The organism is Peptoniphilus sp. BV3AC2, assembly GCF_000478945.1.
Classification (GTDB): domain Bacteria; phylum Bacillota; class Clostridia; order Tissierellales; family Peptoniphilaceae; genus Peptoniphilus_B; species Peptoniphilus_B duerdenii.
Window position 1 is genome coordinate 1 of sequence record NZ_AWXD01000027.1, and the last position, 57,671, is coordinate 57,671.

Annotated in this window: 46 protein-coding genes and 1 riboswitch (1 of these 47 running past the window's edge); of the genes, 35 read left to right on the forward strand and 11 right to left on the reverse strand. The window is 36.2% G+C overall.

All coding sequences use genetic code 11. From position 1 onward, the window contains the following. Positions 1–311: 311 nt before the first annotated feature. The 4 genes from HMPREF1252_RS06665 to HMPREF1252_RS06680 form a co-directional block, all read right to left on the reverse strand. A complete protein-coding gene (locus tag HMPREF1252_RS06665; RefSeq protein ID WP_023059968.1) occupies positions 312–1,019 on the reverse strand; it encodes an aspartate/glutamate racemase family protein in 708 nt (235 codons plus the stop codon). A 40-nt stretch (positions 1,020–1,059) separates the two neighbouring features. Further along, positions 1,060–2,307, reverse strand: a complete 1,248-nt coding sequence (locus HMPREF1252_RS06670) for a dicarboxylate/amino acid:cation symporter (RefSeq protein ID WP_023059955.1) — start codon at positions 2,305–2,307, stop codon at positions 1,060–1,062. Between the two features lie 281 nt (positions 2,308–2,588). After that, entirely contained in the window at positions 2,589–4,874 is a 2,286-nt protein-coding gene (locus HMPREF1252_RS06675; RefSeq protein ID WP_023059978.1) for a bifunctional dihydroorotate dehydrogenase B NAD binding subunit/NADPH-dependent glutamate synthase, read from the reverse strand. A 1-nt stretch (position 4,875) separates the two neighbouring features. Beyond that, positions 4,876–6,321, reverse strand: a complete 1,446-nt coding sequence (locus HMPREF1252_RS06680) for a hypothetical protein (RefSeq protein ID WP_023059945.1) — start codon at positions 6,319–6,321, stop codon at positions 4,876–4,878. Positions 6,322–6,465: 144 nt separating this feature from the next. On the opposite strand from HMPREF1252_RS06680, the gene HMPREF1252_RS06685 reads away from it, so the two are divergent. Then, complete coding sequence (locus HMPREF1252_RS06685) at positions 6,466–8,499, forward strand: DNA internalization-related competence protein ComEC/Rec2 (RefSeq protein ID WP_023059949.1); 2,034 nt, start codon at positions 6,466–6,468, stop codon at positions 8,497–8,499. Then, complete coding sequence (gene holA, locus HMPREF1252_RS06690) at positions 8,496–9,491, forward strand: DNA polymerase III subunit delta (RefSeq protein WP_023059966.1); 996 nt, start codon at positions 8,496–8,498, stop codon at positions 9,489–9,491. The genes HMPREF1252_RS06685 and holA overlap by 4 nt, the downstream gene beginning before the upstream one ends. A gap of 64 nt (positions 9,492–9,555) precedes the next feature. On the opposite strand, the gene HMPREF1252_RS06695 is transcribed toward holA, so the two are convergent. Beyond that, complete coding sequence (locus HMPREF1252_RS06695; protein WP_023059947.1) at positions 9,556–10,734, reverse strand: coenzyme F420-0:L-glutamate ligase; 1,179 nt, start codon at positions 10,732–10,734, stop codon at positions 9,556–9,558. Positions 10,735–11,012: 278 nt separating this feature from the next. Here HMPREF1252_RS06695 and tmk point away from each other — a divergent pair, with 278 nt between their 5' ends. From tmk to HMPREF1252_RS06770, 15 genes are all read left to right on the forward strand, one after another. After that, on the forward strand, positions 11,013–11,621 hold the full coding sequence (tmk, locus tag HMPREF1252_RS06700; RefSeq protein ID WP_008901733.1) for a dTMP kinase: 609 nt from the start codon (positions 11,013–11,015) through the stop codon (positions 11,619–11,621). Then, the gene (locus HMPREF1252_RS06705; protein WP_008901734.1) at positions 11,618–11,944 is read left to right on the forward strand and encodes a cyclic-di-AMP receptor; all 327 of its coding nucleotides are present in this window, start codon (positions 11,618–11,620) and stop codon (positions 11,942–11,944) included. The genes tmk and HMPREF1252_RS06705 overlap by 4 nt, the downstream gene beginning before the upstream one ends. An 8-nt stretch (positions 11,945–11,952) precedes the next feature. Continuing rightward, the gene (locus HMPREF1252_RS06710; protein ID WP_008901735.1) at positions 11,953–12,237 is read left to right on the forward strand and encodes a cyclic-di-AMP receptor; all 285 of its coding nucleotides are present in this window, start codon (positions 11,953–11,955) and stop codon (positions 12,235–12,237) included. Then, positions 12,237–13,178 carry a DNA polymerase III subunit delta' C-terminal domain-containing protein gene (locus HMPREF1252_RS06715; protein ID WP_023059961.1) on the forward strand — a complete coding sequence of 314 codons (942 nt, stop codon included), beginning with the start codon at positions 12,237–12,239 and terminating at the stop codon, positions 13,176–13,178. The genes HMPREF1252_RS06710 and HMPREF1252_RS06715 overlap by 1 nt, the downstream gene beginning before the upstream one ends. Then, positions 13,150–14,043 carry a stage 0 sporulation family protein gene (locus HMPREF1252_RS06720; RefSeq protein ID WP_023059960.1) on the forward strand — a complete coding sequence of 298 codons (894 nt, stop codon included), beginning with the start codon at positions 13,150–13,152 and terminating at the stop codon, positions 14,041–14,043. The genes HMPREF1252_RS06715 and HMPREF1252_RS06720 overlap by 29 nt, the downstream gene beginning before the upstream one ends. 60 nt (positions 14,044–14,103) lie before the next feature. After that, positions 14,104–16,149, forward strand: coding sequence for an alpha/beta hydrolase (locus HMPREF1252_RS06725; protein WP_023059935.1), 2,046 nt, complete (start codon positions 14,104–14,106; stop codon positions 16,147–16,149). A gap of 45 nt (positions 16,150–16,194) precedes the next feature. Next, positions 16,195–16,467, forward strand: a complete 273-nt coding sequence (locus HMPREF1252_RS06730; RefSeq protein ID WP_023059977.1) for a hypothetical protein — start codon at positions 16,195–16,197, stop codon at positions 16,465–16,467. A 25-nt stretch (positions 16,468–16,492) separates the two neighbouring features. Then, complete coding sequence (locus HMPREF1252_RS06735) at positions 16,493–16,972, forward strand: ferritin (protein ID WP_023059943.1); 480 nt, start codon at positions 16,493–16,495, stop codon at positions 16,970–16,972. Positions 16,973–17,155: 183 nt separating this feature from the next. After that, a complete protein-coding gene (locus HMPREF1252_RS06740) occupies positions 17,156–18,073 on the forward strand; it encodes a DMT family transporter (protein WP_008901741.1) in 918 nt (305 codons plus the stop codon). Between the two features lie 251 nt (positions 18,074–18,324). Then, positions 18,325–20,391 carry an elongation factor G gene (gene fusA / locus HMPREF1252_RS06745; RefSeq protein ID WP_023059952.1) on the forward strand — a complete coding sequence of 689 codons (2,067 nt, stop codon included), beginning with the start codon at positions 18,325–18,327 and terminating at the stop codon, positions 20,389–20,391. A gap of 83 nt (positions 20,392–20,474) precedes the next feature. Further along, positions 20,475–21,269 carry a PrsW family glutamic-type intramembrane protease gene (locus HMPREF1252_RS06750; protein WP_023059942.1) on the forward strand — a complete coding sequence of 265 codons (795 nt, stop codon included), beginning with the start codon at positions 20,475–20,477 and terminating at the stop codon, positions 21,267–21,269. Positions 21,270–21,277: 8 nt separating this feature from the next. Then, positions 21,278–21,374: riboswitch (TPP riboswitch) on the forward strand. 30 nt (positions 21,375–21,404) lie between these two features. Next, the gene (gene thiD / locus HMPREF1252_RS06755) at positions 21,405–22,220 is read left to right on the forward strand and encodes a bifunctional hydroxymethylpyrimidine kinase/phosphomethylpyrimidine kinase (RefSeq protein WP_023059946.1); all 816 of its coding nucleotides are present in this window, start codon (positions 21,405–21,407) and stop codon (positions 22,218–22,220) included. Positions 22,221–23,339: 1,119 nt separating this feature from the next. Then, on the forward strand, positions 23,340–25,088 hold the full coding sequence (locus HMPREF1252_RS06760) for an ABC transporter ATP-binding protein (RefSeq protein WP_023059956.1): 1,749 nt from the start codon (positions 23,340–23,342) through the stop codon (positions 25,086–25,088). After that, complete coding sequence (locus HMPREF1252_RS06765) at positions 25,078–26,829, forward strand: ABC transporter ATP-binding protein (RefSeq protein ID WP_023059976.1); 1,752 nt, start codon at positions 25,078–25,080, stop codon at positions 26,827–26,829. Before HMPREF1252_RS06760 ends, HMPREF1252_RS06765 begins: the two co-directional genes overlap by 11 nt. A gap of 16 nt (positions 26,830–26,845) precedes the next feature. Beyond that, positions 26,846–27,457: a GNAT family N-acetyltransferase gene (locus tag HMPREF1252_RS06770; protein ID WP_023059985.1), complete on the forward strand. Its 612-nt coding sequence runs from the start codon at positions 26,846–26,848 to the stop codon at positions 27,455–27,457. A 130-nt stretch (positions 27,458–27,587) separates the two neighbouring features. Here HMPREF1252_RS06770 and HMPREF1252_RS06775 read toward each other — a convergent pair whose 3' ends face one another. After that, the gene (locus HMPREF1252_RS06775; RefSeq protein ID WP_023059940.1) at positions 27,588–28,208 is read right to left on the reverse strand and encodes a DUF3841 domain-containing protein; all 621 of its coding nucleotides are present in this window, start codon (positions 28,206–28,208) and stop codon (positions 27,588–27,590) included. Between the two features lie 99 nt (positions 28,209–28,307). Between HMPREF1252_RS06775 and HMPREF1252_RS06780 the strand changes: the two genes are divergently transcribed. Both HMPREF1252_RS06780 and HMPREF1252_RS06785 read left to right on the forward strand, forming a co-directional pair. Next, positions 28,308–28,643, forward strand: a complete 336-nt coding sequence (locus HMPREF1252_RS06780; protein WP_023059964.1) for a hypothetical protein — start codon at positions 28,308–28,310, stop codon at positions 28,641–28,643. Further along, positions 28,630–29,316, forward strand: a complete 687-nt coding sequence (locus HMPREF1252_RS06785; RefSeq protein WP_023059937.1) for a hypothetical protein — start codon at positions 28,630–28,632, stop codon at positions 29,314–29,316. The genes HMPREF1252_RS06780 and HMPREF1252_RS06785 overlap by 14 nt, the downstream gene beginning before the upstream one ends. Positions 29,317–29,370: 54 nt before the next feature. Here HMPREF1252_RS06785 and HMPREF1252_RS06790 read toward each other — a convergent pair whose 3' ends face one another. Continuing rightward, the gene (locus HMPREF1252_RS06790; RefSeq protein ID WP_023059951.1) at positions 29,371–30,495 is read right to left on the reverse strand and encodes a nucleotidyltransferase family protein; all 1,125 of its coding nucleotides are present in this window, start codon (positions 30,493–30,495) and stop codon (positions 29,371–29,373) included. A 115-nt stretch (positions 30,496–30,610) separates the two neighbouring features. Here HMPREF1252_RS06790 and HMPREF1252_RS06795 point away from each other — a divergent pair, with 115 nt between their 5' ends. The 3 genes from HMPREF1252_RS06795 (at position 30,611) to HMPREF1252_RS09935 (ending at position 37,591) form a co-directional block, all read left to right on the forward strand. Next, on the forward strand, positions 30,611–31,804 hold the full coding sequence (locus HMPREF1252_RS06795) for an acetate kinase (protein ID WP_023059982.1): 1,194 nt from the start codon (positions 30,611–30,613) through the stop codon (positions 31,802–31,804). 128 nt (positions 31,805–31,932) lie between these two features. Further along, a complete protein-coding gene (locus HMPREF1252_RS06800) occupies positions 31,933–32,847 on the forward strand; it encodes a diacylglycerol kinase family protein (RefSeq protein ID WP_023059954.1) in 915 nt (304 codons plus the stop codon). 232 nt (positions 32,848–33,079) lie between these two features. Continuing rightward, the gene (locus HMPREF1252_RS09935) at positions 33,080–37,591 is read left to right on the forward strand and encodes an S-layer homology domain-containing protein (RefSeq protein WP_238318194.1); all 4,512 of its coding nucleotides are present in this window, start codon (positions 33,080–33,082) and stop codon (positions 37,589–37,591) included. A gap of 71 nt (positions 37,592–37,662) precedes the next feature. Here HMPREF1252_RS09935 and HMPREF1252_RS06815 read toward each other — a convergent pair whose 3' ends face one another. Both HMPREF1252_RS06815 and glmS read right to left on the reverse strand, forming a co-directional pair. Continuing rightward, entirely contained in the window at positions 37,663–38,910 is a 1,248-nt protein-coding gene (locus tag HMPREF1252_RS06815; protein WP_023059986.1) for a hemolysin family protein, read from the reverse strand. 1,360 nt (positions 38,911–40,270) lie between these two features. Continuing rightward, a complete protein-coding gene (glmS, locus tag HMPREF1252_RS06820; protein WP_023059944.1) occupies positions 40,271–42,100 on the reverse strand; it encodes a glutamine--fructose-6-phosphate transaminase (isomerizing) in 1,830 nt (609 codons plus the stop codon). Between the two features lie 249 nt (positions 42,101–42,349). On the opposite strand from glmS, the gene HMPREF1252_RS06825 reads away from it, so the two are divergent. The 9 genes from HMPREF1252_RS06825 to HMPREF1252_RS06865 all read left to right on the forward strand — a co-directional run bounded on the left by HMPREF1252_RS06825 (position 42,350) and on the right by HMPREF1252_RS06865 (position 49,226). Then, the gene (locus HMPREF1252_RS06825) at positions 42,350–43,105 is read left to right on the forward strand and encodes a peptidylprolyl isomerase (RefSeq protein WP_023059979.1); all 756 of its coding nucleotides are present in this window, start codon (positions 42,350–42,352) and stop codon (positions 43,103–43,105) included. A 32-nt stretch (positions 43,106–43,137) separates the two neighbouring features. Then, entirely contained in the window at positions 43,138–44,469 is a 1,332-nt protein-coding gene (locus HMPREF1252_RS06830; RefSeq protein ID WP_023059974.1) for a GTP pyrophosphokinase family protein, read from the forward strand. Position 44,470: 1 nt separating this feature from the next. Continuing rightward, positions 44,471–44,941 carry a peptide-methionine (S)-S-oxide reductase MsrA gene (msrA, locus tag HMPREF1252_RS06835; RefSeq protein ID WP_023059948.1) on the forward strand — a complete coding sequence of 157 codons (471 nt, stop codon included), beginning with the start codon at positions 44,471–44,473 and terminating at the stop codon, positions 44,939–44,941. 72 nt (positions 44,942–45,013) lie between these two features. Continuing rightward, positions 45,014–46,471 (forward strand): aminoacyl-histidine dipeptidase, encoded by a 1,458-nt coding sequence (locus HMPREF1252_RS06840; RefSeq protein WP_023059963.1) that lies wholly within the window; start codon positions 45,014–45,016, stop codon positions 46,469–46,471. An 8-nt stretch (positions 46,472–46,479) separates the two neighbouring features. Further along, entirely contained in the window at positions 46,480–46,818 is a 339-nt protein-coding gene (locus HMPREF1252_RS06845; protein WP_023059941.1) for a DUF1292 domain-containing protein, read from the forward strand. Continuing rightward, positions 46,818–47,255 carry a peroxiredoxin gene (locus HMPREF1252_RS06850; protein ID WP_023059984.1) on the forward strand — a complete coding sequence of 146 codons (438 nt, stop codon included), beginning with the start codon at positions 46,818–46,820 and terminating at the stop codon, positions 47,253–47,255. The genes HMPREF1252_RS06845 and HMPREF1252_RS06850 overlap by 1 nt, the downstream gene beginning before the upstream one ends. Further along, complete coding sequence (locus HMPREF1252_RS06855) at positions 47,245–48,162, forward strand: TIGR01212 family radical SAM protein (RefSeq protein ID WP_023059971.1); 918 nt, start codon at positions 47,245–47,247, stop codon at positions 48,160–48,162. Before HMPREF1252_RS06850 ends, HMPREF1252_RS06855 begins: the two co-directional genes overlap by 11 nt. After that, on the forward strand, positions 48,159–48,584 hold the full coding sequence (locus HMPREF1252_RS06860) for a hypothetical protein (protein WP_023059972.1): 426 nt from the start codon (positions 48,159–48,161) through the stop codon (positions 48,582–48,584). Before HMPREF1252_RS06855 ends, HMPREF1252_RS06860 begins: the two co-directional genes overlap by 4 nt. A gap of 99 nt (positions 48,585–48,683) precedes the next feature. Next, positions 48,684–49,226, forward strand: coding sequence for a DUF6648 family protein (locus HMPREF1252_RS06865; protein WP_008901771.1), 543 nt, complete (start codon positions 48,684–48,686; stop codon positions 49,224–49,226). A 90-nt stretch (positions 49,227–49,316) separates the two neighbouring features. Here HMPREF1252_RS06865 and HMPREF1252_RS06870 read toward each other — a convergent pair whose 3' ends face one another. Together HMPREF1252_RS06870 and rpsD are read right to left on the reverse strand one after the other, a co-directional pair. Then, the gene (locus HMPREF1252_RS06870) at positions 49,317–49,586 is read right to left on the reverse strand and encodes a putative signal transducing protein (protein WP_023059967.1); all 270 of its coding nucleotides are present in this window, start codon (positions 49,584–49,586) and stop codon (positions 49,317–49,319) included. A 930-nt stretch (positions 49,587–50,516) separates the two neighbouring features. Next, entirely contained in the window at positions 50,517–51,113 is a 597-nt protein-coding gene (gene rpsD, locus HMPREF1252_RS06875; RefSeq protein ID WP_023059965.1) for a 30S ribosomal protein S4, read from the reverse strand. A gap of 169 nt (positions 51,114–51,282) precedes the next feature. On the opposite strand from rpsD, the gene HMPREF1252_RS06880 reads away from it, so the two are divergent. The 4 genes from HMPREF1252_RS06880 to HMPREF1252_RS06895 all read left to right on the forward strand — a co-directional run. Then, a complete protein-coding gene (locus tag HMPREF1252_RS06880) occupies positions 51,283–52,551 on the forward strand; it encodes an amidohydrolase (protein WP_023059957.1) in 1,269 nt (422 codons plus the stop codon). 4 nt (positions 52,552–52,555) lie between these two features. Beyond that, positions 52,556–53,545 (forward strand): tryptophan--tRNA ligase, encoded by a 990-nt coding sequence (trpS, locus tag HMPREF1252_RS06885; RefSeq protein WP_023059970.1) that lies wholly within the window; start codon positions 52,556–52,558, stop codon positions 53,543–53,545. After that, positions 53,542–55,320 (forward strand): oligoendopeptidase F, encoded by a 1,779-nt coding sequence (gene pepF / locus HMPREF1252_RS06890; protein WP_023059983.1) that lies wholly within the window; start codon positions 53,542–53,544, stop codon positions 55,318–55,320. The genes trpS and pepF overlap by 4 nt, the downstream gene beginning before the upstream one ends. 270 nt (positions 55,321–55,590) lie before the next feature. Continuing rightward, positions 55,591–57,671, forward strand: partial view of a valine--tRNA ligase gene (locus HMPREF1252_RS06895; RefSeq protein ID WP_023059973.1) — the 5' portion only. It continues 562 nt past the right edge of the window; only the first 2,081 of its 2,643 coding nucleotides appear in the window; its start codon is at positions 55,591–55,593; its stop codon lies beyond the right edge, outside the window.

Below are 57,671 nucleotides of genomic sequence, written 5' to 3' on the forward strand. Positions count from 1 at the left end.
TTCGTGAAGGTGGAAGAACAGTAGCATCAGGAGTTGTTTCAAAACTTCTTGACTAATTAAATAAAAATCAAAGCTGGATTAAACTCCAGCTTTTTTTGTCTCTATTTTTTATTCACACTACTTTACTGTTTCTATATTAATTTTATAAATTAAATTTCAACAAATAATATATTAAATAAGGCTCTATAATATCTATTGGGGAGTAAAACATCAACAGATATTATAGAGCCAATATTAACTTATAAAAAAAAGCGATTAAGGTATTCTTAGTCGCTTTTAATGTACTATTTTTCGAATTTTACTTAATATTTTTAATGTACTATTTTTTCATATTTTAGTTCATATCCGGATCTCAATATACATTCTCTTGTTAATACTGATAGTGCGTCTATTGCTTGCTCATCAATTTCTTTTTCAAGGTCGATGGTTGAGAGTTCTGTGCAGGCTAGTATTGGTATTGAACCTTGATCTAAATAATATTTACAGATTTCGTTAAATCTCTTGGATTTTACATCGTTTGTAGATTTTATATAGTAGATTATATCCATTAGTTCGTCTTCAATTTTTTCATCTACTCTTAGATGTTCTAGTCCATATTTTTCTATATATTTATCATAGATTCCAGTTTGCAATGTGCCTTTTGTGCCAAGTATGGTCACAACATTTCCGTGCTTCTTTGCTTCTTCTGTGGTGATGTCAATCATATTTATAAATGGTATGTCTGTTAATTTTTCCAAATCCTCTAAGAAGTTATGAAATGTGTTGCAAGATGCTGCGATGTTTGATACTTCATAGCCTTCAAATGCTTTTAAGTCAGGTTTAACTACGTCTACTATTTCACTGTGATCTCTATTTTCCAAAATTACGCTTGTTCTATCTGGTATGGTTGCATGGGATAAGAGCATGATATCTATATGCTCATTATCACAATTTGCCAATGTGTTGTGGATGATTCTTTCATAGAAGACCATGCTCGCAAGTGGACCCATGCCTCCTAATATTCCTAGTTTTTTCTTCATGTTACCTCCAAAAAAAGAAGAGCCACTTTTGTGGCTAATCTTATTTACTTAACTGTTTTCTTCTGTATACTTCTTCGTCAAATTTACCTTCTGATTTTGCAACTATTACTGAACAGCTTATGTCTCCAAGTACGTTTATTGATGTTCTTATCATGTCGAAGATTCTATCTATTCCTGCTACTAGAGCGATTCCTTCTACTGGAATTCCTACTCCTTGTAGCACCATTGCTAGCATGATCATGCCTGCTCCTGGTACTCCGGCTGTTCCTACTGATGCAAGTACAGTGGTTAGGACGATGGTCATTTGTTGACCAAGACTCATATCGAGTCCGTATACTTTTGCGATGAATAGTGCGCAGACCCCTTGGTATATAGCAGTTCCATCCATGTTGATGGTTGCTCCTAGTGGTAGTACAAAGGAAGCGATTGGTTTAGCTACGCCTAGTTCATTTTCACATGTATCTAATGATATAGGTAATGTTCCTGCTGATGATGATGTGGTAAATGCTACTGCCCATGGTGCAAATGCCTTCTTAAAGAAGATACCTACTGGTAGTTTTGCTACAAGTGCTATGGATGATCCATATACTAAGAATGCGTGTAGGAAACATCCAAGATATACTATTCCTACTACTTTTATAAGTGGTAGTAATACTTGTGGTCCGTTTGCTGCTACTACTGGCACGATTAGTCCGAATACACCGAAAGGAGCGAGTTTCATAATTCCGTTTGTAATGTAGATCATTGCTTCTTGTAAGCCGTCGAAGAAATTAAATACTGCTGTTCCTTTTTCTCCTGCGTAGAGTAGTCCACCGCCTAGAATAAGTGCAAATACGATTATTTGAAGCATTTGACCTTCTACTAGAGATTTAAGTGGATTAGATGGCACGATGTTTATAAGTGTATCTATAAAACTTGGTGCTTCTTTTGCTTCGAATTGTAGTTGATCTGCAGGTAGTGTAAAGCCTGAGGATACATCTAGCAAGTTTGCAAGGATTAAACCTATTACTATTGCAAAAGCTGTGGTTAGAAAGAAGTATACAAATGTCTTCATTCCGATTTTACCTATTTCTTTTGCGTCTTTTAAATCTGCAACTCCTACTACTAGTGATGCAAATACTAGTGGTACGATTACAAGTTTAATTAGGTTTAAAAATAGTGTTCCTAGTGGTTTGATATAGGTGCTTGCTATTTCTGGTTTACTTTGTAGGAATATACCTACGACGATTCCGACTAACAAACCTATCAAAATTTGAATAGGAAGGGACAATCCTTTTTTCTTTTTCATTTCATTACCTCCTTAGATTTTATTAAATTATATCACGAAATGTAAAAACATAGAATAAATTAATTAATTAACGATTTACTTTAGTACTACATTCTAATTTGATATTAAATAAATAAATTTAGATTAAAAATTTTGAATTGTTTCAAGGAATTTTACTTCGAAAGATTTAATAAAATGCTTTGAAACAAATGTATGTAAAATTTTATTTAAAATCCCATTTTAAAATTTTTATTTAATTTTGGGCAAGAAAAAACCTTGGATTTCTCCAAGGTTTAATTTTTTTAGTTTTTCTTTTCTCTTATATATTTGTCTATTGATTCTGCGGCTGTTTTACCTGCTCCCATTGCAAGGATTACTGTTGCTGCTCCTGTTACTGCGTCTCCACCTGCGAAGATGCCTTCTCTTGAAGTTTGTCCAGTTTCGTCTGCTACGATACAGCCCCATTTGTTTACATCAAGATGGTTTGTTGTATGTGAGATTAGTGGGTTTGGTGATGTTCCAAGTGCCATGATTACAGTTTCGAATTCTTCTTCGAAGTCTGATCCTTCGATCTTAACTGGTCTTCTTCTTCCACTTGCATCTGGTTCACCAAGTTCGTTTCTAACCATCTTCATTCCTCTTACCCAACCGTCTTCGTCACCTAGGATTTCAACTGGTGCGGTAAGCATTTCGAATTTGATTCCTTCTTCTTGTGCGTGGTGAACTTCTTCAACTCTTGCTGGTAGTTCTGCTTCTGTTCTTCTGTATACGATTGAAACTTCTGCGCCAAGTCTTCTTGCAACTCTAGCTGCGTCCATTGCTACGTTACCTCCACCGATAACTGCAACTTTGTTTCCTACGTTAAGTGGTGTGTCGAAGTCCTTGTCAAATGATCTCATTAGGTTATTTCTAGTTAAGAATTCATTTGCTGAGTAAACTCCGTTTAAGTTTTCTCCTTCGATTCCCATGAATGTTGGAAGTCCTGCTCCTGATCCGATGAATACCGCTTCGTAACCTTGTTCTAGAATTTCATCAACGGTAATAGTTCTACCTATTACTACGTCGTTTTCTATCTTAACTCCAAGTGCTTTTAGGTTTTCGATTTCTGATTCAACTACTGAATCTGGAAGTCTGAATTCTGGTATACCATAAACTAGTACTCCACCTGCTAGATGTAGTGCTTCGAAAATAGTTACTTCGTATCCCATCTTTGCAAGGTCTCCTGCACAGGTTAGTCCTGCTGGACCTGCACCGATTACTGCAACCTTGTGACCGTTTTGTCTTGGTTTATCAAATAATTTATATTTTTCTTCTCTTGATTTATCTGCTGTAAATCTTTCTAGTTTACCTATTGATACAGAATCTCCTCTAGCTTTAAGTACACATTGTGCTTCACATTGTGTTTCTTGAGGACAAACTCTACCGCATACTGCTGGAAGAGCAGTGTATAGGGCAAGTACTTTTGCTGATTGTTCGAAGTTGCCTGATGCAATTTCTTTTATAAATCCAGGGATATCTATGTTTACTGGGCAGCCTTGTCTACATTTTGGATTCTTGCAATTTAAGCATCTGTTTGCTTCTCTCATAGCTTCTTCTTCGTTGTAGCCGTAGCATACTTCTTCGAAGTTATGGCTTCTTACTTCTGGATCTTGGTTTCTAACAGGCACTGCTGTAAATCTATCTTGTTTGATTACTTCGCCAGTTTCGATTTCGTGATTTTGTGCTTCAATGTCGTATTCAAAGTTACATACGTGAGGCTCAATCTTTCTAACTGAATCGGCTGATTTATATTGTGATTGTCTCTTCATGGCACTGTTCCAGTCGATTAGATGTCCGTCGAATTCTGGTCCGTCAACGCAGGCAAACTTAGTTTTGTCGCCAACTTTTACACGGCAAGCTCCACACATTCCTGTACCGTCAACCATGATTGGGTTCATGGATACGATAGTCTTAAGATTATATTCTTTAGTAGTTAGACATACGAATTTCATCATGATCATAGGTCCGATGGATACGCATACGTCATATTTTTCACCTTTGCTATAAAGATCTTTGATCTTGTCTGTAACTAGACCTTTGAATCCATATGATCCGTCATCTGTACATACATATAGATTGTCACACACTGATCCAAGTTCTTCTTCTAGAATTACAAATTCTTTTGACTTTGCTCCTAGGATTATGTCGCAGGATAGTCCGTGTTCTTTGAACCATTTAGCTTGTGGGTAAACTGGTGCGGTACCTACACCACCTGCAACGAATAAGTATCTTTTCTTTTTAAGTTCTTCAAGGTCTTCATCTAAGAATTCAGAATATCTTCCAAGAGGTCCTACGAAATCTTTGAAAGAGTCTCCTTCTTCAAAAGCAACTATCTTTTGAGTTGATGCTCCAGATGCTTGAACAACGATTTGAACTGTACCACGTTCTATGTCATAGTCTGAAATTGTTAGAGGGATTCTTTCCGCATAGTCATCAGCTATAAGTATTATGAATTGTCCAGGTTTAGCTGAAGCTGCGATACGTGGTGCCAACACATCAAAAAGGTAGATATTAGGCGCTAGATTAACTTTTCTCTCAATTTTATACATTTTACACTCCTAATTTAGATTTTATTTCCATTAAGAATTCTTCCATCACATTAGATAGCTCTGCAGGTTTACACATGGTTTCTACCTGGAACATATTCCCCTTAGCTTGTTTAAGGTCAGCCTCTATGCGATCTAAGATTTCTTTTAGGTCAACGTTTAAATTTTTGCTTCTTGAAACGATTAGGTCTGAATAATCTCTCTCTAATGTTCCAAGAATTACTACATAACTAGGTAAATCGGTTAAAAACTTAGTTATTTCTTTGATTTCATCGTGTGAATACTTGTTTTGTATTTTGTAAACATACCTTATGTCTCCAATAGGTGTTACAAAATTTAAAATATCATTTAGTCCCTTTGGGAGAGGACTAGCTTTATCTTCTAAATGGTCTTCGGTGGGTAAAGAGAATTTATCTTCATCTTCATCTTTATTTGTACTATCCGACAGGTTTTCTTCAGGATGTACCTTAGGGTTTTCGTAAGATTTTTCTTCTATTTCCTCTGACTGTTCTTCAGGTTTTTCTGGGAAATCATCGTCTAGAAAATTCGCTGTTTCTAGTTTAGATTTTTTATCTTTTTCCTTGTCCTTAGATTTTTCCTTAGGTTTTCTAGAACTTTTAGAATCTTTATTTGAAATTTCTTCATCAGAAGATTCAGAAGGTTTGTCTTCTAAATTTTTAGATTCTTCAAGCTGTTTCATCTCTTCTAGTTTCTTCGCTCTCTCTTCGGCTCTTCTTTCAAAGTCATAGCCTTTGCCTATGGCGATGGACTTCATCTTTGCAAATAGATTTTCTTCATCTACCCTAAAGGTCATCATCATATTATCTATGAGTTTTGATTTTCTTTTATAATCGAGATAAGCCTTTCTTCCACAGAGGATTTCTATTTGAATTCCAGAAAGTGTTTTGGAAGGCATCTTTAGTTTTATAATAGAAACCTCAGATGTTCTCTTTAATATTGGACCTTCAAAGTCAATGCTTCCTAGTCCGGGGATTGTCGCAACATTTCCTTTAACTTCTATGGGAAGATTTGAACGAACTAGTTGATTGCAAAGTATCTCAAGCTGATCGAAATCCTGGTAGGTAATATCTTTCTTATCCATGACTATGAGATTATTTTCAAAGATTTCATATTCTGGATCCAAAGAAAAAGTATTTTTTATGACCAGACGGAGAATCGCATTTGCTGTTACTTCTTCCGCAAGGTCCATCCTAGCTTCTGTATCCAAAGAAATCTCTACAGAACTATTGCTTTTAGTTTCGAAGTAAGCCTTTGAACTATACCAGAGGGGTTTTGAATATTTTCCATCGACGGTGAACTTATCGCTTCTAACATTATCACTACCGCAAAAGACATCGTCAATGGTCCCGACCTCTACACCATTTAAAAAAGTTGTATTTTTGAAACTGTATTCAAATTCCATATTATAAGGATCTATAATATATTTCATTTAACCACCTATACTATTTTATCATATCTACAACGTTTCTTGTAATTATTTAACATTTTTGCTGAAAGTTTCTTAGAATCTTGTAATGGAGGTAAACCTCATATATACTAAGTTTAAGAATAAATTTTTATTTTGGAGCTGGATATGGCAATTATCATTTTTCTAGCGGCGGCTAGTACATATTATTTACATACAAAATTACCAAGAAATAAAAAATATTTAAGCCTAATCGTACTCATCCTTGGACTTTTGATTTCAAATCCTACTACACATTTTGGAAAAATATCCGGCACTGGAAGAATCGTTGAAGCAAAGGGAAACAGATTCGTCATCTCCTACGGCAATAATTTTTTTAGAAGAAATCCAAGATTTTCTATTAAATCCGATGGGGAATACTATGTTGGAGACCTGGTAAACTTCAGAGGTGTGCTTAAAAAGGGAGCTCCACCTTTTAATGAAAATGGATTTTCGGAATATAGATATTTAAAATCGAGAGGAGTAGGTGCAGTCTTAGATGGAAAGATTACCTGGGTTAGAAGTCGTGGCATCGGTTCAAAATTTGCAAGAAGGCTCGAATATTCTTCTGCATTCTTAAATCCAAATATAGAAGGAACCTACAAGGGAATCCTATCTTCCAACGGATCCATGTCGGAGGAATACAAAGCTTATAGAAATCTAGGAATCTCACACATATTTGCATTTTCTGGACTTCACGTGGGACTTGTTTTTCTATTTATAAAGAGAATTTTAAAACCATTTGGCAAAAATGTCGGCGATATCGTATCCCTGGTATTTTTATTTCTATACATATACATTTTGGGATTTCCAGTGTCGGCGGTTAGGGCATTTATCATGGTCTTAACCCTTGTCCTTTCGAGATTTTTTAAATTTAAATACAGATCTTACGAAATTATTTTAATTTCAATGATATTTCAACTTGCTTACAATCCTTTCGTCATATATTCGGTGGGATTTTGGCTATCCTATTCTGCAACTCTTGGAATAATAATCTTTGCAAGAAGATTTAAATTCCTCGGTAAAACTTTTATCGGTGAGGGACTTGCTGTTTCTCTCGGCGCATTTATCATGACACTGCCGATAATACTTAGAAGTTTCTACATGTTTAATCCGATAACTGTCCTTGCAAACCTAATAGTCATTCCAATGTATTCATTGGGAGTTGGATTTTCATTTGCACATTTATTATTCCCAAATATTCTAACTAAAACGGCGATAGATTTTCTATTTGGAATGGGAGCAGAAATAGGAAAATTTTTAAATTTTTACTTCAGAAGCATTGTAACAGGCAAGGTGAACTGGTACTTTATAGTTTGCTACTACCTATGTGTGATTGTGGCACTAAAGTATAGAGAATTTAAATTTACAAAGTTTCAACTAAAGGCTATGGGACTCTGTCTTATAACACTTTTTGTTCTAAACTTTCAAGATATTTATGAAAGGGAAGATTTCCGAATGGACTTTATGTATGTGGGACAAGGTGACTGCAGTATCTTTAAGTACAATGGAAAATACTACATGGTGGACACTGGAGGAAGTGGAGCCTACGATCCGACGAGGACCTATGTGCTTCCATACCTATTGTCGAAAAATATCACTGAGATAGAAGGGCTTTTCATAAGCCATTACGATACGGACCACTGCGAAGGGTTGTTTGAAATAATCCCTGAAATAAAATTTAAGACCATCTATGTAAATCATTTTGTTGAAGAAAATGTCTATGCGGAATCCATAAAGAAGAATTTCAATCTGAAAAAATTTAAAAATATGGATATAGGGGATTTAAAACTTAGAGAAGTTCCACATCCAATGGGAGAAGGCAACGATAGTTCCATGGCACTTCTAGTAAATTACAAAGATCTAAAAGTCCTATACACTGGAGACTTGTCTAAGGAACCTCTGGATGCGATGACATCAGGTAAGGTTGACATACTAAAAGTTCCACACCACGGATCTAAATATTCCATTTCAACGAAATTATTTAAAGAGATTCGTCCAGAGTTTTCTGTAATATCCTACGGACCAAACTACTACGGCATGCCATCTTCTGGTATAATTAAAGAACTACGAAAGTATGGAGAGGTTTTGGAAACTATGAAGGATGGTCAAGTAAGCTTCATTTACAATAGAAACTTAGAAAAATTTACGGTGAGAAGATGAATAGTAAAGAACTTTATAAAGAAAATTTATCCGGTGCATACCTTCTATATGGAAAGGAATCATTACTTATAGAAAATGCGGTGGAATATTTAAAAAATAAATATGTGGACAAGAGTTTCGAAGCCTTTAACCTTGTAAATGTAAAGGATTATGAAAGTCTTGTAAGCTCCTGCGAGACACTGCCCGTCATGGCGAATAAAAAATTAATAATCGTCTCCAATAGTGAAGAGTTTGAAAGCAATCTCATTGACGTAGATAAGACTTTGGAATATATGAAAGATATCCCGGACTATGTGGTGGCGATATTTATCGATGAAAATTCAAAACTCAACAAATCGAAAAAATTCTACAAATTTTTTAAAAAGAATAAGAGAGAGGTGGAATTTGACAAGGTATCACCTCAGGAAGTAACAAGGTTTGTAAATATCTACTTCAACAGAGAAAATATAGAAATCTCTCCATCGGATGTAAACTATTTAATTTCAAAAAGTGCCTATAATTCTAAAAATTTAGAGACCACCCTCATGGATTTAAAAAATGAACTTTCAAAATTTCTATCCTACAAAAAGATAGACAGAAATATAATCGACAGCGTGCTTACAGAAAACATTGATACCAATATTTTTAAATTAACGGATGCAATCTTTGGTCGTGATATAGATTCAGCGATAACGGAATTTAAAAATCTCTATGATATTGGCGAGCCACTGCAAAAAACTTTTGTGCTAATCGCAAGAAGCATAAGACTTCTTATGGGTTATATGAAACTTAGGGAAAAGAATACTCCGGACTACGAAATCATGAATGTCTTGGGAATCGGAAGCTTTGAACTTAAGAAAGTAAGGGCAGGTTCATTCAAGTACAAGGTGGATGAAGTGGTGGAATATTTCAAAGAGTTAGAAGAATTAGATCAAAATCTAAAGACTACCTCAATGGATCCATACATAGTCTATGAATCCTATCTATTCAAAGTACTTTCAACCAAAAATTAAAAAAATAAAAACTCAATAAAAGGCAAAAAAAATAATGGAGGCAAAACCTCCATTTTTTTATATATTAGTTATCTGAATAATTGTCGAAGTAGCCTTGGATTAAAACTACTGGAGTACCCTTGTCTCCAGATCCAGAAGTAAGGTCTGATAGAGAACCGATTAAGTCTGTGATCCTTCTTGGAGTAGTACCTAGAGTTTCATTTGTACCTACTAGATTTTTATTCTTGTGCTCAATCTTATCAACCATTGCTTCTCTAAGTTCTTCACCTTTTAGATCTTTGAAGTCGTTATCTGCAATGTACTTGATTTTAATTTCGTTTGGAGTTCCTGCTAGACCTGCAGTGTGGGCAGGGCTTACAACAGGATCGGCAAGTTCCCAAATTTGTCCAACAGGATCTTTAAATGCGCCGTCTCCGTAAATCATAACTTCTACATTTACACCGAATTCTTTGTCTAGAATTTCTTTGATCTTGTCTACTACTTGTTGGCCATCCCTAGGGAATAGTTTAACATCAGCATCACCAGCAAGGTTTGAACCAAGTACACCGTAATCTTCGTTGTAACCATGTTTGTCAGTCTTTTCAGAAAGTAGATCGTCAAGACCGTATACAACCTTAGCTCCAGCTTCTTTAAGTTCATCTTTAACAAGATCTCTAGTGTGGATAGAAGCTACAAGAACTTCATCAGTGAACTTCAAAATAGTTCTTGGATCGTTTGAAAAATGTATTTCTGAATTAGGTGCAAGACTCTTATAAAGGTCTACATAGTTAATTCCAGTAAATGGGTGAACGGATTTTCCAAATAACTTTTCATACTCATCTTCATCTAGAACGTCTGTGTAAGGATTGATCTTTTTGTTGAATAAATCCCTTTCGTTCATAAGATGGTTTCCAACTTCATCAGAAGGATATGAGAGCAGAATGTGCATCTTTAGTCCTGATTCTGCAAGTCCTTTTAAAATAATAGAGAATCTGTTTCTAGAAAGAATAGGAAATACAACTCCAAATTCCTTTGAAAACTTAGATCTTACATCACAAGCTATATCATGAGTAGATGCGTAGTTGTTTTGTGCTCTTGCTACCAATGATTCAGTAACAGCAACAACGTCCTTGTCCCTCATCTTAATATTTTCAGCTCTAACAGCTTCGATTACAGAATCTGTAACTATCTTAGCCACATCTTCTCCACTTTTGACTATCGGTGTTCTAATACCTCTTACAACAGTACCAAAGTATCTTTTCATATTTTCCTCCTAAAAATTATCAACTGTGTAAAGGAAAATCCTTTACTACTCATTATTGCACATAAAATAAAAAAGATAAAGAAATAGATACAAAAAAATTTTATAATATATAAATTTTCATTTTTTAATCACTTTTTGTTTGCAAATTTAGAACGAAAATATATTTTTAAAAAATCATTGTTAATAAAATTGAATCCATTTAATCTCAAAAACTTGAGAAAAGGCATGGATTGTTATTATTTGTAGAAATTGAAATTTATAGATGATATAATGATTCTATGAAAGGAAAATTTATTACATTTGAAGGACCAGACGGTTGTGGCAAGACCACCGTCGTGGATATGATTTATAAAAAACTAGAAAGTCTAGGATATAGAGTAATAAAGACTAGGGAACCTGGTGGCACAGATATCTCTGAAAAAATTAGAGATTTGATCTTGGATGTGAATAATGACGAGATGAGCCCAAGGTGTGAAGCGCTTCTATATGCAGCGTCCCGTGCCCAACATACAGAAGAAAAAATAGTTCCGTACTTGAATAAAGGATATATAGTACTGTGCGAAAGATATATTTTATCTTCTTATGCCTACCAAGGTTACGGCAGAGGTCTCTTAGAAGGGGTAGTTGCAATTAATGATTTTGCTACCGCTGGTATAAGACCTGATCTAACCATTCTCCTTATGGGTGACTACAGAGTCGGTCTTGAGAGAAAGAATGAAATGGGTGCCGATAGACTTGAACTTGAATCCACAGATTTTCATAAAAAAGTCTACAAGGGCTATGAAGAGATTGCAAAGTATGAAGACGTAACTGTTATAGATGCAAACTCAGAATTAGAAACTGTATTCAATAATACATTAGAAAAAATATTGGAGATGATTGAATGAAACTCGTTCTAGCAATTGTTCAAGATGCAGACAGTGACGATCTTATAGATGAGATTACAAAGGAAGGTTACAGAGTTACAAAGGTTATTTCAACTGGAGGATTTTTAAAATCTGGCAACTCTACCATCATGATTGGAACTGATGACAGCGAAGTAGATAGGCTTATAGAACTGATTTCTCACAACTGCAAAGTAAGAGAGATTATAAAGTCTATTCAACCTATGAATATGCCCGGCACAAGCATAGCAACCCTACCTATTAAGGTAAAAGTCGGGGGAGCCACTGTTTTTGTGCTTGATGTTGTAGATTTTAAAAGGTTTTAGGTGATAATATGAAGATGATAATTGCCATTGTGCAAAATAAATTTGTAGATGAACTTATAGATAAGTTTTATGAAGAAAATATATCAGTGACAAAGGTTAGCTCTAGTGGAGGTTTTTTCAAAGCTGGAAACACCACACTTCTTATAGGATCTGATGAAAAAGAACTAGATCATGTGTATGGTATTTTCAAAGATGTTACTCAAACAGAAGAAATAAGAGACGAAAGAGGGCATTTTGAAATATCAGGGGCTACATTATTTGTACTGGATGTAGAAAAGTCTCTTCGAATTTAATGTTTAAATCACATCTTAAAATATGCGATGAGCTCTGCAATGAGACCATATCCCACGCCTATATCTTCTCTGGAGAAAGCGGCGTAGGTAAATTCACCATGGCAAAATCTTTTGCTAGGATGATTTTAAATGAAGAACATTTATTGCGCATAGAGGGGATAGATGAATATGAGCATCCAGATCTCTTGGTGCTAGATGGAAAACTTTCAAAGTCACAGGTGGACGATATGATTTTGGAATCACTTAGCCTTCCATACGAAGCGAAGAACAAAATCTACATCATAAACCATTTTGAAGACCTCTCCATCGAAGGACAAAATGCAATTCTAAAGACCTTGGAAGAGCCGCCGGAATACCTTATAATCATCTTGGTTACAAGTAATATTTCCAAGCTGCTTCCAACTATTATTTCTAGATCAAGGGTGCTTAGCATAAGCTCTGTTGCTACTTCTGATCTTAGAAGTTTCATAGAGTCAAAAGGATTTAAATCTCAAGCTGAGTTGATTTCAAATATTTCAAATGGATCGATTAAGGAAGTTACGAACTACTTAGAAAATCCAGAACTTCTAGATAAGAGAAGACAAATTCTAAATACTACATTAGATGTGCTAAGGGGTGGAGTTAGCCAGGCAATGAAGGCTTATCCATTCTTTGAAAATGAAAAGGAAGATATTTCTTTCGTCCTAAAAGTAATGGAACTTTTAACTAGGGATATTCTTATTTATTCACAGACGAAGGAAGAAAAATTTATTTTAAATATAGATTATAAATACGAAATTATAAGTTTAAACATGGATAACAACGCAGCCTTAACTGGTCTATACACAGTCCTAAAGGCGAGAGAAAGCTTAGAAAATAATGTAAATTATAGAATTGCAATAGAATCCATGCTTGTAAAGTTGGGGGAACTTAATGATAAAGGTATCAGGAGTTCGTTTTAAGAAAAACGGTAAGATATACTATTTTGACCCTATGGATGTAGATCCTAAGGTCGATGACAATGTGATTGTAGAGACTGCCCGTGGTGTGGAATACGGCACGGTGGTCATAAATAAAGAAGTAGATGAAAGTGAGTTGGTATCTGAACTTAAACCAATCTTTAGAGTAGCGACAGAAGAAGATGAGAATATCCAACTTCAAAATAGAAATAACGCGAGAGAAGCTCTCATGGTCTGTCAAGACAAAAGTATTGAACACGGTCTGGACATGAAGGTTCAAGGTTGTGAATACACTTTTGACAGAGGAAAGCTTCTGTTTTATTTTACTGCTGATGGCAGGGTTGACTTTAGAGATTTGGTAAGAGATTTAGCATCCATCTTTAGGACTAGAATTGAGCTAAGACAGATTGGAGTTAGAGATGAAGCTAAAATGGTAGGAGCACTTGGATGCTGCGGCAGACCTTGTTGTTGTAGTACATTTCTTTCCGAGTTTTCTCCAGTGTCAATTAAGATGGCAAAGGACCAAGAGCTTTCACTAAATCCAGTTAAAATATCTGGAGTTTGTGGAAGACTCATGTGCTGTTTGAAATATGAACAGGACGGCTACGAATGTATAATGAAGAGGATGCCAAAGGTTGGAGAAATCGTTGAAACCGATAGAGGTAGCGGTACAGTAATAGACACCTACACCATCCAAGAACTTGTAAAGGTTCAGTTCAGAGTAAATGATGACACAGAAGTAGAACTATTTGAAATTGGTGACGTAAAGAGAACTCGCAAGATGGATAAGGAATACATGCCTGCAAAATCTTCTCTCAAAGAAGAAGAATCTAGCGAAGACGAACTTAAAAATTTAGAAAAGGAATAAAAGTTAATAGGAAATCTATTTAAGACCTGAGATTTACCTCAGGTCTTCTTTTAAAATAATATGATTAAAAAATTATTTTCGAAAATACATAATAAATTTAAAAATTTAATAGAAAATGTCTTTAGAAATACAGAAAAATCCGTCTACATATCCATATTTTTTGTGTCGCTTATAATCTCAAGCATGTACAGCTACTATATCTCGGACTATGTGGGCAGCTATCTCTCAATATTAATAACACTTACAATATTTATTTCAATAGCGCTTTCTATATTTTATAAACCGATTAAAAAAATAGTAGTCAACCTAAAGAAAATAAAATCATTTAACCTCATTTCCCTTGTAGCACTTTATATATTTATCTACTATTTTCTCGGAGAAGTTTCCTACACATACTCACTTTCAGATTTTGAATATCAAGGAGTAATATTTGTATCAACATTAGTAGTATTTCTATTTTCAAAATCCATAGCGGTCTTTTTAAATAGAAAATCATTTCTAAGCATAGTACTTATCCTTGTAACAGCAGTTCCAATCGCAGGAATATTCTATTTCTTAAGCTTTCCAGGATTTGATACCAAGGAAGATTATAATTTCGTAGTACAAAATGTAAAATCAGAAAATCTATACAAAGTACAAACCATAAATTACGACGAAGAGACCATGGACTTAACAGGATATGTCTCCTACAGCGGCAAGAAAAAAAAGAGAAGAGACATGCTATTTTCTCACAGCCTCACCAAGGCGCCTATAAGAGGAGTTATGTACAAACCTGTAAACGATGAAAAGAAAGATGTGCTTTTCATCGTTCACGGCAATCACAGAGCGACCACCAAGTCCCATCTCGGTTATGAATACTTGGGAAGATACTTGGCAGAGCGTGGAATCGCAGTCGTATCTGTAGATATGAACTATCTAAATGGATTTTTAAACTATGGGTTAAGTGGAGAAAATGATGCACGGGCAATGGCTCTTTACAGAAATATAGATTATATTTTAAATTTGGAAGAAAATAGAGATTTAAATAAAGAGATTTTCTTAGCGGGACATTCCAGAGGAGCAGAAGCCACTACAATTTTAAAATCTTTTACAGAACTTGAAAAACTTCCAGAAGATGGCAATAGAAATTTGAGCCTGAATGTAAAGGTAAAGGGAATCATATCCATATCTGGAACCTATGGTCAGTACACTCCCGCTGGCAAGAATTTGAAACTAAGGAATGTAAATTTTCTATGTATCCACGGAACCCACGACTCTGATGTAGAAGGTTTCGAACAGTTAAATCAATATGAAAACATAGAAAATACCAGGGGATATTTTAAGTCTGCAATCTATATTCCATACGCCAACCACGGCAATTTCAATACCCTTTGGGGAGATTATGATTTAGATCCTCCGGATGCATACTTCTTCAACAGAAAGAGCCTTCTACCAGGAGAAGATCAGAGAAGAATACTAGAAGTTTTGACAGAAAAATTTATAAGAGTGGTAGATGGAGAAGAAAATAAAAATATTTTCTATGACCTTGCATCTGAAGATTTAAATATTCCAAAATTAGACTACTATCAGATGTACCAAGAAGGAGGAAGCTCTGTAATTGCAAACTTCAATGAAGATTACAATATAAGTACAGCGACAAATAGAAACTTCGACATGACCTACCAAGGATTTTCACAAGTCTACGAAGATATGGTTGAAGTAGGAGATGCGGATTACAATAGCGGACTCTACCTAAGATCAACTACAAGTGCAAACTTAAGTTTCTTTGCAAGAGAAGATGTGGCAGGCCTTAAAAATCTCTCCTTTGACATAATTAAAAAAGATGACGGCGGAAGTATGGAAGTGACAGTAATGGATTATTTTGGAAGAAAATATTCCTATGACATATCTAAAATCAAAACACTTCCAAAGGAAACCTGGGTGGAAAGATCCAAGATAGAACATATAAAAAACGACGGCAATAGCTACATGGGATATACAACGATTAAACTGAATCTAAGTGACGCAAAGGCATCAGGTGTGGACACAAGTAGGATAAGATATATTGATTTTAACTTCAAAGGAGCAAATGATTTAATCCTAGATAATATACTATTTTCTGATTGAGGGTAATTATTATGGGTATAACTTTTATAGGGAGAAGGGTTAATCATGACAAAGACACAACTTGTAAATGTATTTAATACAGATGAACAAGATACCGTTAGAAATATATTTTTTCTAATAGGTGATATGATGAGTCACCGAGAAGAACTTATGGATTCATTTAACAATATAAATTCTAAATATTATGGCAAGGTTACTTTTGAGTACAGTGGATTTTCCATACTTCTCAAAACTTCAGAAATACCACAAGTCCTTAAGTTTATTGCTCACAAGGGCATAGACATTTACAGTTTTTTTGAAGTGTTTAAACCTGTATAGATGTTAAATAATTTAGGGGGAATATATGACATTATTTGAACAAATGAACGAACAATTTAACTTTGAATTACAATCTGGATACATCTATCTAGATATGGCAGCTAAGTTAAAAGAACAAGGAATGGATGGATTTGCACATTTCATGATGAAACAAGCTCATGAAGAATATGAACATGCAATGAAATTATATGATTTCCTATTTGAAATAGGCGAAAAAGTTGAATACTTTGACATCGAAAAACCAAATGTAGAATTCAAAAGCTTCACAGAAATCTTTAAAGAAGCTCTAGCTCATGAACAAGAAGTAACTGCTAGAATCCATGCCCTTTACAAGAGAGCAACTGAAGAAGAAGATTACAGAGCAGTTGAACTTCTAGGATGGTTCGTAAAAGAACAAGTTGAAGAAGAAGACAACTTCAGAACTATCGTTGAAAAATTCGAAAGAATCCACGAAAACTGGTCTGGACTATATATCTACGATCACGAACTTGGAGCAAGAGGATAATATAAATTTTAAAAGAGTTGCAAAAGCAGCTCTTTTTTTTATGCAACAAAATTTGTTGGGGGGGGGGAAAAATGCTTAAAAACTTTTAAATACAAGCATTTTACTATATTAAAACACTAGTCAGTGTATCTTCTCATAAAATATAAATTATGATAATATTTATATTGATAATGGAGGAGAATAATGGACAAAAATTTTAGATCAGTCTTCTTTTTGGGACTGACTTCGATTATTTGGGGATTGGCATTCGTATTTCAATCCACAGGAATGGACCATGTGGGACCATATACCTATAACTTTGGAAGAGGACTTCTAGCAGGACTATCTCTTTTAATATTAATACTTGTAAGACCTAAGTCCATGAAAGAAAATCACAAAGTAGATAAGAAATTAACCGTAGTAGGTGGGATAGTAATAGGACTATGTTTGGCAGTTGGACAAAACTTGCAACAACTGGGAATAGTTTACACAGATGTTGGCAAAGCAGGATTTTTAACCACACTATACATAGTATTTATTCCAATTCTATATCTTTTCTTAGGCAAAAAACCAGATAGAAAAGTATTTTTATGCGTACTTCTTGCAGTAGTTGGACTCTATTTTATATCCATAAAAGAAGGATTCGTCATAGAAAAAGGGGATATCCTTTTAATCCTTGGAGCAATAGGCTATGCGGTTCATATAATGGTAATTTCATATTATTCGCCTAACACAGACAATGTAATGCTATCCTGTATACAATTCTTCGTATATTCGATAATATCTTTGATCATTGCACTATTTACAGAAGATGTCACTCTTTCAGGAATATGGGATGCGAGGACCTCACTACTATACACAGGAGTTCTCTCAAGTGCGGTGGGATATACCATTTCAATAGTTGCGCTAAAGGATTTCGACGCAACCATCGGTTCACTTATCCTTTCCCTTGAAAGTATAGTTGCAGCCATAGCAGGAGCAGTTCTTTTACATCAATTCTTGACACCTAGAGAAACAGTTGGATGTGCGATAGTATTTATAGCGACAATACTCGCACAAATAGATACATCTAAGATAAAAGAATTCTTAGCTAAAAAGAAAGAACGAGAATTGGCAGAATAAAATAAAAATTTAAGACTTGGTCACCAAGTCTTTTTTTGTGCAAAAAATCATTTGATTTGCGAAAAATTTATAGAAAAATTTTTAAAATAATTTATAAAATATTTTCGTTTTCATAAAATAAAAAATTTCTTCAAAAAAATTTTAAAATTTTAAGAATTTAGCGGTTTATTATAAAAACATATTTCCACTAGAAAATTGTTATGCTCAATGTTATAATACTTGTAGAAACGATTTCAACAGGAGGAAAATTAATGAAAGTATATAGCACTGACAAGGTTAGAAACTTAGCACTTGTAGGACACAGCGGATCTGGTAAGACAAATCTTACAGAATCAATGCTTTTCCAAACAGGAGCAACTAAAAAAATCGGACTAGTAACGGAAAAAAATACCCTCAGTGACTTCTCAAAAGAAGAGATGGAAAGAGGTTCTTCAATAGGTACATCTGTAATACCCGTTGAGTGGAGAAATTACAAGGTAAACATAATAGACACTCCTGGGTACTTAGATTTTATAGGTGAGGCACAAGGTGCTCTACGTGCATCAGAAGCAGTACTAATGGTTATAGATGCAACTGCAGGAATAGAAGTAGGCACAGAAAGAATGTGGAAGTACACTGAAAATATAGGTCTACCTAGAATCATATTCATAAATAAAATCGACGCAGAAAATGTAAACTTCAGAAAACTTATGGAAGAACTCGAAGAAAAATTCGGTAAAAAAGTAATTCCATTCTCAGTTCCAATAGGATCTGGAGATGATTTCATAGGAGTAACAGACGTTATCTACCAAAAAGGTTTTAAATATGTAAATGCACAACCTGCAGAAACAGAACTAAACCACGATCAAATAAAAGCAACTGAAAGAATGTACGAAGAGATCGTAGAAGTTGTAGCAGAAGCAGACGAAGTACTAATGGAAAAATACTTCAACGGCGAAAAATTCACCAGAGAAGAAGTTCTACGCGGAGTTACAACAGCACTACTAGAAGGTAGAGCAGTACCTCTACTAGTAGGTTCAGCAGAAAAGGGAATCGGAATCGATATTCTACTTAACACCATAGTTAACTACATGCCTGCACCAAACGACGAAAGAGCTCACTCAGGATTTAGATACGAATCTGGAGAAGAAAGAAAAGTAGATGTAAATGAACCATTCTCAGCAGTAGTATTTAAAACAATCACAGACCCATTCGTTGGTAAGATATCTATCTTTAAAGTAATCTCTGGAAAGATTACCAAGGACACTCCAATCTATAACGCAAACAAAGAAGAAATGGAAAAACTTGGCGGAATCTTCTCAATAAGAGGTAAGACTCAACTAGATGTAGAAGAACTTGACGCTGGAGACATTGGAGCAACAACCAAACTTCAATTCACAGAAACAGGGGACTGTCTATGCGACAAGAACCACATAGTTAAATATAAAAACTTAAAATACCCTGCACCAGTTCTATTCTATGCAATCGAACCAAAGACCAAGGGAGACGAAGAAAAACTATCTCAATCACTTAGAAGATTAAGAGAAGAAGATCCTTCATTCACAATCAATAGAAACCCAGAAACTAAACAGCTAACCATAGGCGGACAAGGACAAGTACAACTAGATGTAATCCTTGAAAAACTTAAAAATATGTTTGGCGTAGAAGTAGTTAAGGTTCCATTTATAATTCCATACAGAGAAACCATAAGAAAAGTTGCATCTGTACAAGGAAAGCACAAGAAACAATCAGGTGGAGCAGGACAATACGGAGACGTTTGGATAAGATTTGAACCTTGCGAAGAAGATTTCGTATTCGACGAAGAAGTATTCGGAGGAGCAGTACCTAAGAACTACTTCCCAGCAGTTGAAAAAGGACTAGTAGAATCAAAAGAACACGGAGTACTAGCAGGATATCCTGTTACCAACTTCAAGGCAGTTCTATACGATGGATCTTACCACGACGTAGACTCAAACGAAATGAGTTTCAAACTTGCAGCAAACCTTGCATTCAAAAAAGGAATGGAAGAAGCAGGACCAGTCCTACTTGAACCAATCATGTCAGTAGAAGTATCAATCCCAGATGCATACCTAGGCGATGTAATGGGCGATATGAACAAGAGACGTGGAAGAATTCTAGGAATGGATCAACAAGCAGACGGCACTCAACTACTAATAGCAGAAGCGCCACAAGCAGAAATGTTTGAATACTCAATAGACCTAAGAGCAATGACCCAAGGAAGAGGAACATTCACCATGGAATTCGTAAGATACGAAGAAGTTCCACAAGCAATGGCAGATAAAGTAATAGCAGAAGCAAAAGCTAAAAAAGAAGAATAAAATAATAAAAATTTAGGCACAGGAGACTGTGCCTTTTTATGTAATAAATAAATCTATTATGCTATAATTTCATTGGTGATTAAATGAAAAACAAAAATAAATTACTCATAATATATTTTCTACTCCTAGCAATAGGAATCTACGCACTAATTAGCGCCTACTATGTAGAAGAATTCGAAGGAGAAATATATTTAAAAGTATTTAAAACATCCACAATGCTCTTAATATACATAGTACCAGCGATACTGCTAGGAATAATCCTAGCGAGAAAATACGATGGCAGCACCAAACTATTATTCTTCGCCATAATCACAGGAGCCTTAATAACCCCGTCCATATCCGTCTACGTCAACGAAGCCATAGAAAACGGCTTTGCCTTCTTCATGATGGAAGACACATTTTTCGAATGGCAGGACGCACTAGCAAGCCCATACGCAGAAGAAATATTAAAAATGGCAACAGCAGTACTCTGTATGCTAATTTTAAACTCCAAAAAGAGAATAGACTTTTTGCTTTCAGGATTTGGAGTAGGACTGGGATTTCAAATAATGGAAGACATCGGATATATAATTCCAGAAGACTCCACCTTTGACGAAGTCTCCATGATTATGGATAACTCTATAGATAGAATAAAAGGAGCACTAGGATCACACATGATCTACTCAGCAGTCTTTATGATGGGACTCTACTACTACTCAAGAGGAAAAAAATTAAAAGGACTACTCCTAATGTTAGCAGTAATGATAAACCATTTTATGTGGAATATGCCACTAGCAACCACACTAATAGACATCATAGCAATAGTAATGGTAGTCATAATATTTGTCGTAGAAATAATAAAAATACAGAAAGAGAGCAATTTGCCAAAAAATTTATAAAATAATATAATAAAAACACGGGGAGCAGTAGCTGAGAGTAAGTTCGACTTAGACCCTAAACCAGATTAGGATAATGCCTACGTTGGGACGCTCTTCAAAGAAGAGCTTTTTTTGTACCCTAAAAAAGGAGAAAAAATGGAAAATAACAATAAAAAAACATTGCCCACAGTCTTGACCATAGCAGGCTCAGACTGTAGCGGCGGAGCAGGAATACAAGCAGATTTAAAATCAATCATAACAAACGGATCCTATGGAATGTCAGTCATCACAGCCTTGACAGCACAAAACACCATGGGAGTCACAGCAATAGACGAACCACCGATAGAATTTTTACACAAACAACTAGAAGCAGTCTTCGAAGACATCTATCCCGACGCAATAAAGATCGGCATGGTATTCTCAAAAGAAATCGTAAAAGAAATAGTAGAAACACTTAAAAAATACGACGCCAAAAATATCGTAATAGACCCGGTAATGATAGCCACATCAGGCTCAAAACTGCTATCTGACGACGCCATCGACTCAGTTAAAAAAGACCTGCTACCACTAGCCACAGTAATCACACCAAACATACTAGAAGCAGAAGAACTCAGTGGAATAAAAATAAATAACGAAGAAGACATGGAAAAAGCAGGTAAGAAACTAGTAGAACTGTACGGCGTAGCAGCCTTAGTAAAAGGCGGACACTCAGTAAACGACGCAAACGACGTGCTAGTAACAAAAGAAAAAATAACCTGGTTCAAAGGCAAGAGAATAGAAAACGACAACACCCACGGCACAGGATGCACCCTATCATCAGCCATAGCAACCTACCTATCCCAAGGAAATAGTCTAGAAAAATCCATCGAACTCGCAAAGGACTATCTGTCAGAAGCACTATCAGATATGTTAGACTTGGGTAAAGGAAGAGGACCAATGAACCACGGATATAAAATCACAAGAAAAATGTAAAAAATAGTTAATTAGCTCCTAGGAAACTAGGAGTTTTTTGTTTGGCATGTGGGTTGTGTAGCGGAAGTAACCCGCTTCCATAACCGAGAGTCTCTACACGGAAAGTCCAAAGGAAGGCAGTCACCCTGAGCGGAAGAGCCGAAGGCTCTGGAGTCGAATGGGTATAACTATGGTGGGGTCTATCCCTCCACACAGTCATCCTGAGCGAAGACGGCTCTGCCGTCGAAGTCGAAGGATCTGACCCATATTTAACCCATCTATTCCAAAAAATATTACAAAATACTTTTACAATTGCAGTCACCCTGAGCGAACGAAGTGAGTCGAACGGATATAAGCTATATTTAACTAGTCAAGGCAAGTGAAATCATCCATACATAACCTCACCACGGTTATACCCGTTCGACTCCAATGACTCAGCCTTTGGCTTCGTCATTTCCGCTCAGGGTGACTGTCTTCCGTTAGGATATTTTGATGGTACCCATCTCCGCTCAGGATGACCCGGTGGGTTTTGTAGCGGAAGCATCTTGCTTCCACAGCCGAGAGGCTACAGTAACCCTCCCAATTGCAGTCACCCTGAGCGAACGAAGTGAGTCGAACGGGTAGTTGCTATATTTAACCTAGTCAAGGCAAGTGAAATCATTCATACATAACCTCACCCGGGTTATACCCATTCGACTCCAATGACTCAGCCTTTGGCTTCGTCATTTCCGCTCAGGGTGACTGTCTTCCGTTAGGATGTCATTTTAGAGATATTTCGACTCCAGGTGTCGGTAAATCTTCACCCTCCGCTCAGGGTGACTGTCTTCCGTTAGGATGTCATTGTAGAGATACTTCGACTCCGAGTGTCGGTAAACCTCCACCCTTCGCTCAGGATGACTGCCTTCATCTGGTTCTTCCACTACAAAAAATAACAATGATAACACATGCTATCCAGATAGCATCAAAAACAAAAAAACGCATGCTATCCGGATAGCATCAAAAATAAAAAAATAAAACTCATGCTATCCGGATAGCATCAAAAATAAAACCATACAACCCTGTAAATTTAACAAACTTGTAACACTACCCAATTTTTCTATATATTATAATAATGATAAATAGTAAAAATTCGGAGGACTTATGTTTAAATTTTACAGAGACGTTAGAGAACATTTTATTAAATACAAAAAAAATTATATACTTGCAGTTATTTGCTTAGCTATCGTTGATTTTATAGCGGTGCTTCCTCCAAAAATCATTTCAAATGTGGCGGATAGGATAAATGCATCTACCCTTGATCTAGATTTTCTTAAGAATAACACCATCTACCTAGTGATCATCACCGTTGGGTCCTACCTAATCGGACTCGTTTGGACGAAAAATCTCTGGGTTACTTCAGACTTTTATGGAAGGGATATTAAAACAAAACTATATAATAAGATTTTAAATTCCACCGGCAGGTTTTTCGAAACCCACACCACTGGGGAGTTGATGACAAACCTAACCTCTGACCAAGGTTTCGTAAGAGACGCAATTAGTTTTGGAGTGCTTGCTCTATTTGAAGGTGCAATCTATCCTTTATTTGTCATTGTAATGATGGTCATGAGTTCAAATCTCAAACTGTCTACCATGTCAATTATTCCGATGCTTTTGATAATTCCAATAATCTACTGCATCTCACAGAAGATTGAGCATCAATACACCTATGTGCAAGAAAAAAACTCAAAAATCAACGATGCGGTCCTTGAAATGGCACAGGGAATCAGGGTGGTAAGAGCTTATAGTGGCGAAGAAAACACTATTTCAAATTTCAAAATTTTAACAGATGATGCTTTTAAAGAAAATATTAAACTAAGTCTTTACGAAAGATCCTACGGACTTTTCGCCAACTTTATTCCTGCTTTTTCTTACTTTATCTGTCTCTACTACGGGGCTGCGATGCTAAAGGACGGAGCCATAACTTTGGGAAATATCGTATCTCTTCAAATCTACCTTGGTATGCTTGTGTGGCCGATGATGGCTATTGCAGAGTTTTTCTCCGCTGTTGCACTGGGAAAAGCTGGTGTGAATAGAATCAACAGCGCCCTAAACTTTGTGGACGATATAACCTATCGTGACGGAGATAAAAGACTCGATAGAATTGAAAAGATAGATTATAGAAATTTAAATTTCAAATATCCAACTAGCGAAGAACTAAATCTTAAAAATATTAATGTGGAAATAAAAAGGGGTATGACCCTTGGAATCGTCGGCAGGACCGGCTCAGGTAAGTCCACCTTTATAAAACAACTCATTCGTGACTATAAATTAGATAGTAAAATGCTATTTATAAATGATATTCCAATCGAAGACTATAAGATGGATGATGTATTTAGAAAGATTGCCTATGTGCCTCAGGAGAGCGTGCTATTCTCCAAATCCATTAGAGAAAACATCCTCTTTGCAAGAAGTGACGCCACAGAAGCTGACCTTGACGAAGCTCTTGAAATCACAGATTTAAAGAGAGATATTAATTCCTTCAACGAAGGGCTTGAAACCTTGGCAGGAGAGAAGGGCATTTCCCTTTCTGGAGGACAGAAACAGAGGATTGCAATTGCAAGGGCGATTATCGCAGATAGGGAACTTCTAATCCTAGACGACTCTCTATCTGCAGTTGACTCAAACACAGAGAAGAAAATCATCTCCCATATAAATAAAAAGAGAATGGGCAGGACCAACATCATCGTCTCCCACAGGCTTAGTGCAGTGGAAAATGCTGATCTAATAATCGTACTAGATCATGGAGAAATCGTTGAGAGAGGTACCCACGAAGAGCTGATGGCTACTGTAGGATGGTATAGCGAGCAGTACAATTACCAAGTGAGTGGAGGAAATAAAAATGAAGACTAATATGAAAAAGACCATGCTCCACTACCTAATGAAGGTAAAATACTATATTTTGATTGGCACAATCCTCATGCCTCTATCAATATATTTTAAGATACAGGCGCCGATAGTAGTGGGAAAAATATTAAATGAACTTCTAAAAGAAGGGGTGGGGATAGTAAACTATCCAGAGTTTTGGAAAGACGTGAAACTATTCCTATACTACCTACTTCTATTTGCAGTTTTGAAATTTGCATCGGAACTAATTCTAGCCTACGGAGCGAATAAATCCGTAGTCTATATTCAAAACGATCTATTCAAAAAAGTTTTGAGATTTCCAGTTAGCTACTTCGACAAAGAGCCAGCAGGCAGTATTTCATCCAGAGTGGGAAATGACCCTGCTCAACTAAAAGAGTTCTTCGAAACGTCGATTTCATATATTATAGTGCCGTTCCTAACCATATTGGCAATTTTATACAAGATAGTAATTCTTGAACCGAGACTTTTGATTCCGCTAATACTACCGATGCCAATCCTAGCAATAGGTAACTACATCTATGCAAAAATCATGAGAGACGCCAGTTTCAAAGTCAGACAGTACGTATCAGAAATCAACTCAACCTTCAACGAAACCATTGGAACCATCGACGTAATTAGAAGTTTCAACGGAAAATATAAGAAGAAGAAAGAGTTTGACAATCTTAACGCAAATGCATTTAAAGAAGATCGTAGGTTGTCGCTTCTTGCAGCTTACCTGGGATTTAACTTTTCAGATACGATGAAAAATTTAACCCTAAGTCTTGTAATAATCTATTTTGGAATTGGAACACTGAGGGGAGAGGACTTCGCAAACGTTGGTATGATTTATATATTTATAAATTACACCACCCAATTTTTCGACAATATCAACAACACCATGATGAGTATCGGAGGCTTCCAAAGATCAATGGCAGCTGCGGAACACGCATTCAATATGTTTGAGGTGGATCTACCTCTGGAAGATTTATCTGACAACGGAATAAATCTAAAAGGAGATGTAGAATTTAAAGACGTGGACTTTTCTTACGTGGAAGGGGAACAGGTGCTTCATAGTCTTTCTGTAAAGGTTGGAGAAGGACAGTCCGTCGGTATCGTCGGAAGAACTGGCGCCGGCAAAAGCTCTCTAATGAACCTGCTATTTAGATTTTACGATCCAGATAGAGGAGAGATCACCATCGGGAGCAAGGACATATGCAAAATGTCCCTTAGAGATTTGAGAAAAAATATGAGTATAGTAATCCAAGATCCATTTCTATTCATGGGAACCATCGAGACAAACGTGTCCTTAAATACTCCAGGCATCGACGAAAAGATGGTGGAAGACGCACTTATAAAAGTGGGGGCATCCGACTTCGTATCCAAACTTGAAAATGGAATAAAAACAACTGTAACTGAAAAAGGGATGACCTACTCCCTTGGAGAAAGACAGCTCATCTCATTTGCGAGGGCTCTCGTTCACAATCCGAAGATCCTGGTACTAGACGAAGCCACAGCGAGCATCGACTCGGAAACGGAAAGTCTAATTCAAAATGCAATCAAAACCATTCAAGAAGGCAGGACCACATTTATCATCGCCCACAGACTTTCAACCATTATGAATTGCGATAAGATAATTGTCCTTGACAAGGGCAGAATCGTTGAAGAAGGAACCCATGAAGAACTTTTGAAACTAAATGGAATCTACAACGAAATGTGGCTAAAATCATTGGAAGAAAAATGTAGTTAAATAAAAAGGGTTAAAAATGAACTTAGAATTTAAAATAAATGGAAAAATTTTAGAAACAGAAAGACTTATCCTTCGACCATTTAAACTAGAAGATTTGGATGATTTCTATGAATACGCATCTGTTCCAGATGTGGGAGAGAGGGCAGGTTGGAAACATCACGAAGACAAGGACGAAAGTCTAATCATCCTAAGTAGATTTTTGGAAAGTGACAAGACCTTTGCCATCGTTCTAAAAGAAAATAAAAAAGTAATCGGCTCTCTAGGTGTAGAAAAATATAATGACGAAGATAAACTTGATGAGTTCAAAGATTATAAAGGAAGAGAGTTGGGATTCGTACTAAGCAAGGACTACTGGGGAGAAGGCATCATGAAAGAAGCGGTGGACAGGGTATGCGAATATCTATTTGACGAAATGGATTTGGATTTTCTCCTCTGCGGACACTTTGAAAAAAACTTACAATCGAGAAGAGTCCAAGAAAAATGTGGGTTTAAACCATATAGAAAACTCATGATCAACACCAGCATGGACACAAAGGAACAAGGATTTTTAAATCTAAAGATAAATCCAAATAAAGATATAAAATTTAAATTTTCTCATCCGGAGACACTTATTTGGGAAGGAAATTAAAATATGAAAAAAGGGAATCCACCAGGGTTCCCTTAATTTTTATAAAAAAATATTTTTCTTTCAAATTTTTAAACTAACAAAATTTTTAAACTAACAAAATTTTTAAAAATTTCAAAACTTACCGGAAAAATCACTTCGCCCAAGTCTCTTCCATATCTTCTACAATCTTGAAGAAATCTTCACCAGGGCGGATAATATGCTTCACCCATTCCTTTTTTATACACCATAAGTTTGCTTGCACCACAAACTCACTTCTGTCAGTGATTTCAAAAATTCTCTGCCAACTGTCCCATATTCTCTTCTTCACATCGTCAAATGCGCCGGTGTACTTCCTGTCGAAGATGTCAAAAGTGTGGGAGAGTCCATAGGATTTTAAAAGACGATCGAAATCCTCCGCGTCCGCAGCATCCTTAGGTATGTACTGATTATTTAAAACCAAATCCCATCTGCCGCCGTCAAAGTATATAACCTCATCCTTAGGCACCCTAATTGCATAGACCACCTCTTTGTCGATGGGCTTTAGACAATTCTTCTTAGAAACGCTGCACCAAATCGGATACTCGGAAATATTATTCCTTGGGACGAATCTTTCTGCCATCTTTACAAAATAATCGTACCTTTCTAGGAAAAACGGAGCGATATCTGCCATATGTAGCTGCACATATAGCTTTTTATTGGTAATGATGCCCTTGCTCTCCAGCTCATAGATACTATTTTCGTGCTGTCTAGTATATAAATTTACAAATTCCATATTATCACCAATTTATTTATACCCGATTGAAATAAAAATTTAAAATCCATTTTATTGAAAAGTTTCCCCTGATAATTTAATATAGATACAGGAGGAAATATGGAACACTTAAAAGAAATAATAGTGACACTTGCAAACGCAAAAATTGTACAAATTATCTTCAAAGGATTTATGACCGTTCTCGTACTAAGCATTTTGGAACAGGCCTATAACAAAAAGCGTTCGTTGATACTTCGTACAATTATAATTGGAATAGCAACTATTGTCTACGCTTTTGTAATCATTGTATGCGCTTTATATGCGGCGACGGCGACAGAGGAAGGAATTCCGAAGAGGATCATCATGGCAGTAATAGCAGTGCTACTATCCATATATTTATACAGTATTATAAAGAAATATTTAAAGAATAGAAAGGAAAACAATGAAGAGTTTTAAGAAAAGCATATTATTCGGAGTGGCGCTTGGAGTTCTCATGGTCGTTACCATCAAGACATTTAAAATCGATCCAGAGCTCGTAAAGAAGAATTATCTCTGGGTTGCAATTACTATAATTGCATTGGTTGCCGGAATAAATCTCGGTTACAACATAATTTACATGAATAAAATGAAGAAGCTTATGCCACTATTTAGTCAAAAAAGATACAAGGATTTTGTAACAGAAGTGGACAAACTTCTCCTAAAGGCGAAGGGCAACTATCTAAGATCAGTTCTAAAAATAAATCAGTCCAGCGCATACATCAACCTAGATGAATTTAACAAGGCGGAGAACGTGCTTAAATCAATAGATATAGGCGGATTGAAGTCCGACGATATCCAAATCATCTACTGGATAAATATGTGCACCTTGAAGTACAACAAAAAGAACTTCGACGGATTTAGAAAATCCTACGAAGAAGGAAAAAAAGTATTTGAAAAGTACAAGGACAACCCTCATTACAGAGAAAATATTATGAGAATCACCATGAACGCAAAAGTCGTAGATAAGAAGTTTGACGAAGCTCAAGAGATTCTAGATAATTTAAAAGAGACATACAAAACAGAAGAACTTAAAAAAGAGTATGACAGATTACAAAAAACTCTCGACGACATAAAAAATAAAAGTAAATAAAAAATAAAAATGGTTATAGAACTCTATAACCAATTTTTTTGCCTAAATTCGCTCCTATTTTATAAAATTTTCCGTAAAATCACGATTCAACTTGCCACCCTTTAGAATTTCGTAGAAGTTTGTAGCCTTCACTTCCGCATCTGAAATTTCACGAATGGAGTCAAAACGCTCCTCACGAATATTTTTAAAATTAACGAGCATGTCTTCTTTCGAATTTTTAATTATTTCAAAACCGGACTCGCTCGCCGCAAGCACCCGTAGATATGGCTTGCCCATATTTCTTCTGATTAAATCTCCATCAAGCCTAAGCACCTTTGATAGGATAATCCTCTTAATCCTCGAGCGGGAATACCTCTTAGAAGTGCAAGATTCTAAGAAATCTTCATAATCTTTATAAATATTTTTAAGGACCAAGTTTTCCATTCCATCTTCGTAGTCAAGATAAGAAGATAAACTTGGATCTTCCACCATCTTAAATCTAAAAATATCGTAGATACTAAACTTATCTTCTCGCAAAAGTTTTAACTCATCCCAAGAAAACTCCGGCATAAATTTAAAACTAGAGTCTATATGATCTCTGATATAGGAAGCAGAAGCGAACTCACCAACAGAAAAGTCATCGTTATATTCCGTACCAACCCTTTTAATCGGGATAAATTTCGTTTCAAGACCACATTTCCTACAAGCTTTTATATATTCCATGGCGAGAATATTGTTTGACTTCTTAAAAGCAGACCTTTCCTTGTCGTTAAAATCGCAGGCACTTTCCATCGCCTTCATATAACTTTCCCCAGAGTTAAGAGAATCTTTTAAAATATCTTCGTCAATCTTATCCACCTTGGAAATAATATTTGTAAGCAAATCAATATCACTTTCACAACCAAAGGCAAGACCATCTGGATTTATATATTTTATAATTCCCACAGCACCTTTAGCGAACACCTCCGCGTTTTGAGTAGAAAATAAAACGGGCAGTTCAATTACAAGATCCACCCCAGATTTTATCGCACATATTGCTCTGCTAAACTTATCTAGAATCGCAGCCTCGCCCCTTTGAACAAATGACGAACTCATAATGACAGCAATCTTCGCCTCGGGATATTTATTTTTTATTTCATTTATTTGATAGAGATGTCCATTATGAAATGGATTGTACTCCGCAATAATTGCAATTAACATAGTATCACCACATTTATTATACTATATAGAGTAGAATTCATAAAAGTAATACTAAATTAGTTAAGATCTAAAATTTATGATATAATAAGAATGATAAAAAATTATGGGAGGTAGTATGAATATACTAGTTATTAACTGCGGAAGTTCTTCACTAAAATACCAACTAATAAATCCAGCAAATGAAGACGTTCTAGCAAAAGGACTCGTAGAGAGAATCGGAATCGAAGGTTCTAGAATCAAACACGAGGCAAAAGATAAAGAAAAACAAGTAATTGAAAAACCACTTAAAGACCACAAAGATGCAATCAATTTAGTAATCGAATGCCTACTAGACAAAGAATACGGAGCGATTAAAGACGTATCTGAAATCGGAGCAGTAGGACATAGAGTAGTACACGGTGGCGAAGACTTCGCAGATTCAGTACTAATCACAGACGAAGTTATGAAGGCAATCGAAAAGAACGTAGACCTAGCACCACTTCACAACCCACCAAACATCATAGGAATCAAAGCCTGCGAAGAAATCATGAAAGACGTGCCACAAGTAGCAGTATTCGACACAGCATTCCATCAAACAATGCCAGGCGAAAACTATATGTACGCAATTCCATACGAATTCTACGAAAAATACAAAATCAGAAGATACGGATTCCACGGAACATCACACAAATATGTAACAGAAAGAACAGCAGAAATCCTAAACATCGACAAGGATAAGCTAAACGTAATCGTGTGCCACCTTGGAAATGGATCTTCAATCTCATGCGTAGAAAATGGAAAATGTAAAGACACTTCAATTGGACTTACACCACTAGAAGGACTAATCATGGGAACTAGATCAGGAAGCATCGACCCAGCAATCGTTACATTCCTAATGGAAAAAGAAAATCTTTCACCACAAGCAATGAACGATATCCTTAACAAGAAATCAGGAGTTCTAGCACTATCAGGAGTATCATCAGACTTCAGAGATATCGAAGACGGAGCCAAAGAAGGCAACGCAAGATGTCAGCTTGCTCTAGATCAATTCGATTCAAAAGTAGCTAAGATCGTAGCATCATACATGACAGAACTAGACCATGTAGACGCTATCGTGTTCACAGCAGGAGTAGGAGAAAACTCAATCTCAAATAGAGAACACATCGCAAAGAAACTTGGAATCTTTGGAATCAAGCTTGACACAGAAAAGAACAACGTAAGAGGAAAAGAAGCTGTAATCTCAGCAGACGATTCAAAAGTAAAACTTCTAGTAGTACCAACCAACGAAGAACTAATGATCGCAAGAGATACAGACAGAATTGCAAAATAAATTATAAATTAAGAGCCGCAAGGCTCTTTTTTTATGTAGGAAGTAAAATTAAATCTATGTTATAATTAGTTCATGTATTTCGCTAAAATAGTAGAAATAATTGAACTACGGAGGATACTCCCGCGAAGATGAAATATTTATTTATATATAGCACCAAAGCAGGAAAGAATGATTTCCATAAATTCCATTTAAAGATCAAAGAATTTTTCACAGAGAATAATTTAATAAGAGACTGCCAATTTGTCTTTACAGAAGATGAAAACCACGCTAAGAGAGCAGCGAAAGAATTTGCCCGAGAAAACAACGAGGGAATAGTCTATGCCTGCGGAGGAGACGGAACCCTATGTGAAATAGCAAATGTACTTAAAAATACAGACATAGCCCTAGGACTCATCCCCATGGGAACGGCAAATGACTTTTCAAAAATATTTGAATACGAAAAATTCACCCTAGAAAATTTAATAGATCCGAAAATAAAGAAGATCGACACCATAGAGATAAATGACACCCACACATCTATAAATATCGCATCTACAGGACTCGATGCACAAGTCTTGGAATACGCAAGGGAATATGCAAAGAAATATAAATTCTTAGGCAAGAGAATCTACGACCTTGCAACCTTAAAGGTACTATTTAACAATAAGGGACAATATCTAAAGATGACCATAGATGACAAGAAAGTAGAGGGACACTACACCCTCTGTGCATTTTGCAATGGCTCCTACTACGGAGGAGGATTCAATCCAGCGCCAAATAGTATCTTAAACGATGGTAAAATGGAAATAGTCTTGGCAGAATACTTAACAGTCCCAGAAATTATAAGACTAATACCAAAATATAAAAAAGGTGAAATATTTTGCGAAGACAAAATCAAAACCTTTAGAGCAGAAAAAGTAAAGATCGAACTAAAAGAAGAAATAAACCTAAACATAGACGGAGAACTCCTAAAGGATAGAGAATTTGATTTGAAAATAAATAGAGAAAATTTAAATCTCGCAATCCTCGCAGAATTAAAAAATAAAGAGCAAATAATAGAATAAAATAATGAGAAATTTAAGAGCCAGGTGGCTCTTTTTTAATTGATAAAAAATACACAGGATAAAAATATAAAAAGCAATATTAAACTATGGTTACAAAATCTAAAAAAACTTGATAAAATAGCATAAATTGGGTATCATTTAAGTGTTAGATAGGTACAGTAAATCTGTACTAGTAATTAATATCTCTGTCAAATAGAAGATAAAGATAAAGAAGGAAGAGAAGGGAAATAAAATGAGAGAACAAACAAACAAAATACTCAAGACGCTCTGTGTTTATATGCTAGTCATCTCCATGATGCTATCCAGCTTGGTAGGTTCATGGGACGTAATGGCAGCAACAATACCTGAACCGACTGTTAATCCTGTGTTAATTGGTGACACAACGATTTCAGGAGGCAATGTATACAAAACTAAAGTTCAAGTTGGTAAAAAGAAACAGATTGTAATAGCAACAGTCCATGTAACATTAAAAGCTAAAGATGGTACTGTTAAAGCAACTTTTTCCGAGGCATCTATAAGTTCAAAAAACTGGTCAGTAAGTCTACCTAGTGGAGCTAAACCTGAAGATAACATTGAAGTTGCAGAAGGAGATACAGTTACTGTCTACCAACAACTTGGTGAAGATAAGTCACCGGAGGTAAATGTAACTGCACAACCATCTAAGGCATCTTCAGTTACTCTTACAATGCCGAGTGGAGAAATCTGGATTGAAAAAACAAACGCCAACCTTGTAAATCAAGATGAAAATGCAGAAGCTGTTCAATTGTTGAAAGATGTAAATTCAACAATAGTTAATGATATTAAATCAATTAAGTTTACTATTGATGGCATTAACCATGCTTATTATGAAGTAACTTATACAGACGGATCAACATCAGGCAAAGTTGAAGCTACTGACCTAAAAATCAAACAGGTAACAGAAACATCTGCCGCTCCAACAATAGAAAAAGTTCAAGTAACAGACGGACAGATTATCGTCACACTTGCTAAAGAGGTTGCTACAGGTACGAAATTTTATTTTATTAAAAACTTCACAGATGGAGAGGACAAGAAATTTTGTCAAAATGGAAATTGTAAAGCAGATAAGTCTAATCCAAAAGAAATTTCTCAAGCAATATCTATTGATGGCAAAAAAGTTACTTTCCCAGTCAAAGATGACGATTTAAAACTCGGAAGAGAGTTCGGTATCATTGTTAAAGAGCCACATAAATTCCGTTCTTGCGCGATGAAAGAGCCGGTAGTAACAACACCTGCCGCCAAAGTCGCCGTGAGAGATCCTCACAAATTAACTGATGACGATAAAAAAGCCATAGATAAAGCTATTCGAGATGCCAATACGGTAAATGGCGTATCTAAATTACCAGATGGAACTGGATTTATAACCGATCCTGCGTTTATCGAGTTCGATAAAGACGGAAACGTTACAATAATTAGTCCTAATGATGTGGAATCTAATGATTGGGATAGTAACGGCAATCCGATTTACGAAAAAAATACTGATGGAACCTATAAAGTAAAAGCAGAATCCAAAGTCTATGAAATCCCAGCCAAAGACCTTTTAAAAAACCTTAAACCGGACGCACCTACGGTTGCGTTAAGTGGAGATAAGAAAAACATCACAATCACTCCAAATGAAAAAGATACAGATGCGAGCAGTATTTCTGTGTCCTACACAGGAAAAGATGGTAGCCCAAAAACAACTACAGCGACAAAAGCTGATGATGGAACTTGGTCTATCACTGAAGGCGAAGGTTCCGTCGATAAAAATGGCGTTGTAACCCTTCCTAAAGACAAGGTAAAAGGCGATACAACAGTAACAGCTACAGTAACAGATAAGGGTGGGGTAGCAGATGACGATAAAACACCACTTACTTCAGAACCTGGAACTTTAACTGTAAAAGAAACAAAAGCTGACAAAGTTGAAGCCCTTGGTGGTCTCGACCCGGTAGTTTTGAAAAAATGGGTTAAAGATACAGTTGACTGGAAAGACGGCGTAAAAGCTAAAGATTCAGCAACAGAAGAAAACAAAGGTAAAATAAATGAGCTTCTTAAAGAAGCAAAATTTGAAGATGTAACTGAAGAAAAAAGAAGTACATCTAATGAAGGTGACTTCGAAGGTAAAATTAAAATTACTTTTGATGATAAGTCAGAACTTGTAGTTGAAAAACAAATCCTATACGTTAGTAACCATGTAACTAGCGTGGAAAGAAAAGATAAGGTTCCGGCTGATGCAGTTGATGTTGAGTTCAAACTAGGTGAAGGGACAAGAGTCGACAATACAGATGGTACTGCAATTGAAGGTAATAAGGATAACCCTGTATCTTATCAAAAATACATGGTTAAACCACAAACTAACCTAAAAGAATATAAACATCAAACCTTAAATGAAACTTATTACAATTTAATAAATTCAAAAGTAAAAGCAATAGATAAATATACAGAACCAGTTTGGAATGGCGAAAATGGTTCAGTTACAGAAAACTTTATTATAACTGACTCAAACAAAGTTTTTACAGCAAAAGCAACAAAGACATATGACATAACTTTTGATGCAAATACTGGCGGTGGAACGAAAGATAAGGTAACTCAAAAAGTAAATACAGAATATGTATTACCAGCAGCAAATACGTTTACAGCTCCAGAAAACAAACAATTTTCAGGTTGGCAAGTTGGAGAAGACACAACATTAAAACAACCAGGTGCAAAAATAAAAATTACCGGAGATACAGTAGTAAAAGCTATTTGGAAGCCAATCGAATTCAAGGTGAAATTCCAAACAGAAGCCGGTGCAAGTGGAACAATGGAAGATAAAACTGTAAACAAAGGCAGCAAATATGAACTTCCAAAACCTACATTCACACCAGAAAAAGGCAAAGAATTTGCCGGTTGGAAAATTGAAGGACAAGATGGAGTTAAAAAAGTCGGGGATAAAATAGATATCACAGGCGACGTAACACTAACAGCAACATGGAAAGACATTGAATACAAAGTAACCTTCAATGGAACAGAAGGAAAAGGATCAATGCCAGAAAAGCTAGTTAAAAAAGGTGAAAAATATACATTACCAGAAAACGGCTTTGAAGCACCAAAAGACAAAGTATTTGATGGCTGGATGGTAGGCACAGAAAAGAAATCTGCTGGAGAAACAATCACAGTAAATGGCGACACAGAAGTAAAAGCCGTATGGACAGATAAACCAGCAAAAGTTGAATTTAATGTAACTTTTGATGGAAATGGTGGCACTGGCAGTATGGTCCAAAAAACTGTTGAAAAGGATAAAAAATATATTCTACCATCAAATGGATTTACAGCTCCAGAAGGCAAAGAATTTGATGGCTGGATGATAAGTAATGAAAAGAAATCTGTTGGAGACGAGATAACAGTTACAGATAATATAACTGTAGTAGCTCAATGGAAAGATAAAACTACAACACCAAATCCACCTCAAAATGTAAAAAATCCTAGTATTTCAGTTGATCTTAATGGCAATTTAGTTATTAATCCTCCAACTGAAGGAGAAGTAACATCTGTAACTGTAAATTATCAAGATCCTAGTGGAAATCAAAAAACGGCAACAGCAGCAAAGAGTTCTGATGTTTGGAATTCAACTAAAGCTGAAAATGGAGAAACTGTAAATAAAACTTCTGGTGTAATAACAATTCCAAGAGGTAATTATAAATTAGGTGAACCAGTAACAGCAGTTGCAAATAATAAACAAGCAGAATCTGGACAAGCAACTGAAACACCAGTTGAAGTAAAACTTGAAAAGAACGATGGAAGTAATAATGAAAGCAATTCAATTGTAATTAAGAACCAATTCTATGTTTTACCTGCAATTTATGAACTTCCAGAATATATGTACACTGCACCTGAAGGAAAAGAATTTGATGGATGGGAAGTTGGCGGTGTTAAACAGGCTCCTGGAACAAGAATTCAAATTACTAAAAACACTGTTCTAAAAGCTATTTGGAAAGAAAAGGGACAAGATTCTAACCCTCAACCAAATCAACCTGTTCCACAAGTGGATTCTTACAATCCATGGTGGCCAATTTGGTTCGGATCAAGCGAAGTTAAACCAGCTACACCTGCTGAACCTAAAGTAGAATACGAAAGAGGACTACACCGCAAGTATCTATACGGATACAAGGATCACACTGTTCGTCCAGAAGGACTTATCACTAGAGCAGAGGCTGCAGCGTTAATCGCAAGACTTGCTGAACTTGATATGTCTAACAACATGAAACCTAACTTCAAGGACACTAAGTCTGCATGGTACAACACAGCTATAAATGCTGTTGTTGCGAAGAATTTGATGTTCGCAGACAAAGATGGAGATTTCCGTCCAAACGAACCTATAACTCGTGGAGAATTTGCAAGAGCACTATTCTTCATCGACAAGAAGAATGATAAGGTAGCTCCTTTTGCAGATGTAAAAGGTCACGTTTACGAAGAAGCGATTAACCAAGCTTATGGCAACGACCGTATAAAAGGTTATCCAGATGGAACTTTCAAACCAGATGCTACTATTACAAGAGCAGAAGCTGCAACAATTCTAAATAATTATGCAGATCGTAATGTAACATTCAAGGGAATGGTTGAAGTTCATAAAGACGTAGTTAAGTTCACAGACATAAACGAAAGTCACTGGGCTTACTATGAAATTATGGAAGCAGCTAACACTCATGAATATCAAAGAGAAAAGGGAACTATTCCTGAAACTTGGTTAGAAATTCTAAAAAAATAACAATTAAGAGCCGAAAGGCTCTTTTTTAGTAAAATTTTGCAAACAAAAACTCGGAGTCTACCCGAGTTATTTTAATTCTTTTTATTTGTTAAATCGACGATTACTTTGTCGATTCTATTCTTAGATACTTCTTCTATGTGGAAGTTTATTCCGTCTATTTCAATATTTTCTCCCTTTTTAGGGAATCTGTCGATCTTCTCGATTATGATTCCTCCGACAGAGTCGAACTCATCGGAGCTAAGGTTCGTATCGAGCACATGGTTTAGATCTTCGTAGTTCGTTGAACCATCTACCAGGTACCTTTTGTTGGAGAGTTTTATTATGTCCATATCTTCTTCTTCGTCGTACTCGTCGTTTATTTCTCCGACGATTTTTTCCAAGATGTCTTCGATGGTTATCATACCTTCGGTGCCGCCGTATTCATCGCTTACTATGGAAACGGAAATCTTTTTGTGACGCATCTCTGTAAATAAACTAGAAACTGGTTTGTATTCGTAGGTAAAGTTTGCCTCCCGTAAGATATCCTTGTTGTCACGAAGGGTTCCGACGAAGTCCACTGCAAATAGATCCTTTACATATAGGGTGCCGACGATGTTGTCAAGATCCTCGTCATAGACAGGTATTCTAGAGAAATATTCTTCTTTAATAATATTTTTGATATCGTCGTAGGTTGCATCGAGGGAAAGGCTCACGATGTCGGTACGAGGAGTCATGATGTCCTTTGCAAAACAGTCCTTAAATCCCATGACATTTTCTATGATTCCCACTTCAGATTTGTCGATGATGCCTTCTTCCATTGATAGGCTGACGAAATCTTTTAGCTCTTCTTCGGTGATTAGAGGTTCGCTGACCTTGCCCACCTTGGTGATGGTAAGTATTAGTCTTGATATGGCTTCGATAAATAGAACCATAGGTCTTAGAAGTATATTTGAAACTTTTATAAACTTGGCGTTTTTTCTAAGGATCTTCTCAACTGATTGTCTGCCAAGACGCTTAGGAAGTGACTCTCCCATGACGATGACACAGATTATTGAAATGAGAGCACCTAAGAATTCGTAGTATTTTCCGAAATGGTTAAAAAAATAAACAGACAGAGATAAAACGCCGATACCATTTGCAAAGTAGTCACCGATTAAAATGGTGGAGTAGGTCTTTGCGTCGGATTTTATATTCTCCCAAAACTTGGTATTGATACCATCTTGTTCCATGTTTTTCAGTTTGGAACTGGTCAGGTTCAGTAGGGCGTTTTCGATCAGTGTATATTTATAAGAAAAATATATCGATATTAAAAATAAAATTATATATATAAAATCTTCCATTAACTTGTAATTCTCCATTAATTCTTTTTCTCTATTATATAGTTATTTAATAAAAAAGTCTATTGATGTGTGTATTTTGTTGCGACGTCAAATGTATATGATTAGTTTGTAGCGGAAATAATTTGGTTGTCAAGACTAGGTCCTCAGAGGTTATACCCGTTCGACTCCAGAGCCTAGCGGCTCTTTCGCTCAGAGTGACGACCACCTATAAATTTTATTTAAAAGGATAACCAAAAGGAACACAGTCACCCTGAGCGAAGACGGTTGAGGCTTGACAAAACCGTCGCAGTCGAACGGGTATAACCATGGAGATGTAAAGTTTGGATGATTACTTTGTAGCGGAAGAATCTTTCCATTAAACTTATTATAGAATTATCATAACTCAGACGAAGGCGTGGTTAACACTATTTTTAAGTAAACTTTGTAGCGGAAGCATTTTGCTTCCATAGCCAAGAGGCTCTATTTGAATAACACTAAAGGAACACAGTTACCCTGAGCGAACGAAGTGAGTCGAACGGGTATAAGCTGTATTTAGCCAAGTCAAGGCAAATGAAAAGTTTCAAAGATTATAAAAAATAAATGTAAATAAATATCCTACACTTCTTTAAACCTTATTCTTTCTTCTTCAAATCTTTTTTTACGAGGGAGAGGGAGGGAATTAACGTCTCTCGAAAAAACCTACGGTTTTCTCTTCGAGACTCGCAGTTTCCTCCCTTCTCCCTCGAGCTCCCTCTTCCCACCTCGCATTGGGGAGGTTTTGGTAGTGATTTTTTTTATCCGGCTAAAATTTTCCAAACTCGCTACGCTCAGACAGTGGAAAATTTCTTAACGCCGAAAGCAAAAATCACCTGTGGTGGCAATGGCTCTCTCTGAAAAAGGCTTGTGATTAAGGATTCTATGGGGTAGGTAGGAGGAAAGTTTTGTCTCTGAAGTTTTATATAAAATTTAGGAATGTTTTATTTTCGTAGCGGAAGCATTTTGCTTCCATAGCCGAGAAACTTTGCACGAATAAACTCTATTGATTAAAAGAATTTCAAAAGGTTTATCCTTATGTATTGTCATCCTGAGCGGAAAAGGCATAGCCTTTGAAGGCGAAGGATCTCTCCACTGGTAGGATTGGATTATTGATGTGGTTGACATGTTTATCGCTCGATATGTGTTAATCATCGTTATAGTTTAAAAACTTTACGCCTTCGGCTGTGGAACCTAGAAGGTTCCGCTACAGGTTTTACATATAAGGATTGGTTACTCCACGGCTACGCCTGAGTAAAAAGAATTTAGCTCCTAAGCTAGTAGAAAAAGATTATTTCCCACACAAAAACAAAAAATAGTGAGGATACCCTCACTAAATTTTTTAACTTTATTCAACTGTTACGGATTTTGCCAAGTTCCTTGGTCTATCTACATCGATTCCTTTTGCTACTGATGTGTAGTATGCGAGTAGTTGCATTGGGATTGCTGTTAGTATTGGCATTAGTATATCCATATTTTCTGGTAGGATTACTACTTTTCTGCAGGTTGTTTTTAACATTTCTAAATCGTCATCGATTCCTATTCCGTACACCCATCCTCCTCTTGCGGAGATTTCTTTGATATTTGACTGAGTCTTTGGTAGGAGTTCTTTATTTCCTGCGATTGCAAATGCTGGTGTCTTGTCTTCTATTAATGCAAGGGATCCGTGTTTTAGTTCTCCTGCTGGGAATGCTTCTACATGGATGTAGGTGACTTCTTTTAGTTTTAGTGCTCCTTCTTTTGCTGATAGGTAGTCGATGCCTCGTCCTATATAGAATGATGATTCTGCGTCTTTTATTTCTTTTGCGATTTCTTCTATTGTGCTGTGATCTTTTAAGATTTCTGTTATTTGTTCTGGTACTTCTTTTAGATTTTTTATTACTTCTCTTACTTCTTCTTCTGTCATCTTGCCGGTTTTGTATGCGAAGTCTAGTGCCAAGAAGTATAGTGCTACTAGTTGTGTTGTGTAAGCCTTTGTAGATGCTACTGAAACTTCTGGTCCTGCGTAGCAGTAAATAGTCTTGTCTGATTCTCTATCGATGGATGAGCCTACTACGTTTGTGATTGATAGTACTTTTGCTCCTCTTTTCTTGGCTTCTTTTATTGCTGCCAATGTGTCTGCTGTTTCTCCTGATTGAGATACTACGATTAGAAGCGAATTTTCATCTATAAATGGATTTTGGTATCTAAATTCTGATGCGATTTCTGCATATACTGGGCGTTTTGCAAACTTTTCGATTGCAAATTTACCTACTTCTCCTGCATGGTGTGCTGTTCCGCATGCTACTACGTAGATGGTTGAGAATTTTTCTATTTCTTCTTTGGTAAATCCATTTTCTAAGTTTATAAATCCATCTTTTACTCTTAGAGAGATAGCTTCTTTTATTACTCTAGGTTGTTCGTTTATCTCCTTGATCATGAAGTGGTCATAACCTTCTTTGGTTGCCTTTTCGTAGTTCCAGTCGATAATCTTTACTTCTCTTTCTACTTCCTTGTCATTTTTGTCAAAGATTTTATATTCTTTTTTGTTTGAATATACTAAATCTCCTGATTCTAGGAAGATTACTTTCTTTGTGTATTCGATGATGGATGTGATGTCTGATGCTACGATGATGCCGTCTTCTGTAAGTCCTGCGATTAGGGGTGCATCATGACGCATAGCTATTAGTGTATCTGGATCGTGGTTGGATAGGATTCCAATTGCATAGGATCCTTCAAGCATCTTTCTTACCTTTAGGACTGTATCCAAAAGATTATTTTCATAGTATTTTGCAATTATTCCTGCTACTACTTCTGTATCTGTGTCTGATTTAAATTTGTAACCGTCATTTAGCAGTTCTTCTTTTAAATCCATGTAGTTTTCGATTATTCCGTTGTGTACTACTGAAATTACTCCATCCATGGATACATGTGGATGGGCGTTTTCATCCGTTGGGACACCGTGGGTTGCCCATCTTGTGTGTCCGATTCCTGTTGTAGGTACATATTTTAAATTTCTATTTTTTATTTCATTTTCAAGTACATTTAGTCTTCCTGCTTTTTTTATGGTTTCTATTTTTCCGTCATGAATGACTGAGATACCAGCAGAGTCATAACCTCTGTACTCTAATTTTTCTAATCCATTAACAATTATGTCTAATGCATTTTGTTTTCCGTCATAGCAAACAATTCCGCACATAATTACCTCCGATAAATTTACTCGGCCCCACTTTGCCAATTTTGTTTTGCGATTACTCGCATATTTGTATGGCACTTAGGCTGTGGTACCTTTGAGACATCCGCCGAATTTTCGATGATCTCACTCCTCGTCAACCAAAAAGGTTCTGGCGCTTCAAGATTTTTGCCTGTTAAATTATTTTACCACAAAAGCTTCGTATCTTGAAGAGTTTTGCTATAAATGATAGAATATTCACATATAGGAGGTAACATGAATAAAGAAATTTTAGCAAAAGTAAACGATAGAGAAATAACAAACGAAGACTTAAATATATTTTTATCCCAACTAGATCCAAATACGAGAATGTACTTTACTCAAAACAATATGATGGATCAAGTTGTAGATGAGCTCATTTACCAAGAGATGATCTACATGGAAGCTATCGAAAAGGAAATGGACAAGGACGAAGATTTTGTAAAAGTATTGGAAAAGACAAAGGAAACTCTTTTAAAATCCTATGCTCTTGGAAAATTATTAGAAACTGTTGAGATAACCGACGAAGATCTAAAGAATTACTACGATAATCACAAGGACAATTTCAAGAACAACGCTTCTGTAGAAGCTTCACATATCTTAGTTGAAGATGAATCTGTCGCTAAGGAAATCAAAGAAAAATTAAATAATGGAGCAGATTTCAAAGAACTTGCAAAAGAATATTCAAACTGTCCATCTAAAGAAAATGGTGGCAATCTAGGCGTGTTCACAAAGGGTCAAATGGTAAAAGAATTTGAAGATGCTGCTTTTAACATGGGAGTAGGAGAAATTTCTGATCCTGTTAAGACTCAGTTTGGATACCACATCATAAAAGTTACAAACAAGAACGACGAATCCGTAAGAACTTTTGAAGAAGCTAAACCGGACATCGAAAGACTTGTAAGAAGAGAAAAAGAAAAAGATCTTTATAAACACACTGTAGAAAGACTATACAAAAAATACAATGTTACTAAAAACTCAAAGGGCAACTAAGCCCTTTGGGTATATAGTAAGCGGAGGAGTATATGAAACTACAACTTTTTAATTTTATAGATGAAACTCTTTCTTGCTTAGGAAAGAACTACGATCTTTTGCTAGATGCCTCTAGAGATATTTCAAATTTCTTTAGAAAAGAATTTCAAGAGGAAGAGGGATTTGTAAATATTTCTTACAGAGTTAAAAGTAGATCCTCTGTAAAAGAGAAAATCGTCAGAAATAATTATTATCTAGACAGGATGTCTCCGGAAGAAACACTTCTAGAGATGCAGGATTTAATCGGTATTAGAATCGAATGTAGATTCAACAAAGATGAAGTGGATATCTTTAATAAGATTAAGGAAATTTTCTGTGTCTACATAGATAATGACTACAATACCAATAATATTGATAGAAGAATCCTACTTAAACTCTCAGACAAACAGCCGATGACTCAAAAAAACGGCTTTAGAATTTACAAGATTGACGGACTTTTCAAGACTAAAAGTGGTAGAAACCTACGCTTTGAACTTCAAGTTAAGTCAATAGTCAACGTATTCTGGGGAGAAATCGACCACAAGGTCCTATATAAAAATTACAACTACATGATCACTGAAAATTTCTTCAGGGATATTTTAGGTTCCATAAGGACGAACCTAATCATGATTGATACTCAGCTTATGCTTCTTTACAACCACGTGGAAAGTATGGATGCTCAAAATTATGAAGACAACAAGAAGCAACTTAAAATACTTCTATCTAAGATTATCCACGACGTGTTTAACACAAAGGTGAGAGAAGAGCTGGGAATAGTTATAAATTTTAAAAATAACACTGATGTAATCGTAGACTACCTATTTATGAAGTGCGTAAAACAGAAGGAACTCTCCTATGGAGATCAGTTTATAAAACTTCTAAATAGAATCACATCTATTTCCAATATGGAAATGGATCTAGAAAGCTACATTACCTTCGACAGACCGCCTACATATGTGGACAGTTTCACCAGATCCGTAGGGGAAAGTCTAATAAATGTTATAAACGAAGATCTCTTCTGGAATATGTTTTTCAAAATCATATTCATAATAGAAGAAGGATCAAACGCAGAAAGTTTCGAAGAATTTTTATATTTCTTGAGATATAAATTTTCTCTCGTATTCATAGATGTATTTAAAGATAAGGACATCGACTACAATATCCAAAGACAAGTGGAAGATATACTTCTTAAAAAGGTTGCAGACAATTTCGCTGAGAACCTATCAGTTGAATATATCTTAGATTTAAGTCCAAAGTATATTGAAGATACCATTGAAAGTGTGGAAGATATACTTGAAAAGAATGACATGGATGAAGCGATAGATGCCCTAAAGGAAGTGAAATAAGATGAAAGAAATCTACCTAGCAGGAGGATGTTTCTGGGGAGTAGAAGCCTACTACAAGAGAATGAACGGAGTGGAAGACACAGAAGTTGGTTACGCCAACTCCAGAATGGAAAACCCAAGTTACAAAGAAGTCTGCACCGGCAGAACAGACGCTGCAGAAACGGTGAAGATTATATATGACGAAGAAAAGATAACTTTGGAAGAGATTTTAAAAGCACTCTTTAAAGTAATCGACCCAACACTTATAAATAGACAGGGACCGGACATAGGAAGTCAATACAGGTCTGGAATCTACTACACTGATGATGGCGATAGAGAAATCATAGAAGACTTTATAGAAAAAGTAAAGGGCGACTACAAGATGCCCATAGCAACAGAGGTTATGAAGCTTGAAAATTTCTATGAAGCGGAAGACTATCACCAAGATTACCTGGACAAAAATCCAGACGGCTATTGTCATATAAAGCTTTAGAAAAATAAATTATACAAAGTAGGTGAATAGTGACTTACTTTAGAGTATAATTAAATAGAAGGGGGAGTATTTTTGTCAAAACTAAAACACTTAGAACCTGCAAAACTCTTCTATTACTTTGAAGAAATTACTAAAATACCTAGATGTTCTATGCATGAAGAACAGATAGCAGATTATTTATGTAAATTTGCAAAGGATAGAGATCTAGAACACTATAGAGACTCGGCAAACAATGTAATCATTGTGAAGAAACCATCTCCTGGATACGAAGATGTGGAGCCGATCATTTTGCAAGGCCATATGGACATGGTCTGTGAAAAAATATTTGAAAGCAAACACGATTTTTCAAAAGATCCTATAGATTTTATAGTCGATAGGGACCTAATCATAGCTAAAGAAACCACCCTTGGAGCAGATAATGGGGTAGCAGTCGCAATGATGCTTGCCCTACTTGACGAAGAAAACTTACAAAATCCAAGGCTCGAATGTCTCTTCACCACCAACGAAGAGTCTGGCATGACCGGCGCAAGAAATTTGGATAGCAGTCCACTTACAGCGAAAAGACTTATTAATCTTGACTCTGAAGAAGAAGGAGTGGCTACAGTTGCCTGTGCAGGAGGTCAAAGATCACTATTAATTTACAAGATTGAAAGGGAAGAATTCAAAGATACAAGAGATTTCTACGAACTTTCAATCAGCGGACTTAAAGGCGGTCATAGTGGCACAAGCATCGACAAAGGCTATGCCAATGCTATTGTGAGACTTGCAAGGGCTCTATACAGATTAAATGAAAAATTCGATATCAAACTAATTTCCATAAATGGCGGAGTAAAAGAAAATGCAATTCCTAGAAGAGCATCTGCAAAACTTGCCATAAAACCGGAAGATTTAAACGAAGTAAGACTTCTTATAATCAGACTTAATGCAGAATATGTAAAGGAACTTGGTAAAATTGATCCAGATGTAAGGCTCAACTTCGAAGCTTCACAAGAGGAAAAATACCATTACAAAGACGAACTAAAAGACAAAGTCATCTCAGTTCTAAATGTAATTCCAAACGGAGTCTTAACATTCTCAAAAGATATTCCTGGACTTGTGGAATCTAGCTCAAACCTAGGAGTAATAAGAGAAGAAAATGACGAACTTACGATCATCTCTACCCTTAGATCATCTAGAGGAAGTCTAAAAGAATTTCTATCAGACAAGAATAAGATACTTGCAGAAGCATTTGGAGCAGAATATAAAGTCGTATCCAGCTATCCAGAATGGCAATATGAAGACCATTCGGAAGTGAGAGATCTAGTTGCAGATTCATATTTAAAATTATTCAACAAAAACATTGAATTCTATGCAATCCACGGCGGTCTCGAATGTGCGATATTTAAAGAAACTATAGGTAGTATAGACATGGTATCCATAGGACCTAGCATGTCAGGGATACACGCTCCTGGAGAAAGTCTCTCCATCAGCTCAACAAAGAGAGTATATGAACTTTTAAAAGAAGTTTTAAAAAATACAAAAGATAAATAGGAGGAAATATGAAAAAAGTATATCACGAAGACTGCGGTTGCGGATGTGGCTGCGGACATGACCATGATCACGATTTAGAAAACGAAGAAATTGAAACAATGGTACTAACATTAGAAGACGATACAGAACTTGAATGTCAAGCTCTAGGAGTTTTCGAATTTGAAGGAAACGAATATATTGCACTAGTTCCAATGTCAGGAGAACTAGAAGATGAAATCATCGTATTCGGATATGAAGAACTAGAAGATGATGAAGTATCTCTTCACCAAATCGAATCAGACGAAGAATACGAAAGAATACTAGACTTCTTAGATACAATCATCGAAGAAGAGGAAGATGAAGAATAATGGATTTTAAATTAGATTCTACAAAGGGTGAACTAAGTCTAAAGGACTTCGAAGGCAAGACCCTTGTCCTATACTTCTATCCAAAGGACAACACCAGCGGATGTACAGTAGAAGCAGAAGGATTTCGCGATTTGTATGATGAATTTAAAAAACTAGGGGCAGAAGTAGTTGGAATTTCCAAAGACACTGTTAAGAGTCACATAAAATTCAAAGAAAAACTAAATCTCCCATTCGAGCTACTAGCAGACCCAGAAAGGGAAGTGCATAGGGAGTTCGACGTACTAAAAGCTGGTAAGATGTACGGCAAAGATGTAATCCGTACCATCAGATCCACATTTATCTTCGACAAAGAAGGTAAACTTGTAAAAGAATTTAGAGATGTAAAAGCTAAGACACACCCAGAAGAGGTGCTGGAATATTTAAAAAATGGTATATAATGAGTATTCCAAATTTTTAAGAGAGAAATTTCACGAAAAAGTATACAAGATCCCGATAAAAGTAGAAGGACTAAGCTGTCCAAATCGAGATGGAACCTGTGGAGTAGGCGGATGTATATTCTGTGGAGAAGAAGGCGGATCATTTGAAAATAGAGAAGGTAGCATAAAAGAGCAGGTACAGAAAAACATAGCTCATATAGAAGATCGCTACAACGCTCATAAATTCATAGCCTATATTCAAAACTATACAGCAACCTACATGGAACTAGAAAATTTCAAAAAAACCATAGAAGAAGCAGTTATGGCAAGTGAAAGGATAGTAGGCGTAAATATCTCCGCAAGGCCAGACTTCTTAACCGACGGGCATCTCGACTATTTGGAAAAATTAAATGAAAAGTACATGGTAACATTGGAAGTAGGACTTCAAACTCCCAACTACCACACACTAGTAAAGATAAATAGAGGTCATCTCCTAAGCGACTATATAGACGCAGTACAGAGAATAAAAAGAAGAGGGCTTCGAATATCAACCCATTTAATATTAAATCTCCCCTACGATGACGATTTAGATGCAATAGAAAGTGCAAACATAATCTCGGTACTAGGAGTAGATGAAGTAAAAGTCCACGCCCTATATATATTAAAAGGCACAAAACTGGGACAGATGTACCTAAATGGCGAAGTGGAACTGATCTCAAAGGAAGAATACGTAGATAGAGTAATACTATTTTTAAGACATTTGGATGAAAAAGTTGTAATCGGAAGACTACTCGGTAGAGCACCAGAGGAGAACACGCTGTTTTGCAACTGGGACACATCCTGGTGGAAGATTAGAGATGAAATAATAGAAAAAATGGAAAAAGAAGGCTATTACCAAGGTCAACTGAGAAAGGAAGATTCAAAATGATTAAATTTATTTTAGGCGCAAAAGGCGTAGGTAAGACAAGATGGCTAATTGAAGAAGCTAACAAAGATCTAAAAAATGGAAATGGAAACATTGCATTCGTAGACGTAGATGACGATCACATCTTCAGTCTTGATTACAACATAAGACTAATAAACGCAACAGACTACAAAATTGAAACACTAAACTCATTTTATGGATTCATTTGTGGACTATGCGCAATGGACTTTGACCTTCAAAAAATCTACGTAGATGGACTATACAAAGCACTAGACATAAACGTAGAATCACTAGAAGAACTACACAGAGAACTATCAAAAGTACCAGGACTAAAAGACAGAGAAATCTACATTAACGCAGAATATCAATTAGCAGACGTAACAGATTATCTAAAAGAAAACTCTCTAGAAGTAACAGGAGAATAAAATGAAGGACAATAAGACATTGGTAAGAGTCGTGGTAGTAATACTAATAATTGCCATGGTCCTACCACTTCTTGTACAAGGATTGTCATTTATATTATAATGAAGTCGGAAAACTGGTTTGAAAATTTTTTCGAACATAGGTCAAACCTCATCAAAAAGTACGAAGAAAAAATAATCACAAAAAAAGAATTTCTAAAATTAAATTACGAGTACTTCGTCCTTAAAATGAGAGGTCCATATATAAATATTAACAGCTATGAAAAGGCGATGTATAACTACCAGTACTACAACGCGGTTGCTAAGTACTACCGGATGTTGGCATCGTCTTATCGTTTTGATAAGAAGAAAAAAAGAAACTACAACGACTGTCTAAACATCTCAAACAACTACTACGATCAAAAAGATGGAGTAATCCTAGAAATACTAAGACTAAAAGATTACAAAGAAATCGAAGGCTACTATGTGGAGTGTAACTCAAAATCACTAATGAATACCCTGGTAGAAATAGTAGTAAAAGATGAAAAAGAAGCAATATTTCACACAAAATCAGAACGAATAATCGAAAAATTAAAAGAAAAATCTATATTTGACGAGAAATTGAGAGCATCATTAATCGACGGATATATAAACGAAAGGTACTAGGGGTACCTTTTTTTGTACAAAAAATCCCGATAAAAATCGGGATAATAAATTAAATGGAAAATTTTAAATAAAGAAATTAAAATTTTTGTATTAAATTTCTTCCTCGGGCTCGTAATTATCGAACTTTATACCATCAAAAGCATCGGCAACGAGATTTCTAGCCTTTTCATAGATAAAATCCGGCACATAAATAGTAGCACCATAGATGCTAGAACCACCGATAATTCTCATAATACTACCAGCCTCATCGTCCTTGACTATGAAAGGAATCTCATCCTCTTCAAACATGGAAGTAATAAGATCATACTTAACTCTGTCAGAAACAGTAACAAGTTTAATGAATTTAGGATCATTATTCATACAATCACCTCAGTAAAATTATACCCAGAAAGATGGGAAATAAAAATCAGGCGTGGAAGTAAAATAAATAATCATCCAAACTTAACCACACCAGAGTTATACCCATTCGACTACGACGGTTCCGTTAAAACTCCACCGTCTCCGCTCAGGGTGACCGCCTTCCTTTAGGACTATTTGTAAGACTACCTCCCAACTACAGTCACCCTTATAGAGCGCCATCACGCCCACGTGGTCATCCTGAGCGAACGAAGTGAGTCGAAGGATCTGACCGCTATTTAACCTATCTTTGCAATTATTTTTTTATAAAATCTCCCAACTACAGTCACCCTGAGCGAAAATGACACAGCCAAAGGCTGAGTCATTGAAGTCGAATTGGTATAACACGTGAAGAGCAAGTCTTACCAACTGACCTATCCCATAAAATCCTTAATCACAAAACTTCTACAAAGACAATCCCAAACCACAACAGGTGATTTTTGCTTTCGGCGTTAAGAAATTTTCCACTGTCTGAGCGTAGCGAGTTTGGAAAATTTTAGCCGAATAAAAAAATCACTACCAAAACCTCCTCAATGCGAGGTGGGTAGAGGGAGCTCGAGGGAGAAGGGAGGAAACTGCGAGTCTCGAAGAGAAAACCGCAGGTTTTTTCGAGAGACGTTAATTCCCTCCCTCTCCCTCGTAAAAAAAGATTTGAAGAAGAAAAAATTTGTTCTGGTTATGTAAAAGATATTTATTTATCTTTATTATAATTTTACATTTTTGTCTTGTGTAGGTTAAATATAGGTCAGATCCTTCGACTCACTTCGTTCGCTCAGGATGACCAGATATAGGTATTGACCCACTAGCGTGACTGTATTCTTCAATTTATTTATCCCCACTAAACTTTTACAAAAAATAAAAAACTCCCAACCAGAAAAGGGAGTTTTTTGTAAATTACATATTCTTTGAGTAGAACTCAACGATTAGTTGGTCTTCAATTTCGATAGGAATATCTTCTCTACCTGGTACACTTGTAAGTGTTGCCTTGAAGTTTTTATCCTTTGAAATGTATGGGTAACTTGTTACGAAGTTAGTTTCAAAGTTTTCTTTGAAAATTGCTGATTTCATTCCTCTTGGTGAAAGTGAAATCACATCTCCTGGCTTGCATCTGTAAGATGGAATGTTAAGTTTCTTTCCATTTACATGTACATGTCCGTGAGATACTAATTGTCTTGCTTGTCTAATAGAATTTGCAAATCCCATTCTGTAAGCAAGGTTGTCAAGTCTCATTTCAAGGAATTGAACTAGAGCTGTACCTGTTTGTTCAGGTGCTTTTTTAGCTTCTTTGAAAAGATTTACGAATTGTTTTTCAAGTACGCCATAGTATGCTCTTAGTCTTTGTTTTTCTAAAAGTTGTTTTCCGTATTCTGTTAATTTCTTGTCGGATCTTGCGGTTCCCTTAGTCATTCTCTTGTTTGCTTTTGGGTGACCACATACGTTTAATCCTAGTCTTCTAGATTCTTTGAATCTAGGTCCCATCATTTTTGCCAATATTATTGCCTCCACATAATTAATTTTCGCCGCGAAAATTTATGCCTCTAACATTATATAAGACATTGGAAAAATTGTAAAGTCTACAGGATAAATTTTTCAATAAACTTTATAAAAATTATTATATTAGTTATAATATTAAGGTAGTAATAAATTATTAGGAGCGATTATGTTAATTAAAAATATTTCGGTGCTAGATGTAATCGGTGGGAAAATCCTTGAACACCAGGACATCTACATAGAGGGAAAACTCATCAAAAAGATTGGCGAAAATTTAAAAATAGAAAACGACCAAATTATCAACGGAGAAAATAAACTAGCTGTGCCTGGTTTTGTAAATGCTCACACCCATCTTGGCATGAGTCTTTTTAGAAATTATGCTGATGATATGGAGCTGATGGAATGGCTTGGCGAAAAAATCTGGCCCATCGAGGCAAAGCTAAATCCAGAGGACGTATATATCGGTTCTCTTATGAGTATGGCTGAGATGATTAAATCTGGTGCAACCACTTTTTGTGATATGTATTTTCCAATCGAGCCCTTATATCGCGCGATGGAAGAGATTGGAATAAGAGGTGCTATTACGAGAGGCATGATGGACGTAGAAGACGGTTCTATCTCCATAAGAGAGCACAAGGAAGGCTACGAGAAATATAATGGAGCATTAGATGGAAGGGTTACTCTTTTCCCAGGACCTCATGCAATCTACACTAGCTCTACTGAATATTTAAAAGAAGTTATTGAAGTTGCAAAAGAGTACGGCGGTAGAATCAATATCCACCTTAGTGAAACTGAGACGGAAGTTAAAGATTCACTAGAAAAATACAATATGACTCCTATTGAGTATGTAAATTCTCTTGGACTTCTTGAACTTCCAACGGTGGCTGCCCACTGTGTGCATATTACTGATGAGGAAATAGAGATTGTAAAGGGCAAAGAATTCTATCCTGTCTACAATCCAAGCTCCAATCTAAAACTTGCAAGTGGATTTACTCCTGTTAAGAAACTTCTTGCAAATGGGCTCAAGGTTTGCCTTGGAACTGATGGTTCTTCTTCAAACAACAACCAAAATATGTTGGAAGAGATTCACATCGCATCCATCGTAAACAAGGCTGTGGAAATGGATCCAAAGGCTGTGAAGGCGATAGAAGTTTTACGAATGGCGACTATAAATGGAGCAGAGGCTCTAAATATAAATGCAGGAGCCATCGAAGAGGGAAGGCTTGCAGATATTTCCATCTTTGATTTAAATTCTCTAAACTTCACTCCAAAGAACAACCTCATATCCGCCCTTTGTTACTCTGCATCAAGCGAGGACATAAAGACAGTTATAATCGATGGCAAAATCGTGCTAGACGATAGAAAATTTGTAAATATTGACGAAGATAAACTTATAAAAGACGTAAACGAAACGATGAATGATTTAATTAGTAGGTGATAAAATGGATAAAAAAATCGTATATTCAGGCATCCAACCTTCAGGTAATCTAACTCTAGGTAACTACATCGGTGCCCTCAAAAATTTTTCAGAATTACAAGACGAATACAATTGTCTTTACTGTATAGTTGACATGCACGCAATAACTGTGCCACAAGTTCCAAAGGACCTTAGGGCGACTAGTCTAGATTTAGCATCCCTATACTTAGCTGCAGGACTTGACCCAGAAAAATCAATTCTATACATCCAATCCCATGTTAAACAACACGCGGAACTCTCATGGATTCTAGGAACTATTACAGGACTTGGTCAACTCCAAAGGATGACCCAGTACAAGGACAAGGCTGCAAAACAAAAGGAATTAAACGCAGGACTACTATTTTATCCTGTGCTAATGGCAGCGGACATTCTTCTCTATGGTACAAACTTCGTACCAGTAGGAGATGACCAAACCCAACATATAGAACTTACCCGCGATATTGCAGAAAGATTCAACTCCAGATACTCAGAAACCTTTGTCATTCCAGAGATGATGAGAGCGAAAAAGGGAGCAAGAATCATGTCACTTCAAGATCCAACTGCCAAGATGAGTAAATCTGATCCAGATGAAAATGCAAGCATCTATATCATTGAAGACGATAAGGCTACGGCGAGAAAGATAAAACGTGCAGTGACAGACTCAATTGGAATAATAAATTACACAGACGATCAACCTGGACTTAAAAATTTAATCGACATCTACTCAGTATTTGCAGATTTAACTCCAGAGGAAATCGTGAAGAAGTACGAAGGAGTTGGCTACGGAGTATTTAAAGATGAACTTGCAGAACTAGTTGTTGACGGACTTAGACCTGTTAGAACGAGATTCAAAGAAATCAGACAAGATAAGACTTATTTAGAAGAAATATTAAAAGCAGGCGACGAAAAAGCAGAAAGACTGGCTGAACGCACAATGAAAAAAGTAAGAAGAAAGGTAGGATTTGTACAGCTATGAAATTACCACTAAGAAGTGAAGTTAAAGAAGAATTAAAATGGGATATTACCAGACTCTACAAGGATAGAGACGCAGTAAAATCCGATATAAAATCTGCTAGTGAAATAGCAGACAAGATGGCAGAACTTAAAAATTTAAAGACTAAAGAAGAACTTAAAAATTTTCTAGATCTATACGAAGAACTTATGATTAAAGTATCTAGACTTAGCACATACTCAGAACTTATTTCCACCACAGATATGACAGATACAGACAATGTAAACTTCGCAAACACAATAGACATGAGTTTTTCTCCAATCTTTGAAAAGATCAGCTTCGTTGAAAATTTAATCCTATCTCTAGATGAAAAATTAATAGACGATTACAAAAAAACTTATGAAGATTACCATGTATTCCTAGATAGTATTTTGAGAATGAAGGGTCATGTTCTATCAGACGAAGAATCCAAAGTCTTCGCATCACTATCCTATGCACTAAACGGACCTTACAACACCTATGAAATTTCAAAACTTGCAGATATGAAGTTTGACAGTTTCGAAGTGGATGGAAAGACTTATGAAAATTCCTACGTTCTCTTCGAAAACTTCTACCAATACCACGAAGATTTGAAGGTGCGTAGAGCTGCATTTGAATCTTTTTCAAAGACTCTAGAAAATTATAAAAACACAACTGCAAGCCTCTACGAAATGTATCTAAATATTGAAAAGACCAAGGCTACTATGTGTGGATTCGATTCTCTAATCGACTACCATCTATTTGGACAAGATGTAAAAAGAGAACTATATGATAGACAAATAGATGTAATCATGGAAGACCTCGCTCCAATTATGAGAAAATTTGAAAAATTAGTTCAAAAATTCTACGGAATAGATGAGATGCACTTTGCAGATTTAAAACTTCCAATAGACAAAGAATTTAGCAAAGAAATTTCTGAAGAAGAATCTTGGAAGTACGTCGAAGAAGCCCTATCTATAATGGGAGGTGAATATCTAAAAGTAGCCATGAGTGCAAAGACAGATAGATGGGTTGACTTCGCATCAAATGTGGGTAAATCCACTGGAGGATTCTGTTCAAGCCCATACAAAAAAGGATCCTACATCCTTCTATCATGGACTAGAGAATTTGCAGAACTCTACACCTTGGTACACGAAATCGGACACGGAGTTCACTTCCACTACGCCCAAGAAAATAACAAGGCACTTGAAGAAGAACCATCCCTATACTTTATAGAATCACCTTCAACTTGCAACGAAATCTTGCTTTCAAAATACCTTTTAAAGAACACAACAGACGAAAGATTTAGAAGATATATTCTTGCAAACATGATTACAAACACCTACTTCCACAACTTCGTAACCCACCTACTAGAAGCTCACTACCAAAGAGAAGTCTACTACCTAGTTGACAAGGGAGAACCTATAAATGCGGATATCTTATCAGAATTAAAACTTAACACCCTTAAGAAATTCTGGGGAGACGAAATAGTTATGGATAAGGGAGCAGAACTCACCTGGATGAGACAACCTCACTACTTCATGGGACTATATTCCTACACATATTCAGCAGGACTTACCATCTCAACCAACGCAGCAAACAATATCTACGAAAAAGAAGATGGAGCAAAGAACTGGATCGAAGCCCTTAAAGCAGGCGGCACTTTAAAGATTGAAGACCTTGCAAAACTTGGTGGAGTGGACATAAGCACAGACGCTGCCCTTAAAAATACCATCGCCTATATAGGAAGTATAGTTGATGAACTTGAAAAACTTATTTAAAACGAAAAAATTTGTGATATAATAAAACATAATATAATAGATGATAGGCTTTGAGGAGTAGAGATGGATTCTTTTTAGAGAGAAATCGGATGGTGAGAGATTTCAAGATGAAGTTTTGAAGGTTGCAAAGTTAATTTCACACGTTGATTACGATATAATCTTTGAGAGCCCAGCAACGGGAATTAAGGTGGTACCGCGTCCTTCGTCCTTATGATGAAGAATGCGGTATTTTTTATATCAATATCAAAAAATAAATTACGAGGAGGATTTATGAAGAGCTTAGATAAAACATATGATCCGAAATCATTTGAAGATAGACTATATGATTTTTGGATGAAGGGTGGATACTTTACCCCGGAAATAGATAAGAATAAGAAACCATTTACAATTATGATGCCACCACCAAATGTAACGGGAAACCTACACATGGGTCACGCACTTAATAACACTTTACAAGATATTTTAATTCGTACCAAGAGAATGCAAGGTTACAGTGCCCTTTGGGTACCTGGCACAGACCACGCATCCATCTCCACAGAAGCAAAAGTTGTAGAGAAGATGAAAAAAGAAGGCAAGACCAAGGAGATGATCGGCAGAGAAGGATTCTTGGAAGAAGCTTGGGACTGGACTCACAAGTACGGCGGAAATATCAAGAACCAACTTAAAAAACTTGGAGTTTCCTGCGACTGGACAAGAGATAGCTTCACATTGGATGAACATCTTTCAAAGGCGGTTGAAGAAGTATTCATAAGACTTTATGAAAAGGGATTAATCTACAGAGGGGACAGAATTATAAACTGGTGTCCATCTTGTAAGACAGCTATCTCCGATACAGAAGTTGAACACGAAGATATAGAAGGTTCAATTTGGTACTTCAAATATCCGTTCGTAGATGGAGATGGATTTGTAGAAATCGCAACCACAAGACCAGAAACAATTCCTGGAGACTTGGCAGTTGCAGTAAACCCTAAGGACGAAAGATACTTCGGTCTAGTTGGCAAAAAGGTTCGTGTGCCTATTCTAGATGGAATAGAAATTCCTATTATAGAAGACGACTATGTAGAACTTGACTTTGGAAGTGGTGCCGTTAAGATCACACCATCCCACGATGTAAATGACTTCGAAGTTGGAGAAAGACATAATCTCGGACAAAAGAAAATTTTCACCGACGACGGACATTTAAATGAACTAGCTGGCAAGTACTGTGGACTAACCATAAAAGAAGCGAGAAAGAAAATCATCGAAGACTTCAAAGAACTTGGATACTTTTCAAAGGAAGAAAAACACGACCACGCAGTTGGAGTTTGCGAAAGATGTAAGACAACAATAGAACCACTTATTTCTAAACAATGGTTCGTTAAGATGGAACCACTTGCAAAACCTGCACTAGAAGCATACAAAAGGGGCGAAGTGAACTTCATCCCAGAGAGATTTGCAAAAGTATATGTAAATTGGCTTGAAAATATTAGGGACTGGTGTATCTCAAGACAACTATGGTGGGGACACAGACTTCCTGTTTACTATGTGGAAGAAACTGGCGAAACCATCGTTAGTCGTACCGATCCATCCCTAGATGAAAAATATAAAGGACTAACTATAAAACACGACGAAGATACTTTAGACACCTGGTTCTCATCAGCGCTATGGCCATTCTCAACCCTTGGTTGGCCGGACAAGACTGCGGACCTAGATTATTTCTTCCCAACAGATGTGTTAATCACAGGCTACGATATAATTTTCTTCTGGGTTTCTAGAATGATCTTTAGTTCTCTAGAACAAATGGGAGAAGTTCCATTTAAGGATGTACTATTTACTGGACTTGTAAACGACGCCCAAGGAAGAAAGATGAGTAAGTCTCTCGGAAACGGAATCGACCCACTAGAAGTAATAGATAAATATGGTGCAGACGCACTTAGATTTACACTTGTAACTGGAAATAGTCCAGGAAACGACATGAGATTCTACTACGAAAGAGTAGAAGCAAATAGAAACTTCGCCAATAAACTTTGGAACGCATCTAGATTTGTGCTAATGAACCTAGAAGATAGCGATGCAGAAAAAGTGCTAGTGGTAAATGCATTTACTCAAGAAGATAAATGGATTCTAACCAAACTTCAAGAAACTATTGACGAAGTGACAACCCACTTGGATAAGTATGAAATCGGACTAGCAGCAAACGAAATCTACGACTTTATCTGGAATGAATACTGTGACTGGTACATCGAAATGGTTAAGCCAAGACTTTATGGTGAAGACTCTCCATCTAAGACTGCAGCCAAAGAAGTACTTCTAAAAGTTCTAAAAGATATTTTGAAACTACTTCATCCATTTATGCCATTTATCACAGAAGA

What these genes read in the sequence shown, in the direction of transcription:
- HMPREF1252_RS06880 (WP_023059957.1), top strand. Translation starts at nt 51,283, where the DNA reads ATGTTAATTAAAAATATTTCGGTGCTAGATGTAATCGGTGGGAAAATC.
- HMPREF1252_RS06720 (WP_023059960.1), top strand. Translation starts at nt 13,150, where the DNA reads ATGATAAAGGTATCAGGAGTTCGTTTTAAGAAAAACGGTAAGATATAC.
- HMPREF1252_RS06750 (WP_023059942.1), top strand. Translation starts at nt 20,475, where the DNA reads ATGAAAAACAAAAATAAATTACTCATAATATATTTTCTACTCCTAGCA.
- HMPREF1252_RS06675 (WP_023059978.1), bottom strand. Translation starts at nt 4,874, where the DNA reads ATGTATAAAATTGAGAGAAAAGTTAATCTAGCGCCTAATATCTACCTT.
- HMPREF1252_RS06815 (WP_023059986.1), bottom strand. Translation starts at nt 38,910, where the DNA reads ATGGAAGATTTTATATATATAATTTTATTTTTAATATCGATATATTTT.
- HMPREF1252_RS06760 (WP_023059956.1), top strand. Translation starts at nt 23,340, where the DNA reads ATGTTTAAATTTTACAGAGACGTTAGAGAACATTTTATTAAATACAAA.
- HMPREF1252_RS06800 (WP_023059954.1), top strand. Translation starts at nt 31,933, where the DNA reads ATGAAATATTTATTTATATATAGCACCAAAGCAGGAAAGAATGATTTC.
- HMPREF1252_RS06825 (WP_023059979.1), top strand. Translation starts at nt 42,350, where the DNA reads ATGAATAAAGAAATTTTAGCAAAAGTAAACGATAGAGAAATAACAAAC.
- HMPREF1252_RS06695 (WP_023059947.1), bottom strand. Translation starts at nt 10,734, where the DNA reads ATGAAAAGATACTTTGGTACTGTTGTAAGAGGTATTAGAACACCGATA.
- pepF (WP_023059983.1), top strand. Translation starts at nt 53,542, where the DNA reads ATGAAATTACCACTAAGAAGTGAAGTTAAAGAAGAATTAAAATGGGAT.
- HMPREF1252_RS06830 (WP_023059974.1), top strand. Translation starts at nt 43,138, where the DNA reads ATGAAACTACAACTTTTTAATTTTATAGATGAAACTCTTTCTTGCTTA.
- HMPREF1252_RS06850 (WP_023059984.1), top strand. Translation starts at nt 46,818, where the DNA reads ATGGATTTTAAATTAGATTCTACAAAGGGTGAACTAAGTCTAAAGGAC.
- HMPREF1252_RS06785 (WP_023059937.1), top strand. Translation starts at nt 28,630, where the DNA reads ATGAAGAGTTTTAAGAAAAGCATATTATTCGGAGTGGCGCTTGGAGTT.
- glmS (WP_023059944.1), bottom strand. Translation starts at nt 42,100, where the DNA reads ATGTGCGGAATTGTTTGCTATGACGGAAAACAAAATGCATTAGACATA.
- HMPREF1252_RS06795 (WP_023059982.1), top strand. Translation starts at nt 30,611, where the DNA reads ATGAATATACTAGTTATTAACTGCGGAAGTTCTTCACTAAAATACCAA.
- HMPREF1252_RS09935 (WP_238318194.1), top strand. Translation starts at nt 33,080, where the DNA reads ATGAGAGAACAAACAAACAAAATACTCAAGACGCTCTGTGTTTATATG.
- HMPREF1252_RS06740 (WP_008901741.1), top strand. Translation starts at nt 17,156, where the DNA reads ATGGACAAAAATTTTAGATCAGTCTTCTTTTTGGGACTGACTTCGATT.
- HMPREF1252_RS06775 (WP_023059940.1), bottom strand. Translation starts at nt 28,208, where the DNA reads ATGGAATTTGTAAATTTATATACTAGACAGCACGAAAATAGTATCTAT.
- tmk (WP_008901733.1), top strand. Translation starts at nt 11,013, where the DNA reads ATGAAAGGAAAATTTATTACATTTGAAGGACCAGACGGTTGTGGCAAG.
- HMPREF1252_RS06725 (WP_023059935.1), top strand. Translation starts at nt 14,104, where the DNA reads ATGATTAAAAAATTATTTTCGAAAATACATAATAAATTTAAAAATTTA.
- HMPREF1252_RS06865 (WP_008901771.1), top strand. Translation starts at nt 48,684, where the DNA reads ATGAAGTCGGAAAACTGGTTTGAAAATTTTTTCGAACATAGGTCAAAC.
- HMPREF1252_RS06665 (WP_023059968.1), bottom strand. Translation starts at nt 1,019, where the DNA reads ATGAAGAAAAAACTAGGAATATTAGGAGGCATGGGTCCACTTGCGAGC.
- fusA (WP_023059952.1), top strand. Translation starts at nt 18,325, where the DNA reads ATGAAAGTATATAGCACTGACAAGGTTAGAAACTTAGCACTTGTAGGA.
- HMPREF1252_RS06735 (WP_023059943.1), top strand. Translation starts at nt 16,493, where the DNA reads ATGACATTATTTGAACAAATGAACGAACAATTTAACTTTGAATTACAA.
- HMPREF1252_RS06790 (WP_023059951.1), bottom strand. Translation starts at nt 30,495, where the DNA reads ATGTTAATTGCAATTATTGCGGAGTACAATCCATTTCATAATGGACAT.
- HMPREF1252_RS06765 (WP_023059976.1), top strand. Translation starts at nt 25,078, where the DNA reads ATGAAGACTAATATGAAAAAGACCATGCTCCACTACCTAATGAAGGTA.
- HMPREF1252_RS06715 (WP_023059961.1), top strand. Translation starts at nt 12,237, where the DNA reads ATGTTTAAATCACATCTTAAAATATGCGATGAGCTCTGCAATGAGACC.
- HMPREF1252_RS06860 (WP_023059972.1), top strand. Translation starts at nt 48,159, where the DNA reads ATGATTAAATTTATTTTAGGCGCAAAAGGCGTAGGTAAGACAAGATGG.
- HMPREF1252_RS06845 (WP_023059941.1), top strand. Translation starts at nt 46,480, where the DNA reads ATGAAAAAAGTATATCACGAAGACTGCGGTTGCGGATGTGGCTGCGGA.
- HMPREF1252_RS06685 (WP_023059949.1), top strand. Translation starts at nt 6,466, where the DNA reads ATGGCAATTATCATTTTTCTAGCGGCGGCTAGTACATATTATTTACAT.
- HMPREF1252_RS06770 (WP_023059985.1), top strand. Translation starts at nt 26,846, where the DNA reads ATGAACTTAGAATTTAAAATAAATGGAAAAATTTTAGAAACAGAAAGA.
- HMPREF1252_RS06780 (WP_023059964.1), top strand. Translation starts at nt 28,308, where the DNA reads ATGGAACACTTAAAAGAAATAATAGTGACACTTGCAAACGCAAAAATT.
- HMPREF1252_RS06680 (WP_023059945.1), bottom strand. Translation starts at nt 6,321, where the DNA reads ATGAAATATATTATAGATCCTTATAATATGGAATTTGAATACAGTTTC.
- HMPREF1252_RS06710 (WP_008901735.1), top strand. Translation starts at nt 11,953, where the DNA reads ATGAAGATGATAATTGCCATTGTGCAAAATAAATTTGTAGATGAACTT.
- holA (WP_023059966.1), top strand. Translation starts at nt 8,496, where the DNA reads ATGAATAGTAAAGAACTTTATAAAGAAAATTTATCCGGTGCATACCTT.
- HMPREF1252_RS06870 (WP_023059967.1), bottom strand. Translation starts at nt 49,586, where the DNA reads ATGAATAATGATCCTAAATTCATTAAACTTGTTACTGTTTCTGACAGA.
- msrA (WP_023059948.1), top strand. Translation starts at nt 44,471, where the DNA reads ATGAAAGAAATCTACCTAGCAGGAGGATGTTTCTGGGGAGTAGAAGCC.
- HMPREF1252_RS06670 (WP_023059955.1), bottom strand. Translation starts at nt 2,307, where the DNA reads ATGAAAAAGAAAAAAGGATTGTCCCTTCCTATTCAAATTTTGATAGGT.
- HMPREF1252_RS06730 (WP_023059977.1), top strand. Translation starts at nt 16,195, where the DNA reads ATGACAAAGACACAACTTGTAAATGTATTTAATACAGATGAACAAGAT.
- HMPREF1252_RS06705 (WP_008901734.1), top strand. Translation starts at nt 11,618, where the DNA reads ATGAAACTCGTTCTAGCAATTGTTCAAGATGCAGACAGTGACGATCTT.
- HMPREF1252_RS06855 (WP_023059971.1), top strand. Translation starts at nt 47,245, where the DNA reads ATGGTATATAATGAGTATTCCAAATTTTTAAGAGAGAAATTTCACGAA.
- trpS (WP_023059970.1), top strand. Translation starts at nt 52,556, where the DNA reads ATGGATAAAAAAATCGTATATTCAGGCATCCAACCTTCAGGTAATCTA.
- thiD (WP_023059946.1), top strand. Translation starts at nt 21,405, where the DNA reads ATGGAAAATAACAATAAAAAAACATTGCCCACAGTCTTGACCATAGCA.